The organism is Leptospira ryugenii, assembly GCF_003114855.1.
Taxonomy (GTDB): domain Bacteria; phylum Spirochaetota; class Leptospiria; order Leptospirales; family Leptospiraceae; genus Leptospira_A; species Leptospira_A ryugenii.
This window is the reverse complement of record NZ_BFBB01000003.1, coordinates 357,763-415,433: the sequence shown is the minus strand read 5'-3', so window position 1 is coordinate 415,433 and position 57,671 is coordinate 357,763. Positions and strand designations below refer to the sequence as shown.

Sequence of the window (57,671 nt, the reverse complement as noted above, 5' to 3'; positions counted from 1 at the left end):
AGCCGCACCATACGGTTGGGAAGTGTCTACTGACAAAGACGGTGTCAACAAAGACGGAACAGGCGACATGAAGTTCGATGAGAACAATAAATATAGCCCTGTGTTGAATGACCCAGTGAAGTCTCCTTTGGTGATGCGAGAAGTGAAGCTCGTTCCTGGTAAACCGACTGACGTGAAAAACGTAGATCCAGGTAGTGCGAAAGTTTTAGGTGTGAAATTTCAATTTACTTACCCTGGCTATAATGTTGTGACAATCCGTCCTCCTAAAATTCCAGAATATGAGATCACTCGACCAAGGCCCTATATCGATGACAACAACCAAAAGAAATTCGACAAGATCTACGGTATCGAAACTCCAGGAAACGTAAAAGCAGTTTCGATTTGGGTTTTGGGCAGAGGAAACGAATACGAGTTAGAAGGCTGGTTAGAGGATTATAATGGCAATAGCCATATCTTCCAATTTGGCTCTTTGGACTTCGTTGGTTGGAGACCTCTCCAAGTGAACATCCCTCCAGGGATTCCACAAGAAGCAGGTGCCTTCCCTGCCACACGTAACCTTGTGTTCAAACAGTTTAAGGTACGTTCTACACCGAAGACCGGAAGTGAGACAGTATACCTTTTCTTTGACGAGCTAAGAGTTTTGGCTGATACCTTTGAAGTCCACTTCGATGGAGCCAACCTAGATTTCGATGAAGAAGATTGTAAAAACAAAATTAAGTTGGAACAAATGCTCCAAAAATCTGGTGCCATCTCCACAGGTGCGAAGGTTCGCGACTGCGGTGGCCAACAAGGCAAATAAAACCACGGTTCACTCCTAAAACCGTACAAAACCCGGTCAATTGGCCGGGTTTTTTGTACTTTACAAGAACACGTAATCACAGGATTTTAGCACTAGGACTGTTCTTTTTGCGGATTCATCGCTAAATTTACCGTAACAACGTTTGGAACATTGACAACCCTTCATAGGAAATTCGAAGAGGGAGATTCTTCTCATGCCCGAGACTATTACCGAAGATAAATCGAATCAAACAGCTGACCAAGATAAGCTGACAGCACTTTTTAATGAGGAAATTTATGTAAGAGCTGACGCCAGCTCAGTACACGCCTCCAAATTTAAGATCTATGACGATATCATAGAAGCTTACAAAGCGGAAGGAAAGCTCAATCTCGCAAAACAAAAGATTGAGGATCATTTTAAGGAGCACCCAGAATCTATTTCAGCAAAGTACATGCTGATGATTCTTTCCTTTATGGAAGACCCCTTAGGTGATGCCAACCTTGCAAAGAATATTTTAGACAGCTTCAAAGCTCATGGCAAATGGGCGATCATAGAATACATCACAGATTCTATTTTGCGCTTTGGAGATTTAATCCTCGCCTTGCGCGTGAAAGCTGAGGCACTTGATAAGCTCAAAAAAAATAAAGAGTTAAAAGTAGTATTAGAAAAGCTCGCAACAAAGGACAAAAAGAATCCTGATATTGCAAAAAAATACGCTCTCACCATTATGGAAGAAGATCGTGGTAAAGCGATCTCTTACCTCAAACATGCTGCCGAGATATTTGCTAAGAACAAAGACTACCAGCCAATGGAAGAGATCTGGGCGATACTTGTTCAGAACAATTATGAAGACATTACCTTCTTTGATAAGATTGAGAGGATCCTTCTAGGCAACCGTGAGAAAACCCGTCTAGTCGGACTTCTGTATCCATTGGTTGAGCCCTATAAGGCCATGGAAGATTGGGATCGTGTTATTTACTTTCTCAAAAAGATTTTGGAGCATGAGCCAGGCTCGCAAAAAGCAAGGAACGAATTGATCCGTGCTTACAAACAAAAATATGTAAACCACTCGCTCTTAGAAGATTTTCTAAAGATGAGTGAGCTAGGCAACAACCGTAAACCTGTTAAAGTTTGTATAACCAATTTCGAAAGAAATATCGTTTTTGATACTGGAAACTATGTAATGCATAGAAACTGGGGTGTCGGAAAGATAACTTCCATTTCCCAGACTGGGGATTCCATTTTTGTAGATTTCGAAGAAAAGAAAAACCATAAACTATCTATTCAAATGGCGATTACTTCTTTGAAACCATTGAAGAAAGATCATATCTGGGTGCACAACTATGAAAACAAAGAAGAAGTTAAGGCACTTTTTAATGACAACCTGTCTGAATTTTTAAAGGAGCTCTTACGCTCGTATGACAACCGTATGATGGTTGCCGACATGAAGACCGAATTGATCGGCACTTTCTTAAAAGCGGATGAATGGTCAAAATGGTGGACCAAGGTAAAAACTGTTCTTAAAAAAGAAGCAAATATTGGAATGAACCCAAAGAAGAAGGATGAGGTGGTTTTACATGAAAAACCAATCACTCATGCCGAAACTTTGATGCAAAAGTTCCAAGCTCTCACTGACCACTCCAAAAAACTTGAGATCGCTATGGAAGCTTCGAGAGATGGTGAGGAAACTGCGGAATCTGCTGACTTTTTCATATCATATTACGTGGATGAGGAAAATGCAAAGGATCCTATCCGAAAACTTTCCGCATATCTTTTCTTAAACGAAGCAGCTAAGTCATGGCCTTCTGAAGAGTTTACTCACCAAATCCGCGAGACAGAGCTTCAATCTTTGGTTCAATCCTTCACCAAGGAGGAAGCACTTAAGATTTCTAAATCTTTGGATAACACGGATATCAAAAAAGGATTTAAAGATCTTATTAGAAAGTACCATCCGAAAGCAATTGAGATTTTGATTGGGCTTCTATTTGAAGTGCCAGTGAAGGTAAACAGATCTGTTTTCCAAAACTTGGTATCTGAAGAGAAATACATAGAACTCAATCAATTTGTTGAGAGTGTATTGAATCGATCAAAAGAACACCCGGAAGTATTCCTCTGGGTAGCTAAATCCATTCTCTCACATACTTGGAAATTCGACTGGCTTAAAGTTTCTGAAGAAGACCTCGTATTACGTGTGTTCCGAATCTTAAAACCTTTGGCGAAAATCGAAGAAAAAGGTACCAAGCTAAAAAACCAAGCAATGGATATTTTGTTTGGAAAGGACAATACTCTCCTTAGAGAGACACTCGAGAAGGGAGATGACGAATACGTTCGTAAGCTATATGCTCTTTTTAGAGAAGTACCATATGTGACCGATTTAGAAAAGGATCAATTGCACCAACTCATCCAAGAAGTGAAGCCAAACATCGTTTGGGATGAGTATGAAGGTGAGGAGGAAGGCGAGGAAGATCCATTGTCGAGCCTACCTGCAGATGTAGTACTTGTGACTCGTCGAGCATTCAATGCAAAGAAACTTGAATTTGAACATCTATTGAATGTAGAGATGGTAGAGAACTCTCGAGATATCGGTGAGGCGCAAGAGAAAGGTGACCTTCGAGAAAATGCTGAATACAAAGCGGCGATGGAAAAACAAGTTCAATTGCAAGCTGCGATCAAGAAGTTGGAAGCTGAGCTCAAGAGTGCACGTATCCTGGATTTGAGTGAAGTCAAGACAGAACGAGTTTCTATCGGAACTTCTGTTAAACTGAAAAACAAACAAACTGGGGAAATCATCACTTACTCCATCTTAGGTGCTTGGGATGCAGATACGGAAAAAAATATCATTTCTTACCAATCACCTCTCGGAAAGTCCTTACTTGGAAAATACGTAGGCAATGAAGCTACCCTAACTTTTGGAAGTACGGAAACCGTTTATGAGGTCTTAGAGATTTCTCGCTACTCAATGAGTGGGCAAGAGGTTTGAGTATCTAACTTCCAGCCTTTAGTAGCGATCACATCGATAAATGGCAATGATACGTTGCCAGCATAATCAAAGGCCCTAACTTCCAAAAGAAGGTAGGGTCTTTCTTTATATAGTGACTTTGGTAGACTCACGCGAATCGCGGTACGGTCTGGGTCATATTCATAGGGGTAGGCTTGCCCATCCAGAAGTAGTTCTACATTTGTTTTGAAGCCGGTTCCACTATCTCCGAGGACATAAAATCTATCCTCAAAACACTGCTCTCTGATTTCAGGTAATTCTATATGCCTTGCCAGTGAGGTCATCGGGAGAACATAGGGTGGAGATTTGTCCTCTAGTACCATAATATAGCCTAACTTAGCTAGCTGGAATTGAAACCCGGAAGCTTTTCTCTTTTGTTTGAAATAAGAAAAGTTTTTGATCGATTCATCCCAGAAGAAAAGTGCGTCTTTGCTACTTGAGCCTTGCGTTGGTAAAAACTCACCCGAAGCCTCTCCTTTCCACGATAAGTGGTTCGTTGTGATCCTATAGATTTTACTTCTAAGGATTAGATCTTTTGGTATTTTAAATGGAATCTGATCTAAGTTTTCATACTCTTCTATCTCTACGGTCCCACTCCCAGATGTCTGGACTGAACTTATATCAAAGCTTAGGACTTTATCTTTTGAAAGAAATTTCTTTTGTGTGATCTGGCTTAGGCTAGGTTTTGGTGCTCCGTTTATTTCGTGCAGAATGGAAAATGAAAGGACAGATCGATTGCCTGCCGCATCGAATAAAGCTGCCTCTATTTCTAATTTGGAACCAGGTTTATAGCTACTCAGTTGGATAGAATAAGCCTCAGGGGCAGGCATCTTTTTTTGGTCGTACAAATGGTAAAAATAAACTGGTGGCGATAAGGAAGAACGATTAACATCATAGAATTGGTGTTTTTCAATTTCGCCACTCGCACTTAAAAAATCAAATTTGCGGGAGAATATTTCTTTGCCATCAATGGACAGATCCATACCATACACATTGTTTTTGTTTCTAGATCGAATGATATCATAACCACCGATTCTCAACTTTAAATTTCCAGATAGAGACAAACTCTCTACTAAACGATCATCAGTATCGTACAGTTTGTATTTTCCTTTTTGGATTTCTTTTGCGTTGAGGAGAATTGGTTTTGCGATTTGATCCCCCTCGATTAAAAAAGAAAGTATGGTTGGAGGAGTCACATCACCTTTTTGGTATGCAGGGAAGGAAAGTGGGTTGATGCGGAACTTTTCCGAATGAAATTCTAGATGAAGGTGTGAAATCCCTGAGCCTGATTCTCCTGTTTTTCCAATGGGATCGCCTTTCTTTGCAGAAAACATTCCCGTAGGTAATTTAATCTTAAAGCCTTCCTTTTCACCCATAAAAAGTAAAGCCTTCCTTAAGTTCTCGAGATCAGGCAACTTACCAGCAAATGAGTGTAAGTGGGCATACTTTGATTTAACTCGGTAATTTGGATTGTAAATGTTTAACGATAAGCCATATCCCACTTTTGAATAAAAAATCTCATCTACATATCCATCAAACGTTGCTAAGATGCTATGACCATTTAAGCCATAGGATTTAAAATCAGAACCTAAATGCAAATTGTGGTTTCGAATTTCAGCGAAGGTTCCAGAGACTGGGGAATGGTAAGGCAAAGGGAGACCTACTTTGTCCTTAGGTATGGGAGAAGGGATGTCCTCGCTGAAAAGTGGTACCGAGCCGAGGTAGAAACAAAATAAGAAAAATGGAAAAAACATAGAAAATGTTTTCATTTCAAATGAAAAGCTTCAAGCAGGAACTAGCTCTCGTCAAACCCGATTCCCTTGACATACGGAGCGATCTAGTCAGTATGGGTGCTGGATTCTCTGAATGAAACTCCTTCTCTCCCTAATCCTTTTCTCATCAGTTTCCTGTAGCCTCTTCCAGAGAGAACCCGGCCGCCCACCTAAAATCAAAGGCGTGCCTATCCCTGACAATGCTCGGATACTCTATGTGCAAAATGTGAGAAACAATACCTATGGAGCAGGGCTTCACACACGCTTGACCCAGATGATCCAAGAGGAAATCGATCGGAGGGGGCGTTTCCTCAGCACTCGGGACAAAACAAAGGCTACCTACCGTCTCTACGCTGAGATTGTCCATTACCAAAAAGTGGGAGATCTGATGGATTTGGCTGACCAACACCTTTCCTCTGAACTATTTATGGTGACCCGTTTGGAACTTGTAGAAGCAAACTCAGGTAGAAAACTTGCCTTAGAGAGAAACGAGGTCCCAGGGAGAGCTCATTTTTCTACCCAACTTGGCTACAGAGAATCCGAAGAAGAAGCCCAAAACCGATTGCTCAGGGTAACGGCATTGAGGATTGCAGAGGAATCAGAAAGAGCCTGGTACTACTCATTGGCTGGTGAAGTCGATTGAATGAAATTGATTAAAATTTTGGAGGATTCCTTTGGCACTCGAACATAACGAAACAGAAGACACAAAGGCTGAGATGACAGTCTTTGAGCAGTATCTCAAAGAAAAAGGTCTCAAGATTACGAACCAAAGGCTATTGGTGGCCGAGAAAATTTTTTCCACTCATAACCATTTCACCGCCGAAGGTTTGTTATATGAGCTAAAAGATAGCAAAGACAAAATTTCTAAGGCCACAATTTATCGCATCCTCTCCATTATGGTGGAAGCAGGTCTTTTGGAAGAGCATGATTTTGGCAAAGATTATAAATACTATGAGCACATCATAGGCCACAAACACCATGACCACATTATTTGTGTTCAGTGTGGTCGCATTGTCGAGTTCATTGATGAACAAATCGAAGACCTACAAAAAAATGCTGCTGAAAAGAATGGGTTTAAGATCACCGGCCACCACCTCAATATCTATGGTGTTTGCCAAAATGTTGATACTTGCGAATACAATAAGAAATAGTGAGTCTTAGGTTTCAAGTATTGGGCAATGACCCGACGAGTTTTGCGAGACTAGGAAAGCTAAGTCTTGGAAATGTTGAAGTCGAGACACCAGTCTTTATGCCTGTGGGAACGAGAGGTTCTATAAAGTCGCTGGATTCAGATGACATACGAGAAATCGGATACAAACTGATCCTTGGCAATACCTACCATCTCTACCTCAAGCCTGGAACAGAAGTTCTTGATCATTTTGGTGGATTAAAACCTTTCATGTCCTATTCCGAAGCTCTGCTTACGGATTCTGGTGGATTTCAAGTCTTTTCACTTGCGAGTCTGTTTCGATTTGAAGAAGACGGAGTTCGTTTTCAGTCGCATGTTGATGGCAGTTACCATAAATTCACTCCAGAATCAGTCATAGACATCCAAAGGTCTATTCGATCAGATATCATGATGGTTTTGGATGATTGTGCACCTTACGGAAGTTCGACGGAAAGATTGGAGTTGGCCCTCGATAGAACCCATCGTTGGGCAAAAAACTCTATAGAGTATTGGCAAAAAGACCCACAAAATCAAAATTTGTTTTGTATCGTCCAAGGGGGAACGGAAGAAAGCCTGCGCTTGAAAAGTTTAACCGAACTACAGGCTATGGACTTCCCAGGCATTGCCATTGGCGGGCTTTCTGTTGGGGAGCCAAGAAAAGAATTCCAAAAAACCATCCAATTCCTCGCACCTCACATGGCTGTAAATAAGCCACATTATCTCATGGGTGTAGGGACTGTGCCTGATATCCTTGAGTCAGTTAAACAAGGGATTGACATGTTTGATTGTGTCTTGCCCACACGAAACGCACGCAATGGCCAAGTCTTTACAAGCAGAGGCAAAATCAACCTCAGAAACGAAAGCCATAGGCTCTCAACGGCTCCAATTGATCCAAACTGTAAATGTAAGGTCTGCCAAACCTATAGTTTAGGATACATAAGGCACTTACATAAAGTAAAGGAATTGACCGCCTTTAGTCTCTCCACCTATCACAATTTATATTTTATGTACCAGTTTATGGCAGAGCTCAGAGCCTCCCTTTCAGCCAACGAATTCCCTCAATTTTATGCTCACTGGAAAAAATTGTATGGGGTATAAAAATATTCAGTTGACGTTTCTGTTTTTTTTGAATGTGATTGTACCGTCATTTCTACACGAAGTGTAGATTCGCTGAGGAGTCTCTGGACACACATGGAAATCACTAGAAGGGAAAAAGATAAAATCGTAGTCCTCGATATCAACGGGGAGATCGACCTTTACAACGCTCCTGAAATTAAGGATGTTATTGCCAAATTGATCGAAGAGCAAAAGTACTGCATCGTGATCAACCTAGAGAAAGTTTCTTATATTGACTCCTCTGGGATCGGAGCTCTAATTTCCAGCCTTTCCAATCTTAAAAAGTACCAAGGTGGCTTAAAAATCATCAATGTAGCTGGCTCGGTAAGAAAGGTGTTTGAGCTTACTAAATTAACCTCATTTTTTGAAATCTTCGACAGCGAAGACGAAGCAACAGCTGCGTTCAAATAGAAAAGAGAGCCTCGAGCTTTCTTTTCTCCCTACCCCCAACATACGCAAGGAGATCATTATGTTACCTTTGATTAGGAAACAATCAGCAATCATTGGCTTGGCTTTTTTGCTACCAATGCTATGGAACTGCGGGCAAGAGTTGCCCTTAAAGGAACTGGCTTTGGCAAAATCCCAAGTGGAAAGAGCCGAAGGTTTAAAAGCGGAAGAGTATTCCCCTGACGAATTCCAAGAGGCAAAGAAAAGTCTACAAGCGGCCAATGATTTTGCAGCGGAAGAAAAAGCATCAGATTCCAAAAAGAGCGCTGACTACGCGATTTCGAAAGCTTATGATGCCCTCGAAAAGACTTTACCAAAACTAACTGCCAAATCCCGTGAAGAGGCGATCGCTCAGTTAGATGCCGCAGATGAAGCCAATGCACAAGAAACATCTGCCGAGGACTTCAAAAAAGCGCAATCTCTGAAAGAGGCGGGTGAGGCAAAATTGAGCCAAGCTGATTCCTCTTTGGCAGCGTACTTAAAAGAAGAAGACGACGAAAAGAAAAAGGAAGAAAAGCGCTTATTGGCTCTGAATGAGTATGAAGAGGCCTACCGCTTATTTGAAGAATCCAAAGTAGCCGGCAAACAAGCAAAAGCTGTTGCTATGGAACGATCTGATATGATACGCAAATCTGCCGAGGAAGTTGACCAAAGTTTGGAAAAAGCATCTCGCTATTCAAACGGCCAAAACCCCTCTATCGAAGAAGAACGAGCGCGCATTCGTTCCGCATATGCTGACATTGAAGCAGGCAAGTTAAAGTCTGCCGAAGAAAAGATCAAAACAGCAAGAGCGGCAGCACCGGGTCTTTTGGCTAGTTCAGTTAAGGACCAAGCGAAGGCAAGAAATGGGCAAGCAAGAGATGTTGTAGAGGACGCAAACAGCCGTTTTGCGGAGCTAAAATCTGATGCGCTTACAAAATCACCCAACACTAAGGATGCCTACGCAAGTGCTCAGGAAAATCTGGGAGCTGCCAATGAATCCTTAGCAAGTTCATCCAATTCCTTAGAACAAGAAAAGTATGAAGATTCCATTGCCCAGTCCGAAGAAGCCATTCGTTTGGCAGAAATCTCGATCGACCAAGTTGAAGGCATCAAATCATCCAATCCAAAGATGTTCCGAACTCGTGAAGCAACAAATGTAGAAGGAACAGAGACAAAACCAAAAGAAGACAAGGTAGCCAAAGAAGAAACAAAAGCAAGCGACGAAGAGACCGGAGATGATGCTGGCTCACGCATTCGAGACCTTGGAAACGGTTGGAAAGAGTATACTGTTGGAAAAACAAACCCAGCGGAGTGCCTTTGGAGAATCGCAAAGAAACCAGAAGTCTACGAAAACTCAAAGCTTTGGAAACGTATCTTCCAAGCGAACCGAGACAAAATTAAGGACAAGGATTTGATCTATCCAAAACAGAAGTTAAAGATTCCTCCTAAAACTGGAAAGATCGGAAAGGCACCTACGAAATAGATTCCTTTTTTGAATCAAAGGAAGAAGCTGTCCCTAGGGGCGGCTTTTTTTTTGCCTAGAGGATGTTGATATGGAAAGAGGGTATACACAAGCAGTCAAGAGTCTCGTTGTAGAGGACTTTCTTCCTCTTGTCGATTTGGCTTGGGCGGAAGATATGCCGGAAGGTGACATCACGACAGAAAGTTTGTTCCACCAGGGAGAGACAGCGGAAGCAACTCTCCTTGCAAAGGACAGTGGCGTGTTGTGTGGAACGCAGGTGATCCTTGCTTTGCTAAAGAAAGCTGGGGGACAAGTTTCCTACGAAGCATGGAAAGAGGATGGAGCCATCCTCAGCCCTGGAATGGAGATCGGAAAATTATCCGGATCTCTTCAACTTATCCTTAAAATGGAGAGAACCTTACTCAATTTCATTCAATACCTTTCAGGAATTGCCACAAATGCGCATAAGGTGGTAAAACAATACCCTAATCTAATCATCCTTGATACCCGAAAAACTTTACCTGCCTACCGTAAATTAGCAAAGTATGCAGTTTATACCGGCGGTGCTTGGAACCATCGATTGAATTTATCTGATATGGCAATGCTAAAAGATAATCATATTGCGAAGGCAGGTTCCATTGGAGAGGCTGTTCGGCTTGTGCGTGAGAAATACCCCGACAAAAAAATTGAATTGGAAATCGATGGCCTAGCTCAACTCAAAGATGCATTAGAAGCGGACCCGGATATTATCTTACTGGATAATTTCTCAATAGAAGATACGAAAGTTGCGGTAGAGACAATTCGAAAGCAAAAACCAAGTATTTTCATTGAATGTTCTGGAGGAATTACTCCAGAAAAACTCCAAGAACTTTCGAGCCTCAACCAAATCGGTGTTAGTATGGGTTATCTCACCCATACTGTAAAATTTTTAGATATCAGTTTGGAGATTCATTGATGGGTCTCTACCAAGACATTCAATCTGAGGAAGAATTATTCCAAGCAATCGAAAAGAGACTAGGCTCGGAAAAAGTAAATTTAGTCAAAAAAGCCTATGACGTCGCCTATAGGATGCATGATGGCCAAAAGCGATTATCTGGTGAGCCATATATCATCCATCCAATGAATGTAGCATCTGTATTAGATGATCTTGGTTTGGATGAACGTGCAATTGCGGCAGGTCTTCTTCACGATGTTGTAGAAGACACCAATTACAGCAAAGATGATATGGCTAAGGAATTTGGAGATGACATTGCTGCCCTTGTAGAAGGTGTAACAAAAATTTCTGAAATTAAATCCCAATCAAAAGAGTCAGAGGCAGCTGAAAATATCCGAAAGATGTTGTTAGCTACAATAAAAGACGTCCGTGTGATGCTCATAAAATTAGCAGATAAAACACACAATGTCCGAACTCTCAAGTTTCAACCTGTAGAAAAACAAAGAAGGATTGCGAAAGAAGTCTTATCTTTATATGCACCCATTGCTGGTAGGTTAGGAGTATATAAGGTAAAGTTCGAGTTAGAAGATTTAGCATTCCAGTCTCTACACCCAGAAGAATACCAAGAAATCAAAAAGAGAGTCTCTGCCAAAAAATCTGAAAGAGATGAATATATAGAAAAGATAAAAATCATCTTAAAACAGAGATTAGCTGAAATTAATATTGATGCAAAGATTGAAGGTAGGGCAAAACATTTTTACTCTATTTATCGCAAGATGGTAACAAAAGAAAAATCCTTTTCGGAAATTTTCGATTTAAGAGCAGTACGTATCATTACAAATGAAATTAAGGACTGTTATGGCGTCCTAGGTATTGTCCATACACTTTGGACTCCCATACCCGGACGTTTTAAAGACTATATAGCGACGCCAAAGACCAATTTATATCAATCACTCCATACAACAGTCTTCGGCCCAGATGGAAAGCCAATGGAGGTTCAAATTCGCACGAAAGAAATGAATGCCATTGCAGAGAATGGGATCGCTGCACATTGGGCATATAAAGAATCCACAACCTTATCCAAAACAAATATCTCTCTACAAAATGGAATCGAAAACGCATTCAAACTCAAATGGTTAGAAGTATTGAAATCATGGCAGGATCCAAATTTAGATTCCAAAGAGTTTTTAGAAGAGCTGCAATACGATCTACACGAAGATGAGGTATTTGTTTTTACTCCGAAAGGAGAGATTATGGAAATGCAGAAAGGTGCAACGGTATTAGACTATGCCTTTCGTATCCATACAGATGTCGGTCTACATGCTAAGGGTGGAAAAGTCAATGGTCGGATGGTAACTTTAAGGACAGAGTTAAAATCGGGTGACCAAGTTGAGATTGTGACAGATAAAAATACAAAACCTTCTCCGATTTGGATACGTATTGTCAAAACTGCTTCGGCCAGGCAAAAGCTTAGACAATATTTTCGAAAGCTCCAAGAAGAATCTCAAAAAGATACAATGGTTACCGTTTCAGATCCTCAATCTGTAATTGATGAGAATGCCATCAAAGAGATCAAAAGGGCAAAGGTAAAAAAGCCTTACAAGAGTAATACGGCAAAAAAAGATTCAAAAGAATATGGTATTTCGGTCGCTGGTTGGACAGATGTGCCCGTTCGCATTGCCTCTTGTTGTACTCCGATTCCTGGTGATGAGATCATTGGTTTTATTACAAGAGGTCGTGGTGTCAGCGTACACAAAAAAGACTGCGAAACCGCAAATAAACAAGTGGAATGGATGAAAACCATACCTGTACGGTGGGAAGGTCCTGGTGAACCGATACCCGTACAAATTGAAGTCCGCGCTCGGGATGTGCAAGGGATCTATCTTTCCATGGTTGAGTGCATTTCGTCCACTGAAACCAACATTTTAGAAGCAGGTGCAAGTTCGCACTCGAATGGAACCCTTACCGCAAAATTTATGTTAGAAGTCGAACATCTTGATCAACTGAAGGAAATTTTAGAAAATTTACGATTCATCAATGGTGTCATTTTTGCAGAAAGGGTTAAAAAATGAACCATTGTGCTTCTTTTGCTTCTAAATAAAAGTACAGTCCCTCTTTTTCGGAAGTAGGTCGAGGAAAGGAAGAACCACTGATCAAATCCTTTAGTTCCGCCTTAGGAAAGTTTTCACCTGTTAAAAAAATCCGGCCGGACATCGGGTACTGCATCAAATTTAAAATGATGAGCTCCTTTCTATTCGGTTCGCAGGTCAAGAGATAGGGCAGAATTTCTCCGTCCGTATACAGATAGTATTCTGGAATTTCCCGATGAGGGTGCTTTCTGTTCTGCATATTTGAGAATATTCGATCATAAAAAGACCTGATTGGTTTTTTGGTTTCTTCTAAATCTCTATTTCCGAGTTGAACAGGAAGTTTTTTTTCAAATCCGTTCACTTGGTCTTGGTAGTATAAAATTATTCCTGGCAAGAAACACAAAAGTGAAAAGTAAAATAATGACTGGTCTTGGAAAACCTTCATCGCTCGGTCCTCATCATGATTTTCCAGGAATCGAATGGATTTGTTTTGGTAGTTTTGATCGGCAGTAAGGTGAGCTTTGATGGCGAAGGCATCGCCATTCACAAATCGATCATAGAGAGTTTTATCATATGTTGCATCAAAGCCTAATGATTGTAATTCGTATTCGCGGTTCCAATATGCCTCTGCATAAAATTTAAAATTTGGGTATTTTGATTTTATAGTTTTTATGAGTGGACCCCAATAAGGAAGAGCGCGTTTGCCATGAGTAGATGCAAAAACATCCTCAAGCGGAAGCATAGCCATATCACACCGAACACCATCAGCAAATTGAGCAATGTAGAGAAGAATATCAATGTGAAAGGAAAGAGTTTCTTCATTGGAAAAATCCCATTGGATCGTGTCCGTCCAAGCATCGAAGTAAGGATCTCTACCATGTGCATACCGAGTTCCTTGGAAAATGAAGGAGTTTTGGTTTGCGATTTCAGTTTGTAAAAAAAGATGCGGTTTATTGGTAAGATAACTGGTATCAACAGACATATGGTTGGGTACAAAGTCGAGGATGAGAGATTTACCTCTTCTTTTCATTATCTCTCTAAGTTCTCCTAGCTCCTGTTCTGAGGTGAGAAGAGGATTGGGTTTATATTCATATATCGCATAGGGTGAGGCCAAAATGTCTTTTTCCGAAAGATGCTCTTTACTCTTTTTGAATTCTTCTTGGAGATCGGGGTGCTTTGCCGCGATATTGTGGGAGGCAGGGCTCTGTTCCCAAATGCCCATCCACCAAATCTCATTGGCTGCCTTTACCTCTTCCGATTCCCAAAATATCTCTGGTATTGTGCTGAGGCGGCAGGAATTTTCTAAGCAAAAAATCCTTGAGTTGATCTCGTATAAAAGAGTTTGATGGAAGGGATCTTTCATTTTGTCGGAAGACTCTAGCAAAGGAATTTAAATGCGCAAGTTACTTTTTTTTATCTTCTTACTTTCAGTTGTTTCCCTCTCTTCCTGCCAAGATTCGGACTCGAACTTTGATACCTTAAATCCAGTCGTCGATGAGGCATGGACAGGCAATCCGAATTCAATACCGGATGCATTGCGAAAGCCAAACCCATTGGCAAGTCCAGAAGCAAAAAAAGGGGGAAGGATTCGCTTTTATTCGCATCAATTTCCTAAGTCCTTAAATTATTATCTGGACCAGTTTACGACTACCGCGCGTATCTTTACATCTCTCTTTGAACCTCTTACCGACTTTGATCCTGTTACATTAGAAACGATTCCATACCTAGCGAAATCATGGAAGATTTCTTCTGATAAAAGAGAGTTTACATTTACGCTAGATGAAAATGCAAAATGGTCAGATGGTAAGCCCGTCACCTCAGATGACATCCTCTTTACCTATGACACCATCATGAATCCTAAAAATGCAACTGCTGTTTTTCGAATCTTTCTTTCTCGATTTGAAAGACCCAAGAAAATAGATGCTTCTACATTTGTTTTTTATGCAAAAGAAGTTCATTGGAATAACTTCAATGAATTGGCATCAAGTCTGTATATTTTACCAAAACACCATTTTGAAGGAAAAGATTTTAATAAAGAAAATTTTGAATTCCCAGTTGTATCAGGCCCTTATAAGATTTTGGAATGGAAAAAATCTCGTTACATAAAACTAGAGCGTAGATCGGATTGGTGGCAAAGAGCATATCCATTCAATAAAGGAAAGTTTAACTTTGATCAGGTGATTTATAAAGTTTTTAACGAGGAAGCCGTTGCTTTACAGGCTTTCAAAAAAGGAGATATGGATCTATATCCCGTGTATACTGCGCACGTCTGGAAAGAAGAAGCAACTGGAGAAGCATTTGATAAAAATTGGATCGCCAAACAACGTATCTTTAACTTAAAACCAGTCGGTTTTCAGGGTTGGGCGATGAATATGCGTAGAGAAATATTTTCCGACCGAAGGGTAAGGGAAGCAATTGCACATTTAGTTGATCGAAAGACAATGATTGAAAAACTCGCTTATGGTGAGTATGAGGCAACCAATAGTTATTACCCGGACTATTATTTTGGAAATTCGTTAAATCCAAACAAAGTTGTAGACTTCAATGTGGAAAAAGCTCGCGCATTGCTGAAAGAGGCAGGTTGGAAACCGAATGCAAAAGGCCAATTGGAAAAAGATGGGAAGATATTTACGTTTACCATTTTGGATAGGGACAAAAAGACCGAAAAATATTTCACCGTTTTCCTGGAGAGAGCCAAGGAATTAGGGATCACTGCAAATATTGATACATTGGACTTGGCTGCTTGGAGCGCAAAAGTAGACAAATATGATTTTGATATGACTTGGGCAGCCTGGGGCTCTGGAATTTTCAAAGACCCAGAGGCACAGTGGCATTCAAAATACGCCGATGAGGAAGGCCAGCCAAATTTGCCTGGCTTCAAATCTGCTGCCGTTGACCAGCTTATAGAAAAGCAAAAAACAGAATTCAATTTAGAAAAGCGTAATCAAATTGTAAAAGAGATTGATCGTCTGGTTTATAAGGAATACCCATATGTTCTCCTTTGGCATCTTAACAACACACGGTTGTTATACTGGAGAAAATTTGGTCAACCCAAGTTGCCATTAGGTGTATATGGTGATGAAAGAATGGCTATAGAATTTTGGTGGTATGATGAAGCGATGGACTCCTCGCTAAAAAAAGCTCTCGATTCAAAGACTTCTTTATCAGAGTATCCGAAAGTACTCCCGTGGGGGAAGTAGATGCAAAGTCCTGAGGAAAAACCATCTCGAATCCAGCAGATTCGGGACAAAGTTTCCTCTCTATGGTCTTCAACCCAAAGCAAGATACCTCAGTTTTTGGACTTATTAGAAAAAGGACTAGATAAGGAACTATTCTTTGACCCAGATAAGGATGATGCAAATCCGCCTATCCCAATGGAGGATTTGCCCGTTGATGAAGTCTTACGGCAATCGGGTCCTTTTCGAAAGTTCTATGAATGGGCATTTCCTGTTTCTCATGTTTTTCGAATCACGCATCGGTACCATAGAGAATATCTAGATAATTTTTTGCCTCTTAGTAACCAAGATTATATTGGTAGAGGTTCTTATAAATTTGTTTATAAATTACCATGGAACCAAGTGGTAAAGATAGGAAAATCTAAGTTACCTTCTGATTCACTTTTTGGAAGTTTATATAAAGAGGTAGGGAAAGATCTAAATCGATATTTGAAGAAAGAAGAAATTGCGCTGAAAGACTTTCTGCAATCTAAAACAATGTTTGATGGCAAGAAAGATGAAATAGAATTTAAATTTCGGCGATTGGGTTTAGAGCGCTTACATTATTGGAAGCTAAAGTCACTACTTAAAGAGCTTGTGATTCCGACTCGATTTTTTATGGGAATCAAAGTGAGAAATACACCTTGGAAAGTTCCCTCAGTCAGTCTCACTCCTTGTGACCAACAACCTTTATTGGCTGGAAAACACTTGAAGGAGTTCACGGTAAAAAATGAAAAAATCAACCAGGGTGTAATCTTGGATAAGTTTTTTCCTCGTTGGAAATTAAATTTTAATTCGCATCGATTTGGCTTGGTTTCGAAATCCCAACTACGTAAGATAGCTGTCGATTTCAATCGAGTCATCGAAGCTACAAAGTTTTTAGCCAATGAAGAAGGTCTTATTTTTGATGTTCATTCGGAGAACATTATTATTACGCTTCCTGATTTTGAATTGAAGATCTTTGATTTTCATTTGTTTGATGATTTTTTGTACGAACCCTCTGAAGAAAATCCAACTCCAGAAATGGATCACATAAACCTTATCAATGAATTCATTCGTTCTTTTGAGTTAGACAAATGATCTTTCAAAAATGGATTTTTCCTATATTTGGATGTATAGGTATATCGATCGGACTCTATGAGGCAGTAAAACTTGCTTGGGTCTGCGATGATGCCTTTATCAGTTTTGTGTATGCCAAAAATCTCTCTTCTGGGAATGGCCTTGTTTTTAATTACGGTGAAAGAGTAGAGGGCTTTTCAAATCTGCTGTGGACTTTAGTTCTTTCCGCATTTTCTTTTGTTGGTCTTTCTTTACCAATCAGCTCTGTCTCTCTTGGTATCTTATCCTATTTAGCACTTATGCTATTCTTTTTAAGGCAAGAAAGCCGTTTGTTACGAGAGTTTCCTTTACCAATTTTTGTTTTGCATCTTTGCTTTTTCTATCATGGTTGGATCTTTGCAAGTTCGGGGCTGGAAACAATGGCATATACACTCGCGGTGAGCATTGGCTTGTATGGTTTTTGGAAACAAACTAGCAGTGAAAGTGAATTGATCTCGCCTAAATTTTCACATGGAACCCACATTGCTTTCGTAATTGCCTCTTTTTTACGCCCAGATGGTATCCTTTTTCTTTCTGTATTCATGGGTTATCGTTTGTTCCAAAAGAAATTTAAAGATTTATATTATTTGATTCCCATTATTTTTTTGTTTAGCTTTCGGATTTTATATTTCCAGTCCCTTCTTCCAAATACATATTATGCAAAAGTACATTCTGAATCTTATCTAAGCCAAGGAGTTTGGTATTTACTCTACCTATTTCGAGCCTATCCATTATACACTTTGGTTTTTGGATTTTCTTTAATTCGCTTAGTGTTTTGGATTTGCCAATTTTCCAGACAATTCTTTTTCGCAGTGAGTCTAGTTTTGTACATTCTGTATGTTTTATATATTGGTGGAGATTTTATGGCTTTGAGATTTTGGATGCCAATATTTCCAATTTTGTCTTGGATCAGTTATACGGAGTATTTAAGGTTCATCTCCGTTTACATGCAAGGCCATGCTTATCAAACAGGCTTTGCAAACTTTCTCTATTCGATGCGAGCCTATTTGTTATTTCTTTTTCTGGTTTCTTCAGCGATTTATTCAAATCCAATAGTTGAGACAAAACCATTTTGGCATGAGATCGGAGAGGAACGGATGTTTTATGGTAAAGGTCTTTTATCTGACGATGGCTATGATTCACAATCTATGACTGGGATGAGGGTTGCATTTTTTGGAGCCCAGGCGCATTTCGTTTACTATTTTGAACCCAGCTATGCTTGGGAAGCGGAAACCGGTTTGACAGACAAAGCGCTGGCTAGTCGTTCTAAAAAGAGAGAAGGACGTGTTGGCCACCAAAACTTAGGGGATTTGCAAACGATTCGAGAGAAAAAAATTCACTTGGTTATGGACAACCGATATCCAGAAGCAAATTTGCCAAAAATTGAATATAAATTTCGGGAGAATATCCTTCGTTTTTATGTTAATCTCTATGATCCCAAGCTATTTGATTCATTATGCCAAAGAACACTTTGGAATTGTGCGAGTCTCTATGATCGTATGCAGAGAGAAAGTCTATTGCCTGGGAGAGAACATCAATTTTAAATTGGTGGCAAGAACATGAAAATAGTATCCAAAGTAGAGTATGGAACCGTACATTGTGTCAGTTTAGGCAAAGAAGAATGGAACTTACAAAGTCTGGATCAAAAAATCCCCAAAAGTGACGAGGATTGGTTCAATGCCACAAAACAAATTGTTTCTTCGAGTATGAATGTAGATAGTAACAAGATCCATACTTTGAAACAGACTCATGGAAATCAATTTTACGAGATAGACTCAAAGTGGTTAAAAAGCAGTGAAGGAATCTATGAAGGGGATGCCCTTTGGACGAGCCGTAGAGATGAACTTCTCGTTGTCAGAACTGCTGACTGTGTGCCTGTATTTCTTTGGAATGAAAAAGAACCCTTAGTTGCAATGATACATTCCGGTTGGAAAGGTACAAAACTAAAGATCACCAATCAATTGATAGGCGAAATCCTTTCGAAAGGTTATAAAGAAGAAGATTTGGTCATATGTTTAGGGCCTTCGATAGGAAAGCAAAACTATATAGTTCAAGAAGACGTATACCAATACTTTTCACATTATGGTGAAGAGGTCATTGAAGCTAGCAGTGGAGGGTATCTGTTGAGCGTGGCTACTGCCATAGCAGTGAGCTTGGAGAAAGACTTCCCGCAAATTAAAATACTCCGACATGATGAGGAAGTGTTTCGTTCGGCTCGTTATTTTAGCCACAGAGCCAAAGAAGAGGGAAGAAATATGAATCTTATATTTTGGGGATCTTGATAATCACTTCTTTGATTTTTTCCAAGACTTTTTCCCTTTTGATTGGTTTGATCATATAGTCCATCGCTCCGTTTTCTACTAGTGACTTGACCACCGTAGGTGTATTTTCTTCAGAGATGAACATGATACGTGGCAGGATACCCATTTCTTTAATTTCCCAAAAAGCAGCATAACCATCTACTTCAGGTAGAAATATTTCCATGGTGATCAAATCCACCTGTTGTTTGAACTCTTTGTACAATTTAATGAGTTCCTTTCCTGTCTCAGCGACTCCTAAAATCTTAAATCCTTCTGATTCGAGTATTTGCTGTAACTGTTTTGCTTGAAATTTTGAATTTTCAGCTATGATGATGTTATACGGTCTTCCTGTTGGAGACATTCCTGCTTGCATGTTCTCTCTCCTAAATTAAATTGCGCCCATGATTTCCGCACCGATTTCTTTGGTGCCAAGGACTGTGCTACCAGATTCAGCAATGTCCCTAGTGCGAAGGCCTTTTTTGAGCACCATGCGGATCGCGTTCTCGATTTTTTTGGCTTCCTCTTCAAGACCAAAAGAATATCGCAACAATAGAGCTCCCGATAAAATCTGAGCAATAGGATTTGCGACTCCTTTTCCTGCTATATCAGGAGCGGAACCACCAGAAGGCTCATACAATCCAAAACCAGATTCGTTGATAGAGGCTGAAGGCAGCATCCCAATAGAACCTGTTATGATTGATGCTTCATCAGAGAGTATATCTCCAAACATATTTTCACAAAGCATTACATCAAATTGTTTTGGATTCACAATCAACTGCATGGCTGCGTTGTCTACGTAAAGATGTTCAAGTTTACAATCGCTGAACTCTGCTTTATGCAATTGTACGACTACCTCTCTCCAGAGTACAGAAGTCGTTAATACATTTGCTTTATCAATGCTTGTTACTTTTTTATTTCTATGTCTTGCAGCTTCAAAGGCTTTGCGTGCAATGCGTTCTATTTCACGGCGTGAATACTTCATCGTATCATATGCAAATTCTTCTTGGCCAGAACCTTCTCTTCCCTTGGGTTTTCCAAAATAGATGCCTGAAGTGAGTTCTCTGAGGATTAGCACATCCAATCCATCTCCGATGATATCTGCTCGGATGGGGGATGCATTCTTCAATTCAGAATAAATAATGGCCGGTCGTAAGTTTGCGAACAAATCAAAATGTTTGCGCAGAGGTAAGAGTGCACCTCTTTCCGGCTGTGTCTCAGGAGGTAAACTCTCCCATTTAGGGCCACCTACTGATCCAAAGAAAATGGCCTTTGATTCTTCGCATAACTTCAAAGTTTCTTTTGGAAGGGGAGAGCCGGTTGCATCAATGGCAGCTCCACCGACTAAAGCTTGTTCAAATGAAAAATTTGCCGCCTTGGAACCCAATGCTTTCTGTACGACGGGGATGGCAACATCCATCACTTCTGGGCCGATTCCGTCTCCTGCTAATACTGCGATACGATTCATGTGTTTCCTTTTATTACAGATTCTAAAATATCCAATCCCTCTGTGGCTCTTTCTAGAGAGATATTTAACGGTGGCATGATACGAATGACTGTGTTGGCTGTACTATTCACTACTAGTCCTTTTCGTAAACACTCTTCCACAATAGGTCTAGATGGCAAAGTAAGTTCTAAACCAATATGCAAACCTCTTCCTCTCACATCTTTTACAATGGGATAAAGCTGTTTCATAGCACCCAATCGTTGGAAAAAGAGCGTACTTAAGGTCTCTACCGATTCTAAAATATTTCGAGACAGTATGAGACGAAAGGTTTCATAAGCAACGGCACAAGCTAGGTGGTTACCACCAAAGGTGGATCCATGCATACCCTTTCCCAAAAGATCTGCGTATTCATCAGCTATGACAAGTGCACCTATCGGAAAACCAGATCCTAAACCCTTTGCCAATGTGAACGCATCCGGAGGAAATCCATAGTGTTCAAAGCAAAATAATTTACCAGTACGCCCCATACCTGTTTGGATTTCATCAAAAACTAAAAGTGAGTTTGTTTCTTCGGTCAGCTTTCTTGCTAAATTGACAAAGGATTGGCTCAGGGGGATGATACCACCTTCACCGATAATGAGCTCCATGATGAGACCAGAAACTCTCTCCCCATACTTTTCAAACATTGTAACCAGTGAATCTTCGTCGTTTGGCTTAATAAAGTAAACGTCCGGAACTAGATCACCGAATCCATCGCGAATGGAGCTGTTGCCAGTCATACTCATAGACCCAGTAGAACGTCCATGGAAACTACCTTCTAAGGCAAAGATGACAGGATGTTCTAAATTTTTAGAAAGTCCATGTCTTCTCATCAATTTAAAGGCAGCTTCATTTGCCTCCGTTCCAGAGTTACAAATAAATACTTTCCCAGGAGCACTATTTTCAATGATCACTTCAGCTAACTTTGCTTGTTCATGCGAATAGTAAAGATTGCTACTATGCATGATCTTGTCTGCTTGCAGGCGGATTGCTTCAATGATATCCGCTTCTCCATGACCTAAATTTGTGACGGCAATTCCCGATTGAAAATCGATATAAGCCTTATTATCCGAATCGAATAATAATTCACCAACACCATAAGAAAAGCTTACAGGATATCGATTGTAATTGCCCAATAGATACTTGTCTGTGAGTTGTTTGGTTTCATCCAATTTTGATTTTACATCTTCATTCATTTTAGGCCTGCTAGTTGAAGAAATTCAGATTCTGCCTCTTTTATTTCGAGAGCTAGAGTTTCCCAAAGGCTTGGAATCTCTGTTTGTGTTTTGGGATGAACCATTGACCGAAAAGAGGAGTATATCTTTACCTTTGGCTCGGTTCCTGAAGGTCGAATGGTTAATTTTGCATTTCCACTTAGCTCCAATTGAATGACGTTTGACTTTGGCATTTTTTGAAAGGCAGAGGATTTTCCTTTGCCCTTGGCTATTTGTTCTCCAAAATCTAAAACAGACTCTACTTTACGTTTGCCAATGGATAAACCGAGGAGATCCTTTTTTCGTAGGGATTCAATGGATGCTTTTATCTTTGCCTGACCTGAACTACCTTCCAGGGTAAGAGAATATAAGCTTTCTCTATACAAGCCGTACTTCAGGTAAATCTCATTCAGATAGTTAAGTAAGTCGTTTTTTTCTGCAAGGATTTCTAAGAAGAGAAGGGCACTGGAAAGAGAGTCCTTATCTCTTACAAACGGAACAGGAAGATAGCCATAAGACTCCTCGCCACCAAATAGAAATTTGTCCGTTTTCTTTTTGTCAATGGCTTTCATCTCTTCAGCAATGTATTTAAAACCAGTAAGTACATTTTTAATGTACACTTTGTTCTTTTTGGCTATGGACTCTTGCAAATCTGTAGTAACTATAGTTTTCACAAGGAAGTGTCTATTTTTGGACTTCAGGTTCGAGACTTTTTCACAAAGGTAAGCAGCCATTATGGAGCCGATCTGGTTACCATTTAAATATTCATACTCACCATCGGATTTTCGAATTCCTACACCCAAACGATCTGCATCTGGATCCGTTGCTATGAATATGGATGCCTTTTTTTTCTTTGCAAAACTTTCTGAAAGAACAAGTGCCTCTTTCTCCTCTGGATTGGGATACTTAACAGTGGGGAATTCACCATTAGGTTTTGATTGTTCAGGAACCAAAAATACAGAATTGTATCCAAACTTGTTTAGCATTGCTTTCATTGATTCTCCACCTGTTCCGTGTAAGGGGGAGTAGACAATTTTCAGATTTTTTCTGTCTGATGGTTTTGCTTTGGAGTTAAGTTTCGCTTTTTTTAAGTCTTTTAAATAGGATTCAAAACACTCTTTCCCTACAAAGCTAACTTGTTTTTTATAGATCGGATCTGCTTTTTTTAGGAAAGGTATTTCATTCCAATCTAAAATGCTTTCAATATTGGAAATGATTTGTTTGTCGTCGGGAGGTACAAGCTGACCTCCATCGCTTAAATATGCCTTAAAACCATTGTATTCTGGAGGGTTATGAGATGCTGTGATGACGACACCACCATCTGCCTTAAAGTATCGTACCGCATACGAAAGGAGCGGGGTTGGTGTCACTTTGGGAAAGATTTTTACGAGTAAACCGTGTTTTGCGGCGATACCAGCTGTTATCTCTGCAAATTCTTGGGAACGCCTTCTTGAGTCATAGGCGATGACAAGTTTTGCTTTTTTGTTTTTTTTGATAAGGTGGCGAACAAAACCCAAGGCGGCTCGACCAACTGTGTATTCATTTAAAAGCCCAATCCCATTCCCGAGCTTTCCCCTGATCCCGCCAGTTCCAAATTCTAGAGGAAGGGAATATGCATCCGTCAATCGACCTGTCTCACCCTTCCGAAACGCTTCGAGGGCAGTTTTTGCTTCTTCCTGGATTTCTTTGGAAAAAGGAGATTTCGTCCAAGCGAGAATGTAATCTTCTGGTTTCAACATAGCTTCCTTACTATCTTGTAGAATGTTTGTATCTGGAAATTAAAAATTGGAACCGAGAGAATTTTTCATAGAAGACCGATTGGAGACATACCGAAATCGATCCACTGCCAATTTAGGTGAAAGTGGTTACCATGCCTTTTCTTTGGGCGAGGTTCTTTCCATGGCTGGGATTTCCCAAGAAGAATGGATGCAGATTCCAATGTATGATTCCCCCAACCAAGGGTCTTGGGAACTCAGAAAGGAAATCGCAAAACTCTACCCTGGCACCGCTCCCGAGAATGTCCTGGTGACTACGGGGACGAGTGAAGCTCTCTATTTGGCTTTCCATCTCCTCATCCAGAAAGGGGATGCTGTTGCCTACTACCACCCTGCCTTCCAAGCACTCTACGAAATTCCAAAGATGTTGGGAGCAAGGCTTTTACCGATCTCAACTTCACCTGAAGGGATCCAGTCAGAAGACTGGGAAACCATTCAGGCTGACCTGTATGTGATCAACCACCCGCACAACCCGACAGGGTTCGAATTTGCGAAGGCAGATCGTCCAAAGTTAGTCCAACAATTGAAAACGAAAAATAAACCTGTGTTATTTGATGAGCACTATCGTTTTCTCGATCGGTATGACCCAGATGGTTGGACCGGAGTTTCCATAAACGATCGGTTTTTTGGAACCGGATCTTTTACCAAGTGTTTTGGAGTGACTGGCCTAAGGATTGGCTGGCTTGTTGCTGATGAGTCCTTTGTAAAACGCGCTCGTTCCTTCAAAGACTACCTCACCCATACCGTTTCCCCCATCGCCGAAAGGATAGCTCTTGGGCTTTTAGAACGAAGAGATGCATTTTTGCCAAAGATTCGTAGTGAGGTCTTTGGAAATGTAACCTATTTGGAAAAACATTGGAGGGAGCTACCAGGGATTGACTCGTATTCGGATCTGCAAGGTGGTTTAGTAACTTGGCTTAGACTCAAACCCGGCATTCTTTCTGAAGAGTATGCGGATTTACTCTGGAAACGAACGGGAGTTTTTGTATTGCCTGGAAAGAATTTTGAAAGAGAAGGTTTTATCCGATTGGGCTTTGGAGAGAGGCAAAGCTTATTCCAAAAAGGAGTCGATCAGTGGATCCAAAGTTCAATCTATCTCTCTTAAAAACTTCTTTTGCCTTATTCCCTGGCATTGGTCCCGAATTGGAAAAAAAGATTTGGGAATATGGAATCGCTGATTGGGATGATTTTTTGCATTTTACACCTAACCAAGATCATGCTTGGTGGAAGTGGGCTTTCCCAGATTTACAGGAGATCAAACAAGCGATCCCTATTTGGAAAAAAGCATACCAAAAAAAGGACGCGCAATTTTTTTCCCAAAATCTTCCCTATAGAGATCTTTGGAAGGTTTGGGAAATATCTCCAGAAAAGTTTTGTTTTTTAGATATTGAGACCACTGGTATAGAATTTAACTCTCATGTAACAGTTGTTTCTTTGTACCAAGCTGGTGAAATGAAAACCTACCAAAGGGGCAAAAATTTGGAATACCTCCTTGATGGCATCCAATCAGATACAATTCTTGTTTCTTACAATGGAAAGAGATTTGATGTCCCTTTCCTTGAGAAAGAGTTCCACCAGAAAATACCAAATGTTCACTTAGATTTGATGAATGTCTTACACGATATGGGTATAAAAGGAGGCCTTAAGAAATCGGAAGAGATTTTGGGACTCGTACGCGCAGAGGAAATTGCAAAGATTGACGGAAAAGTAGCACCCATCCTTTGGAAGGACTACCAAGAAAATGACAATCTATCCAGTTTACAACTGTTGGTTGCCTACAACCAAGAAGACACCATCAATTTGAAATATATTTTAGAAGAAGTTTATCGGCGCAAGGTGGAAGAATTCACCAACCTATATATAGAACCGGAAGAATGGTAGGCCCTAAAATCGCCTGCGATCTCGACTGTTCAAGACCGCAGGCAAAGTAGGCTAAATGGAAGGCTGAATTTTAGCACCCTTCATTTATGGATGATGCGTTCATCCATATGTGGTACATCGGTTTTTCGTAGAAAGAAATTGACTGAGTGGAAATAAATATTTAATGCGGTCCGTACATGTACTCGCGGAGAATATGCATCTCTTTTTGGGTTCTCGTCAATTTTGTCTTCACAATGTCGCCGATGGAAATCAAACCGACAATTTTTTCGCCATCGAGAACCGGCATGTGTCGGAATCTCTTCGAGATCATTGTATTGAGGATGTCGTCGATTTCATCATTGGGACCGGCGACTGTCAGCTGAGTCGTCATGACTTCCTTTAGCTTTAAACTTGGAATGGCTTCATATTGCTGGGCCACAATCCTCATCAAGTCTCGCTCCGTGAAGATACCAGCCAATTTTCCCTCAAAGGTCACAATCACAGAACCGATTTTTGCCTCCGCCATCATCTTTGCGGCTTGCAGCACCGTGTGACTTTCATCGATGGAGAGAATGGAACTGGCTTTGTCTTTTAAGATTTCTTGGACTGACATGGTAGGGTCTGGTTTCCCATTTTTTTCCCATCAATGCAAGAAATTTTTTGTAAGGCGAGGTTCTAGTAGGGGAAGAGATCGTGCCTCTCCCAAGAGGCTCTTGACAGGAATCCGCTCCAAATTAGTCTGCTAAGGACAATAATTAGCGCTGTTCGTTATGAAAGCCAATTAAGGATCTTAAATGCCTACATCTACTGCCACTCTGGCACGGCCAAAACTGAAACGGGGAGAGAACCTGAAACCAAGGACACTTTCCGGCATCCGAAGTATCATCCCTAAGGACCTCTTTTTACCCAATCCGGGGAAGGCCTTTTCTCGGCTAGCACTGGCTGTCTTCTTGCATGCTGCCGCCGTACTCTTTGGTCTCGTTAGCTTTTCTTTTGGCATTCCCTATCTGTATCCTCTGGTATGGGTTTGTTTGAGTTTTACGATCACTTCCCTCTTCGTCATTGGACATGATTGTGCCCATGGCTCTTTTCTCCGGCAACAAACACTCAACCACTGGATTGGGCAATTTTGCTTTCTATTTTCTCTTTATCCCTTCTACGCCTGGAAATTTAGCCATAATTCCCACCATGCCCACACAAATGAACGAAAACCCAACGGAACAAATGTCTATTTCGACAATGCTTGGCTGCCCTTTACGGTAGAGGAATATCGTTTGCTGAAAAAATCATCTCCTGTCCGAGCTTTTCTTTACAAAGCGACTCGCTACTTTCCACCATTAGGATCATTCTTGCATAATATAGTTTTCCATGCCTTCCCCTCAAAATTCACGAAGGAGCATCGAACATCTGTTTACTTCTCATATGTGTTCTTGGGCATCGGGCTATTTTTGTACTCGGCCTTTTTGTTTTTCTTAACCGGCGACATTCGCATCCTAGTGCATATCGTCCTGATCCCGGCTCTAGGATTCCAATTTTGGATGAGTTATTATACCTATCTGCACCATACCACTACTGATATCGATATCTATGAACCAGAAGCCTGGAATCCCTATCTAGGCCAGATCGTTTCTACATACAATGTGGTCCATCCCAAGTGGCTTTCCTTTTTGCACTTTCATATTGATATCCATACACCGCACCATCTTTCCACAGCCATCCCTTCTTATCACTTACCTGCGGCTTGGGATGCTTTGAAACAGTCGGAGTATTCTAAGGATTTGAAAGAAGGGAGGGTGAGTTTGCGTTTTTACCTGCACCAAATATTGCATTGCCATCTATGGGATGTGGAAGCAAACGTTTACAGATCATTTGGAGAGGTGGATTGAATTGGAGCGTATCGGGATCGAACCGATGACCTTCTGAATGCAAATCAGATGCTCTCCCAGCTGAGCTAACGCCCCGTTATAAACGGTATCCCTGAATGGGCCTGATAAGACTTGAACTTATGACCCCACGCTTATCAAGCGTGTGCTCTAACCAACTGAGCTACAGGCCCTGGATACAGACAGTATTTTTCGGATGGGTCAGGCGAGCAAATCTTTTTCCTAAGAAAAAAGCAAATGTAAGTCAATTCTCTAAGGTAGTGCAAAGCTGGAGAATTAAATCATCTAACTTGAATATGGCGGACTCCTTCCAATGGAAAATCCTCCCATTCCAAAGACATAGGCCCTTAGACTGCCAGTCCAAGATGGTCCGAAGATAGGATTCTTGCTCTCTCTCATTGAGATGCATACTGGTGAAACTCAATAGGTCCATGGGAAGGAATATACGAAAAAGTGTCAGAGCTAATTCTATCGCGGGACTTGCCGGTTCAGACTTCGCAGACATTGGGTCCTTGAGATACTTTCCTGTATTTCTGGGGTTACCATAACGATTTTGATCTATAAAACCGTGGGCACCGGGGCCGAGGCCTAAATACGGCTCATACATCCAATACCGCAAATTGTGTCGCGAAAAGGCGCCATTCCTTGCATAATTGGATACTTCATACCACTCAAATCCTTCTGTTTTCATTCTCTCTGGAAGGTATTCTAGAACTTGGTATTGCAATTCTTCATTTGGAGATTCTTTCCTTTTTTCATTCACCTGACGAGAGTAAGCTGTTCCTTTCTCGACAGTCAGCGAATACATACTAAAATGTGCCAGTGGCAAGGAAAGGAAGGAATCCAAATCCTCTAAAAAATCTTGGAAGGATTGGCCTGGTATGCCATACATGAGATCAACTCCCAATCTTGGGATAGGTGAATTCTTACAGAGAGAATCCAATGCTTGATACTTTTTTTCATCTACATACCGACCTAAATAGGTAAGCCCAGCTTTTGCTCTCGTTTGGACTCCAATGTTCAATCGATTGATCCCAGCAGCCTGCCATTCTCCCATGGCCTCTAAGCTCAGGTCTTCTGGATTTGCTTCTAATGTAATCTCCACGCCTTTAGAAATATTGAGTTCATTTTGTAAGAACTGTAAAAGGTCCCTCCAAAGAGATGGTTCCGCTTTGCTAGGAGTTCCACCTCCGAAAAAAATACTGTCTACTTCAAATGATGTGCACTCTTTTCCTAATTTTTTTCTTTCTAAAAATTCAAGCTTATAGGCGTTAAACAGTTGTTTTTCGAGAGGAGAATTTTCTTTTCCTATTCCTTCCGAATAAAAATCACAATAATCACATTTTTGGTAACAAAAAGGAAAGTGGACGTAAATGCCTAGTTTGCCTTTATTTGCTCTTAATGGAATTGCTGTCATGTTGGATAAGGTCATGAGGAAGTCTATCTTCTGGGCTTTGCATTTGTTCTTTTCGACCTCAGTCTGGAGTTCTGATCTGGTGCTAAAAGACCAAGTCTTTGTTTGGCAAGGCCTCTCTCTTGTATTTCCTGAGGATGTCGTGGTTAAAGAACAAAATCTCTCTCGAGAGAAAATTCTTCAGATCTTCCCCGCAAGACGGGAGCCTTTTTTTATGAGCATCCGTGAACTCCCCCTGTCCCAAATTCCTGATTCTTTGGGAGAATGGGAGAAAGAAGTGTTTTGGCAAGGAAAACAGGTGAAACGAGTGGAGCGTACTTTCAAAGAGAGTTCCTTTCTTTGTTACAGTGGTGAACAAGTGCGAAACCAGAATCTATTGCGTGCTGAGCTTTGCCTAGGACCCATTGGAAGCAAATTCTATTGGTTTTGGATCTTTATCAGAAAGGATAGGGCTGATCTCCAATCCTACTTTGAAACTGGAAGCTTTCTTCCTTGATGTGGAACAAAGCATGGTTTTCTGCTTGTCTCTCTCTTTTTCTTCTGGAGATTGGAAAGGGTAGGGCCTATAGCTCAGTTGGTTAGAGCAGCAGACTCATAATCTGCGGGTCGAAGGTTCGAGACCTTCTGGGCCCAAATTATTTTGTTCGTGAGGACCACCATGGAATTTTTCGAAGTAAAAATCTCAGACATTAGCCTCACCAATGTTGGATTTGCAGTCTTTCTCAAACCAAAAGAATCAGACGACAACCGGGTGGTTCCCATCTTCATCGGACCACTAGAGACCCATTCCATTACGACAGTCCTAGACGGCACAAAGCCACCTCGTCCTATGACCCATGATTTAATGTTGTATATGTTGACTGCAATGGGAGCGACAGTTTTAAAGATCACTATTGAAGAGATCATAGATAGCACCTTCTATGCAAAGATCCAATTGCGTAGAGACGAGGAAATTTTTATACTAGATGCTAGGCCTTCCGATTCCATAGCCCTTGCACTGCGAGCAAATGCTCCTATTTTTTTAGCGAAATCAGTGTTAGATGAGGCAGGAATCGTTATGAAAGAAGACGAAATCCAAGCCGAAAGTGTAGCACCAGAAAAAAAAATCCAAGCCCTCCCCAAGTCAAATTTACAGATTTTGGAAGAGACTTTAGAAAACGCTCTAAAAACAGAGGATTACGAAACCGCTGCAAAGATCCGAGACCAAATCAAAAAGTTAATCGGCAACAGTTGATTGCTTTATGTCGCCCAGTTTTTCCAATTTACTGATTTTTTAATTGTCAGGTCGCTTGCGTTTCTTTATATTTGGGATACCAAATACAGGAGCCGATAGGTTCCAAGAAGGAATGTTGCATGGAAAAATTGGTAATGGATGTAGTCAATGCTGGAATCGCTCTTTTCCGTTCTGGAGAAGAAAAGTTCAAAGCTGCAGTGGTAGACCTGGAAAAAGTTTACAACGAATTGAAAGCGAAAGGTGAGCTAGACAAATCACCAGAATCACAAAAAATCAGAGACCTTTTAAGCAAAACGATCACTGATGCGCAAGATGCTATTGGGAAAACCAATGCGAGCTACGAAGAAGTGGTAGCAAAACTCCAAGCAAATTATCAGTCTATCTATGCGCAAATTGATAGCGCTCTTCCTCCACAAGTTAAGGAAAAAGCAAAACAAGCATTAGATGAACTTAAAGTTTTGATTGAAAAAGTTAAAAACAAATAAGATTAACCTTCTCATTCAATAAATTTTTTTGGAAGTCACAGGATCTCTGTGACTTTTTTATTTTTTTATGCAGGCAGATTCAAAAAAAACAAAACTCGTTTTATTTTTGATCGTTTTCTCGGATATGATGGGTTTTTCTCTTTTATTTCCCTTATTCCCCAAAACGATCACCCATTTTTTATATTCAGGCAATGATCCGATTTTTTTGCTTATCCATCGATGGGCACAATGGTTAGGTGAAGGTGGAGACCCAAAATTCACCTTGGTTTTATTTGGGGGCATCTTGGGCTCACTCTACTCCTTGTTGCAATTTGTATCTGCTCCCATTTGGGGGAAGTTATCAGATCGATATGGAAGAAAGAAAATTCTAAGTCTTACAACTATTGGTGCAGTTTTTGGGTATATCTTATGGTTGTTTTCTTCCCAGTTTTGGCTATTCGTACTTTCGAGAGTGATTACTGGCTGTATGGGTGGAAATATCTCTGTCGCCTCCGCTGCTATGGCAGATCATACCGACGAAAAATCGAGAGCAGCGGGCATGGGTTTAATTGGCGCAGGGATTGGCTTGGGTTTTGTCACTGGACCTTTGTTAGGCGGAATTTCATCTACTTGGACATTTTTGGATTCATATTTCCAAAGCGGATATCTTGTGATTTTTCCTGCTTCAGCACTTTTGGCTGTTGTCGTTGCGCTCTTAAACTATCTTTTTATCCAGGTTTACCTACCAGAATCCCAACCCAAAAACAGAAATGGAGAGATGATCCATCCATTTTTGGCTATGCGTCGATTGGAATCTAAACATTTGATCCGCATTTGTTTACTCAATTTATTATTTCTCACCAGTTTTTCTGGTTTCGAGTTTGTCTTGAACTTTCACTTATCAGAATTGTTTGGATTCCCTCCTAAACAGATCGGTTTTACATTTTTATTTATAGGCATTATCATTATATTTGTACAGGGGGGCTTACTCAGAAAAATTTCAGGCAAAGTAAAGGAAAAGAAAATAGTATTCTATGGGATCGTCAGTGTTTTTGTCGGCCTTTGCCTTTTGGTTTCGATGCCAAATGTAGCACTTTATTTTGTGGCACTTTTTTTTATGGCGTTTGGAGCCGCTTTAGTAAACCCAGGTCTTTCCTCCTTTGCATCTTTGCAAAGCCGGGCCGAAGAACAAGGCTTAGCTTTGGGACTGTTTAGAAGTTTTGGTTCACTGGCCCGAGGGCTGTCACCCATACTCTTTTCGATTCTATTTTTCCAAAAGGGGCCCCAGTTTACCTATTCTGTTTCCCTAGTGCTTCTGCTCTTCTTTTGGATCCTCCTACTATCAACTAAGGAGAAAGAAACAAAGGCCTAGAGAAAGGTTTCTAGTTTTGAGCGTAGTAAGGGGAAGAGTGTCTTTTCATCCAGTTTGTCACCAGAAACAGATGTTCGGAGTAGAAAGCTGTCCCTGATCTTCCCATCATGGGAATTTGCAGTAAAGCTGATGATGTCGATTCCGAGTTGGTAAAGTGCTTCTGTGATTTGGAAGAGAATTCCAGGTGTATCCTTCATCCGTAAGTCCATGACAGTAAAGTCCGAGGAGATGGGATTATAGAGCTTCAAAGATGCTTCTGGATCACCTACCTTTCTTGATAGGATAAAATCTTTGGAGTAGGAGTGTAAATACGCCTCAACAGAAAGCGATTCGTAGAAGAGTGAATACAAATCCTTTCGGATTTGGGAAAGTAAGGATTCTGTCATTTCCCCGCCTGTCCAACTTCGGATCACAAAGAGATCCTGTACGTGGCCGTCGTTGCTGGTTTCCGCCACCGCCTCCAATATATCCCAACCATGGTTGTAGAGAACAGATGTCACACGGTAGAGGATGCCCACTTCATCTTGGGAAAAGGAAATCTTGAGAAGGGTGGTGTCCTTTCTCGGTACACAGGATACATGGAGGATTGGTTTTTTGATTTCAGTACTCGTTTGTGCGGTCATCTGCTCGTCCTTGCAACACATTGCTTATTTTAAATGCAATCAACTGAGAAGATTTGCAAAAATAAGCTAAGTGCTTCCGTTCTGTACAAAGATTGCAAAAACGGTACCAGTTGGCTGATTTGGACAGGAAGAATTCACTTTTTTTTAGAAAGCGACCTTGGCACCCACCATCACCGATTGGACCCTTTGGGAGGCCATGGCTTCCACTGTCAATTTGGTGAGGAAAACATTCAGCTCAAGTCCCGCCAAAACATAATTGGTAGTATTGGGGGCAGTGGCAGAGCCGCTCAAGTCCAAAGCAAGTGTGCCTGTCCGGGTTTGGCTGAGTTGAGAGCTAGGAACCAAAGCCGCCAATTCTGCCGAAAGGCTAGAGGTTAAAGACGAGGAATCAATCGCAAGGACCAGAGGTCCTTCTCTTTGTAAGGAAAGGTTTGTGGAACCAAAGTTCAAACTTGTCCCTCCACCTACAAAGAAGTTCAATATGTAAAACATCCGAAATCCTGTGCGGACATCTAAGGGGACACTTGTCAGAGTACTATTGTAGTCGAACTTTGTTGCTCCGCCCCAGGTACCAATGGCAGGACCTAAGGTTATGGCCTGAACTTTGTTATCGTCGTAGGATAGATTGATCCTTTGCCTTTGGTAGTGCATACCCATTCCGATGGAGATACCAGAAAATTCAAACAGTCCCCAGCCATCCGAATAACTCTCGTAAAGGTGAAATCGTAACATGAAACCTGCGTTTGTGATATCTCCGCCCAAGTCCAAATTTTTATTCTGTGCCTCGATGGCTTTTTGTACATCGCCATTGGAAAAATTGAACTGAAAACCATGGACATAAAGATTGAATCGATGTAAAAATGTCTTTAGGTCAGCCTCAGTATCTGAGGGACCCCCTCCCGTTAACCAACCTAAATTGACAGCAAACATCAAGTTTGGCGAAATCGAAGCACCTACATTGGGTAATTTATCAAAAGTTAAAGATTGGTATTGGACAGTAATGTCTTCCTTTCTCTGTCCAGCAAGACCCATCCCAGCTCCGATTTGAAATCGATTTACGAGGCCTGGTCCCATCAAAGAGGAGTTGATGTTGGTAAGGATAGCCGATTCCGCCATGGATTCTAATACTTTGTCTGTGTATTGGGTCTGGAATGCCTGGTCCACAGAGTTTAACTGTGTGCGTATGCTTGCAGGAAGTACGGTACAAGCCGCGCCTGTGCAAGTGACTTCTGCTTGTAGAAGGCTGGGATGAATGAAGGAGAGGATGGAAACAAAGAATACCGGAAAAACTATCGTCTTTTGTTTTTTCAGAACCTTCATCTCTTCCATAAAAAGCCAATCTCAGACTACCAAGGTTTTCTTTGGTTTACAAGGGTTTTTTTGGAAAAAGAATTGGGCAATGTCCAACCAAACGGAAAAGAGAAAACACGTCCGCGTCAAACCATTGCCAGAGGAGCCTGTTGAAGTGCATCTTATGGGAACGAGTCTGATTGATGTACTCCATGCGAACGATATCAGTATGGGTGGGATTGGTATTGTCGCTCCGCACCATTTTGATGAATGGGATATGCATGAAAAAGTGGAAATCTTGGTTGCCTTACCGGGTGATTTGGCCGACTTCCGGGCGAGAGGAGTCATCAAACAAATCGGAAAAAAATCAGAGACCCAAGGATTGTATGGAGTGCAGTTCACAGACATGGGTCCAAAAGGGAAACAGGATCTTTTGCTGTACATCAATCGTTTGATAAGAAAAAACAGAGCCTTGAAATAATCCTTGTCCTCTTTTATGTATCTGACATAATTTAAAAACCGTTGGGGGTGCCTGGATTTCAGGCTGAGAGAGTCCCTATGAACCTGCACAAGGTAATGCTTGCGAAGGGAAACGGAGGAAGCTGAAATTTATAACAGCTGTCTCTTTGCCACCAATGGGAAGGAACCGTTATGACAAGTTCAGATCACTCCAACTACCAAATCCATAAAAACCAAATCCAGCTTACCGATGGAACCGTCTACGAAACATATCGTACGGCAGGTACACTTTGTTCGCATGATGATGAATTTAATTTTAAAAAAGGAATTCATCCAACCAGGCAGGATTGGATTCAAAAACGAATTGCAGAAGGCAGTCAAAATCATTCACAAATGTATTTTGCAAAAAGAGGGATCCTAACTGATGAAATGAGGTATGTAGCCCTCAGAGAAGGTATGGATCCAGAGTTTGTTTTAAATGAAATCAAAATAGGACGAGCTATCATTCCGAGCAATATAAACCATCCCGAACTTGAACCAATGATCATTGGTAAAAAGTTTTTGGTAAAAATCAATGCAAACATTGGTAACTCTGCGCTCGGTTCTTCCATCCAAGAGGAAGTGGAAAAATTGAGGTGGGCACTTCATTGGGGAGCGGATACAGTGATGGATTTGTCAACAGGCAAAAACATTCACGAGACTAGAGAATGGATCATCCGAAACTCCCCCGTACCGATTGGAACTGTTCCGCTTTACCAAGCACTGGAAAAAGTAAAAGGAAAAGCAGAAGACTTAAATATAGATGTGTTTTTAGAAACCTTAGAGGAACAAGCATCGCAAGGAGTAGACTACTTTACTATTCATGCTGGTGTCTTGGAAGCCTATGTCCCACTTACAAAAAAAAGAATTACGGGGATCGTATCTCGTGGTGGTTCGATTATGGCTCGTTGGTGTATCCACCATAAAAAAGAAAACTTTCTTTATGAACATTTTGGACGAATCAATCAGGTAATGAAAAAATATGGAGTATCTTATTCCTTAGGCGATGGTTTACGACCTGGATGTATTGCTGATGCCAACGATGATGCACAATTTGCCGAGCTAAAAACATTAGGTGAATTGACGAAAAAAGCATGGGAGGAGGACATCCAAGTTATGGTGGAGGGGCCTGGACACGTACCATTGCACTTAATCGAAGAAAATATGCGATTACAAAATGAGATCTGCTCAGAAGCCCCCTTTTATACACTTGGCCCACTCGTGACGGACATAGCACCAGGATATGATCATATTACTTCTGCAATTGGAGCTACTGTCATCGCTTGGCATGGTACGGCTATGCTTTGTTATGTGACGCCAAAAGAGCATCTCGGTTTACCGAATAAAGAAGATGTTAAGGCAGGTGTGATTGCTTACAAAATTGCAGCTCATGCTGCTGATGTCGCTAAACAACATCCAGGTGCTCAAAAGAGAGATGACTTATTAAGCAAAGCACGGTTCGAATTTCGTTGGAAGGACCAATTTGCTCTGTCACTTGACCCTGAGCTAGCCGAAAGATACCATGATGAGACTTTACCTCAGGATGGAATGAAAAAGGCCCACTTCTGCTCGATGTGTGGGCCTCATTTTTGCTCTATGCATCTGACCCAGGAGTTAAGAAAGGAAGAAGCAAAGAGCTCAGGGTAAATATAAAGCGAGAGTTTAATTCTTTTTTTGAGGGACAGGCAGGAATTTTTTACAACTTCCTGCCTTCTTACAGAATTGCCTTTCTATCATATAGGAAAAGATTGCTTGTATCCTTTGCGTGTAGAGAGGCCAAGAAAAGTAATGGTCTTGGCGGAACATTGGGTAGGTCACATTCCCTGGAATGTAACTATCAGCCAAGAGGGTCAATCCATCGCTTGGACCATATTGGCTGACTTCATCAAAAAATGGTTTTGCCCTTTCAGTTACATGCCGGGTCAATGGCACTCCCATAATATTCACGAGTAAAATATGGGAAGGTTTATCTAGTTCAAATGCGACAGGAGAATTTTCTCCTCCTTGCATGTCGGTAAAACCTTTCCAATTATAATTTCTAGTCCAAAAGTAGAACTGACCTTCCATTCGATACCGCCATGTATTGAGGACGGCATTGATCGCGTATGTGCCTTTATTGAGCCCACCTACATTGTACCAGGCTTTCACTAACTTATAGAAAGGCTCTTTTCCGCAGAGTTTCAGCGACATTTTTACATCGCTACTGCCTTTACTGAGTGATGCCAGTATCACTCCCTCATACTCTTTTTTCTCCGATAAGGCCTTGATGTAATCACAGATAAACTTTCCATTTTCTTCAATCGGACCTGTTTGGTCTATAGGCACTACTGTTTCACTCAATCCCAACATCGCAGCGATTTCTCGAATCCTTTTTCCGTCTGTACCTAAATTGGGGTTATCTTTATAGAACATACCAGGTACGAAGGCAAAGAGGATTTTCTCTGAGTCATACACAGGGTATTTTTTGATGTATTCATTTTCTTTTCGTAAAACATAATCGAGAAAACCTTTTGATAAAGGATCTGTGATAGCTCTATGGTAAAAAACAGAAGCCGCCAAATCAATATCTCCAGAAGTTTCCATAATGGTTTTGAGATTCTCTCGTGTCATATCGGAGAGTTTTGGAAATTGTTTTGTATTGGCAGCGAGGTCTATATAGCGTTCTTCATCCTCGCAAATATTCTCAATGTAGTATTTGTTTTTTAAACAACTTACACTTTGGTTGGCTTTATTATTGATCTCTACGTTTTTATCGATATGGCAATGGTTAAACAAAATGAAGAGGAAAAGGCTAATGATTTTGTGAGATTTCATGAGGAGGGATTTATCCTTTAGCTTTATGTGCAAAGGATGGAAGAAAAGAGGAAAAGGGCGAGTGAAAAAAATCCAAACGCCCCAAAGTTTTGACTACAAACCTAGGCTTCGGCCAATAATCTCCTTCATGATCTCTGTCGTACCTGCATAAATGGTCTGTATCCTTGCATCAATATAGGCTCGTGCAATAGGGTACTCCATCATATAGCCGTATCCACCAAAGAATTGTAAACACTCATCTGTGTGGCGTTTTTGCATCTCAGTTGTATACCACTTCACCATTGCGGCCTCGCTTGTTGTATTGACACCTTTCATGTGTTCGATGAGGACCTTATCGGTAAAGACCTGAGCCATCTCCAGCTCTGTGGCCATCTCTGCCATTTTGAATTTTGTGTTTTGGAATGATCCGATTTTTTGACCAAAGGCTCTTCTTTCTTTCACGTATTGGAGTGTTAAGTTGTGAACCAAACGTGTTGCTTCCACGGCAGCAACTCCCAAAATCAAACGTTCTTGGGCAAGTTTCTGCATGAGGTAACGGAAGCCTTGGCCCTGCTTTCCGAGTAAGTTTTCTTTTGGTACTTTTACATCGTTAAAATACAATTCAGAAGTATCTTGGGCTTTTAAGCCGATCTTGTCTAAATTTCTGCCGCGTTCGAAACCTTTCATACCTTCTTCGATTAGGAGTAAAGAGATGGTTCCATTGTCATGTTTTACAGCGGTGATGATGAGGTCTGCCAGTTGGCCATTGGAGATAAAGGTCTTTTGCCCATTGACGATGAAATGATCGCCTTTATCGACTGCATTGGTGCGGATGGATTTGAGGTCAGAACCTGCTCCTGGTTCCGTCATTGCAATCGCGAGGATGGTTTCACCCGAGATCGCACGAGGTAGCCATTTCTTCTTTTGTTCGTCAGTACCAAAGGAAGTGATGTAAGGTGCGATGATGTCACTATGTAAGGACATAAAGAGACCACTGTTCCCCACGCGAGACGACTCTTCGACAACGATCACATTGTATAAGAAGTCTCCGCCTGCTCCGCCGTATTCTTCTGGAACATCGGGGCAGAGTAGGCCATACTCGCCCGCTTTTCTCCAAACAGATTTTGGTACGATATGATTCTTTTCCCATTCTTCATGAAATGGTTTAACTTCGGTTTCAAAAAATTTGCGCGCCATTTCGCGAAATTGATGGTGCTCATCTGTGAAAGGCAGGATTCGATCCATTCTAGAACTCCTTGTGTAAGGGAATTTTCTAATAATTTAAAATTCGGTCAATTATAAACGGTGTTCAGTTTCATATAAACGCCCGGATTTTTTTTGATGTATTGGATAGCATCCTCTTGGCTGAGAACATATAACTCGGTTCCTGGCCAAGCAACAAAGGTATACGTAGAGGGCAATTTTTTAGTGAGAGGGTAGATCTCGCCTGCAAAATCACCAGGTCCCAATTCTCGGATCGTCCTATGCTTTTGCATCACAACCACAGTACCAGTTTTGACAATGAAGGCTTTATCAAAGGACTTACCTTCCTCGATGAGGATGTCTTCTGCCTTTACGGTTTCAAATTTTAAGATAAGCTCTAGTTGGGTGACTTGGTAACTTGTTAGTCCACGGAAGGTCTGAGACTCCGTGAGTGTTTTCCAGGTATTGGTCTCTCGGATCGAATTGAGCTTAACTAAGTTTTCGTGGAGTTTGGAACCTCGGATGAACTGAAAGAAACGCGTCTTTTCAATCGTAATGGCAAGTACATCTGTTTCAGCATAAACATCAGCCTGGCGTACAGTATCCAGGATCAGTGAGGCCTCGCCAAAGTACTCATAGGTACCATATCGTTTAACAGCCGCATGGTCCTGGCTCAAACCTTCAAAGCGAACGTTTCCAGAGGCGATGATGAAGAATCGATCTCCTTTGGTTCCTTTTTTGATGATTTGTTCTCCGCGCGCAAATCGTTCTTCTTTTGCAATTTGCAAAAACTCTTTCGCCTTTTCAATCGGAAAGCCAGAGAAGATATCAATCTGAGAAAGTATTTCTAAAAGTTGATAGGCTTCCTGGTGTTTGGGAGGAGTGACCTCTGGATAGAGAGTATTCTCAATTCCAAATTTTGCAAGCGTTAGGTGCGTCCCTTGGGGCATATCCTTGGACGCGATATGGTATACAGTAATTCTCTTTTGAACTTCTTCTGGAAGGGATGCTAAATAACTTATCTTTGTATGGAGTGGGGGAACACCCGCTTCATGGTAGATGATCTTTCTATCCCAAGGAAAGTCCTTCAAAAATTGATAACGTGATTCAGGGAGGACTCCCTTTTTGTACATGGCCTCAAAGGCTTCTGGGTCATTCAAATGGTCTGAGGTATAATAAAAGGATGTATCCTGGAAGAAAAATTCAAATCCTACGGAAGGGATGGAATGGATTGCATAGTGAAAGTAAAATTCACCACCATTGATGATGGTTGCCCTACCTATGACAACAGGTATGAAATCAAATAGATCTGTGATTTCCTTCCTTGGAATTTTAGTTAAACTGCAATACTTGCGTAAAAACGACTCCATCACAGTAGCAGTTGCATAAATGGTAATTTTGGATTCCTCCAAAATTTTTTGGAAGGTGCCGGCATCGTGGTCGGCATGGCAGTGGGTTAAGATGATCGAATTGATGAGCTTGGGATTTACATTGGAATCACGTAACCACTCCGTTGAATTCACTGGAGGGTCGACCATAATCCCTTGGCCATTCAGCCAAATGATAAAACCACTGGTGTTATCATTTGGGTCAAAGCCATGGGAAGGCCCAAGGCAGGTGATGCCGATAAGAGGTGGTTGGAATGGTTCTTCCATTCTCTTCCCGATATCGAACTTTACATGGTAGTCGACTTCCCCTGGGATTTTTGTTTTGGTCTGACCATCTGTAACGAGAAATTCATTGCTCGGCAACTGCTCGATTGTAACTCCACCTAACTTTGCCACATGGCTATCGTCGAAGAGGACAAACTCAACCACATCATCCATCGTTTTATAACTACGGAAATAAGCCATTTCTGCTTTGATGTTGGGGAAACCAAAACTAGCCTCTCCATCTATAAACTCAGAAGCTAGATCTAAATCAGAGGGTCCCATAAGAGACTCCCCTAGAACAATGGTTAGCTGTTCTTTCTGTTCTTTAGAACAAACGATAAAGGTCTTTTTGCCGCCTCGAAAGAAGAAATTGAAGTAGATAGGGAACTCTAGTTCAGCAACTGAGATCCCTTTTTCCACATGAAAGAATTTATTTGGTAAGACAAAGACAAGTGGTGTCTTTTTTTCAAAGCCCATAGTGTCTTTGATGGTCTCAGGAGGGGAGCCAAATTGGATGTACCCTTCCGAAGTATCAACGAGGTAACCCCCTCTAGGGAGAGCTATAAAACCAGACGGTTCAGAACTTACCATGAGGGAGTTTTATAAAACCTATTTGTGGCTCTCAATAAATTTTTTGATTTGTGGCTTTGGAAGTGCACCAATTGCCTTGTCCACTAGCACGCCATCCTTAAACAAAAGCAAAGTAGGTATGGATTGGATACCGAATTCCTGAGCTGTCTTTTGGTTAAAATCTACATTCAACTTCTTGATTTGAACATCTGACATTTCATTCGAGAGTTCATCCAAAACAGGTGCTACCATACGGCAAGGCCCACACCATTCTGCCCAACAATCGACTAATACGGTGCCTTTGGAAATTTCGGTTTTAAAATTGGCGTCATTGATCTCTGCGAGTGCCATGATTTTTCTACTCCTTGAAAACTCTCAAACTCTAGTACAAACTAGACTGGGAAAGTGGCAAAAATCGTCGATTATTGTTTCTTTTTTTTCTTTTTATCATCTGATTCGAGGTCCGCTATCTTTTGCTGGAAACTTTCAATCAGAGTTTTCGTTTTTTCCAAATCTTCGGTTTCGCCCGTAATTTGAAATATCTTTCGGTTCATTTCTAACATTTCCACAGAATGTTTCAAATCTGTGGAATCCTGTGTCGACATTTCAAATTTAGAGCGGTAGTCTTGGGCGGCTGAGTTTGCTAGTTCAATGATTAAATTGAAATGCTCTCGTCTTGTGTAGTAGTAAGGATTTTCTAAATCCTGTTCTTTTTCATAGGCAATAAAATCAAAGATATTCTTGGAACAAGCAGCCAAGCGGTAATGAATGTCCGGCCAACTCCATTTCCATTTTGAATTGGTTCCGAAGGCAGAAATGGTTTTTTTGATGCATTCCCTAAGCCCTTTGATCAGATTCAACCTTTGTGTAGGGGTGATTCTCTCTATTTTTGCGAGTTGCTCTTTGTTTTCGGAAAGAGAGCCGTCCACATTGTTGGAGACTGTTTTTTCAATATAAGAAATTGCGTTGTAAATTTCTTTCCTAGCCATTTCCAAATAGTTGTTATTGTTGATTTCTAGAATGGCAGTTGAGAGTTCATTGATCACAATACAGGTGTTAATAGATTTGATTGAGTTGATGGCGAGTGCAACATTAAAGTAGGGCTCTAAATCCTTACTCTTTTTGGCTTGCACTTTATATATGTTCGCTTCTTTCTTTAGCTCTTCTAAGTAATTTTTAAAATCTGTGAGCTTGTCGTTGAAATCAGCTTTTTTTTCTTTTGTGATTGCCATATGCTAATATTCATTTTCGGCGAAAAGAAAGTCTCTCAATCCAAAAAAGGCCTACCTATTTAAAAAAACAAATGACCCAGGAGAGAATCCTATCCATTCTAGGAAAAAATGAACGAGATTCCAAATTCCAAACGAAATTTTTTGGACCTCTGGGAAACGTATAAGTACATGAACGAGCCTGTTTTCCGGGAAGGTTGGGACTCAGACGGGCGTTGGGACCATGGAAAGGGTTGGGTCTCACTCCACATCCCAGACAAGGATTGGAGGCTAAGGCTCTCGAGTGAACTGTCTCGTGATCTGCCCGAAGGCTCTAGCCATTGAAAGTTTTGAGCTTCCTGATTATGTTCTGTCTTTTTTCCTGTTCGACGGCTGGAGTCTTTAGTCCGCTAGGATTCTCATTTTATAAAGATGTAAGAGAGCCTGTCCTTTTGGGTGCAAACGATTCAACAAAAAAAATGGGTGAGGCCTGTGGTTATAACGTGCTTGGTTTTTATTCGTTCGGTGACATTTCCACAAAAAAAGCAATGGAGAATGGGGGCATCAAGAAAGTCTCTGTCGTCGACCGTCATACATTTGCTATACTGACTTTATTTGCAAAAGTTTGTACGGAAGTAAGTGGTGAGTAAGATTTCCATTTTCCTCTTGGTCCTTTGCATTACACAATTTAACTCCTGCATCGTGACAGAGGAACGAGTAACCGGCTTTGGGCTTAGTGTGGCTGTGACAGAAAGTTCACAAATTAGTCCGAAAGCAAGTTTGAATGAGTTCCAAAGAGAGATTGAGGCATGCGCCTTTAATTTTTTTTATCTAATTAGCTTTGGAGATAGATCGTTTCGAAAGATTCTTCAAAAGGCATCTCAATTCCAGATCCATGTTGCGGACCAAAGAATAGTTCATTATCATTTATCATTTATATTTATAAATATCATATGTACGCGAGTAGTAGGTAAAAATGTATCCGGTTAACGTAGACTTTTGGATCTTTCATTTTCGGGGATACGAAGGCCATTGGGCAGTCGGAATCTTAATCATGGGCTTCTTTTATCAGAAGCATCGTTCCCTTAAGGCTGGCTATGCACTGGATTGGTATGAAAAAGCATGGGCCTATGCGATTCTATCTGGGATGATATTTGCGCGAGTGTTCCATTTTTTGTTTTGGGATACAAAGGCATTTTTAAATGAACCAACTTTGATTTTTACAGCAACAGGTGGGTTTGCAATCTTGGGGGGAACCATTGGAACTGCATTCGGAGCTTGGGTCTATTGCCAAATTACAAAAGTAAATTTTCTGCATTGGTGTGATTCTTTGATGATACCTTTGACTCTTGGACTTTGTATAAGTCGTTTTTCTTGTTTTTTGAATGGAGATGCCTATGGTTTACCAACATCTCACTTTTTTGGTGTCACGTTTTCAGAAGATAGTGATGCTTGGATGGCGGAGTGGAGAGCTTTACACCATCTTTATGCAAATGCGAAAGATCCTCTCACCATTATCTCTCAAATTTTTTCACCTTACGTAAATTTGGCGGATCTACCAATTCCAGATTCATTAGCTCATTTAAGGCAGATGGGCTATGAAAATTTAGCCCAACTTACGTCATTGTATCCGCCTACTGCAACGGGAGATTACCAATCAAAATTAGTAGCCTTGGGTTTATATCCGTTTCCTGTTGTGTATCCCAAGGTGCATCCTGCCCAAATATATGAAGTTGTCATCATGTTCTTTGTCCTCTTGGCTATGTATAAATTAGAAACATTTGATTTTTCGAAGGAGAGAATGTTCTTTATATTTTGGATGTTTTACGGTTTGAATCGTTTCCTAATAGAGTTTTTTAGAGGGGATAGGAATATCATATTTGGAAATCTAACTTACGCCCAAGTCATTTCATTGGGACTTTTCATAGGTGGCATAGTCGGTTTTATGATCAAAACAAAATTGATGAAAACCAAAACTTGAAGTTAGTTTGATTTTCTAATAGATATAGGGTAGAATTCTTTTTCTATCCTTTGGAAAGTTTTCTACATTTGCGAGATACCAAAGGCGTGTTTGGTGGCTCCTTCCTGCTAGATAACCAGCCATAATAAAGAAAACAAAATACATATCTAAGTATGTTGAAACCATCGCAAATCCAAACCAGGAAATAAGTTCAAAAAAATAATGAGGACATACCAATATTTTGAAAAGTCCTTTGTCAGGGACTTTATATTCTTTGGTTTCCGAATTTGAGCGTAAGTTTCTTAAAATGATATGGTGGTATAAATTGCCAGCTTGTCCTAAAAAGAATAAAAATAAGCCAGCCAAAGTAACAAAGGAAGGAACGGATTCAAAAATTCCTTCAGGTGATCGGTAATGCAAATTTCCGGAGAGAAACCCAATATTCGAATATGCGAATGAAATAAATATAACAGCAGTCCATCCAATTTTTCCGGAAAATTTATGAAGAAATAATACCTCCAAACATCGTTTTCCAAAGTGAATGGCAAACAAAAGGAAAAGGAGTATTGCGTACGGCGATGGATGCTTTGGTAAACTTAGACCCGTGGACCAGTAGGCAAGAATCGGTAAAAAATAGATGATGAACATCCCAAATCTGGGGGAGATTCCTTTCCCTTTATTGAACTTGCTATACGGAAGATTAAAGAAACCAGAAGATTCCGTTTTGAAAGCAAAAATAGAAAGAAAGATATAAAAGGCATAGCTATATAACACGGAATCACTAAAAGGAGGTATGTTTATCATAATCTTATGCCTTTACATTCGTAAAAAGTGAAAGTAAGTCAACCGGCCAATCAGGCGTACCCGATCTTAAAATTTCTATTTTGCCTTGAGAAATCTTTTCTTTTTCGAGCAACAAATTTGTGATCATTTTCGCACTAACATTTGTTTTTTCCATAAAGACTGCATGATGAGGAACAAATACCCAATCACCAATAAAATAGAGATTGGAAATCGGTGATTGCATTTCAGGACGATTTACTTCATCACCTGGTCTATAACCTGTATAAGTATCCCATCGGTTTACATAAAATTCAGAAAATTCGGGAAGTTTAGGTACGACGAGTTTTAACTCTTCGTGAACTTTTTTTGCAATGTCTTTATAAGACATTCCTACAAACTGAGACCACTTTGCTACTTGTACTTCGATCAGATCGATTCTCTTCTTTTTTAGTTCCGGAATTTGTCTAGAGGACCAATTCGAAGTAAAGCCCAGGATTTTAAATCCAGTTGGAAAGAAATCATGTGCGTTCCAAAATGAACTGTCTGGGAAACGTTCTTCCCAGGCATTTGTATCTTCGTAGAGGAGGTTCACACATAAAATTGTCGCAGTGCTTAGCTTTTGGATTTTTTCAAAGTAAACATGTCTCTGCAAGGAGTTGTTTGTGATAAACTTTTTGGCTCCTGGAAGGTCCATGGCAGTAATGATGTGGTCTGCTGTATAAGATCTAACTTTAAGTTTGTCGGGATTTAAAACCTCCAACATCGACTCATGGGCTCCACAAAAAGGACAATCTCCAGAATGTCCTACACCTATTACATTCCCACAGACTCTGCATCGCTTCACCTTACCTGAAGGAAACATGGAATTTACTTCTACAGATTTAATTCGATTGTTCTCTAATTCTAACTTGCTCACTTCAGAGTCAAAGTGAACCTCTCCACCTTTTTCTCTTATGTAGGCAACCATTGGATACAAGAATGTTTCATCAGGAGGCCATTTGTAATAATCCACTCGTGAATCAGATGGCAAACAACCTAACTTCAAAAAATTTGCAATGGCAAGAGCCGAACACTCTTTTGTGGTCATGAAAAAACCCATTTCTGCTAAACCATCAAAATAATGTTTTATATATTGTTCATGGACTCCCAAACGAGTGGCCCAATCATAAAAACTGATGCTATCTAAATAATTTCGTTGGTCTGAATCGAGATAGTCGAAACCCCACAGTTTGGAAGCAGCCCTAAGTGCATTCAATTGATTGGGTGCGGGTACATTTACATCCTCTACCGAAGGAATATAAATACCACTTGAAAGCATTTGCAAACGATCAAAAGGTATAGGCCAAGTTGGAGTCGGAATCTTACTTTGTGTTCTTTGGTTGGAAACAAAATAGTAAAAACTATCATCGTCACGCATTCGATTGATTGGGAAATTATGCCTACCTAAGAATTCACGTAGATTTTTGTAGAATCCCCAAATTCCATGCAGCCCGTGCTCTCTTGTGTACGGCTTTCCTCCAAAGATACGCTTTGCAAAGTTACTGTCTTTCCAGGCTTTTAGTTTTCCGCCGGGAAAACTTGTTTTTTCTAATAGGATAACCTTAAAACCTCGGTCAACGAGTTCACATCCTGCTTGGAGCCCAGCCAGACCCCCACCTAAAATTAAAACTGTCTTTCCATTAGGTGAAAGGTTAACTTTGTTTTCCGGAACCAATGGGAAATCCATTTTATATGTTTGGTTTCCGAAAAAAGAATAAGTTAGACCAGCCAAGGCTGAGCCACCGATACCTATACCGCTCGCTTTTAATACCTTAAGAATAAAATCTTTGCGACTTAGATCCATGATTACTTCTTGAATTGATTTTCGACAATGTAAACAAAGAATGCCTGCATTCTTGCATGTAGGATAGGCCACTGAAAGTAGTGATCATTTCTCCAAGATGGGTATGTAATGGCTCCATCTATATAGGCATCCGCAAGCAATGTCATACCATCATTGGGACCATTCGGTATCATTGCCTCATAAAATGGATAGGCTCTTTTGGTTACTTGTCTAAACTGAGGCACTGCAATCACATTGATGATGAGCATCTGTTTAGGAATCTCCAACTCGAAATCCAGTGGTCCACCTGGGTCACGATTCATTGATTTGAACCCTTCGTAGTTGTAACCTTTGAAAAAGAAGTAAGACTTGGCTTCCCAGCGATACCGCCAATTTGATTCTATTTTGTCTACCAATAGAGTTCCTTTGTTTAAGCCGCCAATGTTGTACCAACCCTTTACTTTTTCAAAATAGGATTCTTTGCCACATAGTTGGATCGCCTTCTTGATATCTGCACTACCTTTTGATACGGAAGCGAAGATTATACCATTAACATCCGTTTTGTTTTTTACATACTCGCAGATGAATTTTGCGTTTTCTTGGATTGTGCCAGTTTGGTCCACTGCTACGATCTCTTCTTGGATGCCAAGTTCAAGTGCGATGTCTCTGATTTTTTTTCCGTCTGCACCAACCGCTGGATTGTCTTTATAGAACATTCCTGGAACCATCGCTAGGACGATTTTCTTTTCAGAGTAGTTAGGGAGTTTTTTCTTTAGTTCTACTTCTTTCTTTTTAAGAAATTGAATAAATTGTAAATTGCGTTTTTCCTGAACAGTTCGGAGATAAAAAAGGGCAGATGTCTTATCGACGTCTAAGGTCTGTTTTGTGAGATCTGCCAACACATCTCTTGTCAGACTTTTTAAGTTTGGAAACTCTTTGACTTTGGCAGCCCAGTCTAGGTACTCTTTTTCATCTTCACAGAGACCATCAAATTCATAAGCTTTGATGTCGCATTTGACAAGACGCGATTGTTGGTCGCTCACCTCTAGCTTACGATCCACGTGGCAATTCAGAGTGAAGAAAAAGAAAAACGATACGAATAGTATCTGTCGTGTGCTTGGATGTTTCATGACTGGCGTTTTATAAGGGAAATGACGTCATTTCGGTATTTGAAAAGCAACATCGCAAAAAAGAATACCGATACAAATAGAATCATATCTATGTCTTGTTTGTAGATGCTGAGCCTCAAGGAAAAGGCAAAAAGCAACATAAGGCAACGCAGAGCAACGTAAGACCAAAATGCTCTCTTGTTTTGCCAAAGATCATATCGTTTTAAGAGTAGGAAATCCAGTGGGGAGTATATGAGCCAGGAGATTGTCTGGTCCATAAAACTAAAGCTCGTAAAGAAATAAACGAGTGTCGCCACAGTCCCTCCTATTCCAGATACGAGTGAGTAAGTTACCACAGCATATCGTTCGAATAGTTTAAAGAGAGGCACTGGCAATGAGAAAAGAATGATGATGGCAAAGATAATTTTCCAAAGTGCAGAACTGGTTCCCGGTTGAATGCCCCATCTATCTCTGAGAATGACTTTTGATTCTTCCGAAAGACCTGAATCAATGACAGCTCTCCGTAAATCTTCTGGAAGATAAATGATCTCATAAGAATCCCGCACGGCATCTGTATCTTTGTCAAAGAGAAGAGTTTCATTGATATTTAGCCAAATGATGGACTGAGAGTAGGGTAGAACTCTCTTCCGCCAAGTATTCTTCTCAGAGTCCATACTGAGCAGGCGTATTTTTTCGCCTTTTGTTTCGGATAGAATGTCTCTTAAAAAGGTAACACAATTGTTGGTAAAGTTGTCGTAGTAGTATCCATCTTTGTTCTTCTCATAAACCTTGAGGATTTCCTCGAATAACTTGTGTTTTTTGGATTCATCCAGTAAAAGTTCAGAAACTAAGATACCTCTTCCGGTGCTGTCCCAAGTTTGGAAAGCGGAACTGGTGGGGATGATGTTTACAAAAAAGTTTGCTTCCCCTTTCATAAACCTCCAGAGAAAGCCTGGAGAAGGGTCATAGACACCAAAGTCCAAATAAAAATCAGTATCTCCATAATCGGGACCGGAAACAATCCTGAGTGCGGCGTGTCCAAAGGCAGTGGTTACACTCTTTCCTGGACTTACAGTCCAAAGTTGTACACGAAATTGGCTGAGATTTTGTTTGGAATGGCTTTTAAGCAAATTGAGAAAGGAACTCTGGGCCTTGGCCTGCCAGTTTTGGTCTTTGCTGTCTTGTGCTTGTAAGGGATGAAGAAGGGTTGTGATGCTAAAGATTGCGATTAAAATATAGAACATTTTGGAGAAAAAAACATGGCTCTCTTACGAGAACCATGTTTTGACTAAATTAGTCTCCTCTTGCGATAGTGCAAGTAGTAGAGATTACAGAACCAAGTAGGCTAGTGTTTTTGTAGTCTACGTAGTTGATTTTTGTAATTCCACCTGCAGCAGCAGCAGCCTTAAGAGATGCATCTCCAGAAGAGATGATTCCTACGTATGCAGTTACACAAGCTTCACCGGATTTAGATCCTACTGCAGTTGCTGGTGTGAAGTCTGCTTGTGGGCTAAGTGTAAGACTTGTGTCTTGCATAATAGACCCGGATGGAGCAGAGTATCCGCCACCTGAGCAAGCGATAGCTAATGCTACTGCAAATACTGATGCTAAAGCGATATATTTTTTCATTCAAATTCTCCTTAGAATTTTGGGAAGAGACTACCAGCTTTTCGGGCTTTGACAATAAAAAAAATAGTTGTACCTAAAAAAAAATCAGTTTAGAAAGAGAATAAGAATTCTAAAAAGCGAATCGTATATGAGAAATAAAGCAAATTCTATTGTTATAGGCTTTCTATTGCTGTCATGCTTTTGTATTGGAAATGTAAAACAAAAGAAGGCAGAATATAGAAGTGAAAGTAGTGCAGTGCAAAAGCAGTTGGATCAATTGAAGATGTACTTTAAAAGCTATGCTCTGTTAGACGAAGCATATGCAGAGCGGCTCTGGAAATATGCCAATCATACTTGCGATTTCAAAAGAGCTGGGAAAGTAGAAACATCCGTAAAACCTTTCTATGAATTGAAGTCAAACGACTTGGATTGCCATTGGAACTATCGGAAGGAACTCATTTCATTTACGAAACGCCTTCACTCGGTGAATGATTTAATTTCTGTGGAAGAAGTATATTTCTATAGAGATAAACCAACGAGACTCAAGCTCAGGATCAAAGATTCTGATTGGTCGGTTGAGCGCTATTACGATTGGAATTTGATGCGTTTTAGTTGGATCCAAAAATTCACCATGGTTCAATTCACACACAACAATTCTACACGAAAGGTGAGATACTTGTTTGATATTTTAAATGAGGATGTGCGAAAAGTCGAAAGCCTTCTTGTGGAGGATGGAAAGGAAGTGTTAGATGGTTGGCAGTTTTTGCAAGGGTTTTACCAGTCACCAGAGCGCTGTGAATACTTCGAAAAGGGAGAAAAATCGAAAGAGGAAAATACTTGTACTTTAATGAGTGCCTCGTTCCCAGAAAGAGCCACCCTCTTGCCTACATTCCCCGAGGAATAGATCAATGGTCAAAGCCTTTGTAAAACACCTTTCCCCCTTGGTCAGGAACAAAGATACATTCGCGCACGCTACGGAAAAACACTCGAAAAATTGGCTCTTTTGATTCCCTATACTCCGCGCCTAGAAAATTTTTGAGTCCTTGTTTGGCTAGCTTCAAATGGTAGTGAGGGATCGTTGGGAAGAGGTGATGGATGACATGTGTTCCGATGTTGTGATGGATGGATTCGAAGATACCATAGGAACGGTCTACAGTCGAGAGAGCGCCTTGTATATAATTCCAATCCTTTCCACGGTACCAAGGAATGTTTGCTTCGGTATGGTGTAAAAAGGTAACGAGGGAGAGCCAGATGACAAAGACAAAGTATGGGATAAGATAGTAGATAATAAGAGAGAACAAGCCAAAGCTATAAGTAAACCAAACCAGAAATCCCAACATCGCTAACATCCAGAGATCCGAGACCAGAGCATTCTTTCTTTCGCCAGGAGGAAAGAGTGGGCTTTTCGGGTGAAAATGAGAACCATCCCTTCCTGTGGAACGAACAAACAAATACAAAGGAAAAACTACCAATAGAAGTTTAAACCGAGCGATGCGTGCTAAGCTGCCCATTTCCTTGTATTGGGTCTCTGTAATTGGGTGCCAACTCTCATCCCGATCGATATCACCTGTGTGGTTGTGGTGTGTCCTATGGCTCACTTTCCAGCCATGAAAGGGAACAAGTAAAGGCGTGTGAGCTAAATGCCCGAATAAAAAGTTTAACCATGGTTTGTGGGAGAAGGAGCCATGCCCACAGTCATGGCCGACTACAAAAAGAGCCCACATCATAGTGCCTGTTGCAAACCAAAAGAAGGGAAATAACCAAGGCGAAGGAAACAGAAAGATAATTGTATAAAGAATTCCTAATATGCTAAAATCTAAGAAAAAAAAGAAAATACTCTTTGGAATAGAAGGGATAAAGGCCTCTGGGGCAATGGATTTTTTTAGATCTGCGATCGTGTATGGGATGCTCATTTCTATTGAGCAGATTCCAAAGAAGGCCTAAGAGCTAAAAGCAAAAAAAAAGCAAACCCGAGGGTTTGCTTTGGGATCGGATATCGTTTCTCCTTTGCCTAGTTGGAGAGTTTTAAATCAGTGATGTCAAAGAACCGACGGAACAATAGTCCATTCACAGGTTTTTTGGTATCGAAGATCAATACTGCCACTTTGTTGAATGGCAAAAAATTAGGCCTATACTGGGTATAGTGGTGCGAAGTGATCGCAGCTTGGTACTTATTGTTGTAAATGGTATAGGTGTGTTTTGGGAGAGTCTCGTGCACTTGTTTTTTCTTCTCTTCTGGAGTTTGTGCCACATAGTTGTGTACGACCACTTTGTCCTGGCTAGGACCTGACTCTCCGAACAAAGTGAAAGGCAATGCCTTCGCTTGGTTTTTGCAAAGATAGTCTACCACTTCTGTAAAGGTAGGTTCCGGAATTTCGGCTTCATAACCTTGCCAGTGGAGTTTTTCCACTTCTGCTATTTTTTTCTTATAAACTTCTTCACCCCAAACTTCTTTTGCACTTACAGGTGTAGGCATCACATTGGTGAAAAACAAGGTGCGTGCTTCTTTTTTGGGATCATACTTTCTCCATTCAGGGTAGGGTATGAGTTTTCTCTCTGCATCGTTCACCAAATCACGTTCGTATGCAGCTAATACATAGATTGCGTAGTCATGGTTTTCCATCACTCGGGATTCTATTTCAACTAATACGTCTAAGATTTCACCTTTTCCTGTATCAGCATGCCGCCGTACGAAAGATACTTTTTTCAATCGAATTCGCGTATCATAAATGGAGAGCGGGTAAAGATCATGGATCTCTTTATTGTCTCCTTGGGAGATTGTGTTTCCACTTGTAGTTGAGGCAGGCACTGCATCCTGCGCACTCACCAAACGAGTGAGAAGCAATAGGGAAAGGAAGATACTTATTTTTTTCATAATCCGACTACCGTATGTTTATGCTTTAAGTATCGAAGGTTTAGCCTAGAAAGATTAGGGAAGATTAGGCTTTTTTCGGTCGATTTGCTTCGTCCACAAAAACTACCTTGGGTTGGTAGTCCTTGGCAAGTTCACTTTCTTCCAATTGTCCATAGGTAATGATGATGATTTTGTCCCCTTTCATCCCCAGACGGGCGGCCGCTCCGTTCAGGCAAATGGTCCCAGAACCCCTTTCTCCGACAATGAGGTAGGTTTCAAACCTGGCACCGTTGTTGACATTCACGACGGAAACCTGTTCATAAGGTCTCATCCCTGCTAGGTCCATGAGATCTTGGTCGACCGTAAGACTTCCTTCGTAGTGCAATTCCGCCTCAGTGACGCTCGCACGGTGGATCTTTCCTTTGCAAACTGTGATGATCATTCCCCAGACCTCTCAAATAAAACCCTAAACATTTTTCCCGACAGTTGTAAAAGGCTTTTTTGCACTAATACATGTATTTTCGTATTGATCCTATCAATGGCGAAGGGGATTTCTTCAAATAATGGCGTAACGACATAGTTCTCATACAGGTTCGGGTAGTGGCGGCTTTCATCCACGACCTTACTACGGAAGGCTTCTACAACTTTCATCATAATTCGCTTTTCTTCTTTGGATAAGACAAGACCAGGGATTGCCGAAACAAAACGAAGTTGGAAGCATTGGATGCCTTGAGCTGTGATGAGAGGGACAGCATCTATATGGCCTTGTTTTTTTAAGTGGAGGAGTGCTTCATTTAAGGCAATGGGATAAGGAGAGTCATCGAGGTGGATATATACGGAGTCCGTGATCATTTTTGCATGTTTTTGGAAGCAAACACCATCCGAAAAGTAAAGAAGCTTTGCTAAATCTATACGGTTGCGACCCTGACTTGATTTCTCAAGGATCCATAAGATTGCATGGCAAAGTTTCTCCATTCTCAGCTTGCTCCGTCTTTTTTACTGGAAACTCCCATTTCCTACCCGAAATACCTCAAATTCCAAGAATCATCTCGGCGCCTGAGAAGGGAATCCTTCCTCTTTTTAGACCACAGGCCATGTTTGACAGCGGGTCTTGCGGCGAAAGCGGAAAATCTTTTGGTGCCGAAATCCCTCTTAGCAGATGAGGGCATTGCCTATTATGAAGTCTCTCGCGGGGGCGATTATACGGCACACGAGCCGGGACAAATTGTAGCCTACATCCACTTGGACTTAAAAAAGCGCTCTATCACTTTGATCGATTTCGTAAACACTCTATTGCAGTCCGTCCAGAATGCTAGCTTAGAAATTTGGGGCTTAGAACTCATAGAAAACCGCTCTAAGCCCGGGCTCTATTTGAAGGATTCACCAGGACAAAAATTGGTATCTGTCGGTGTATTGGGTAAGTCTTACTTCACAAGCTTCGGGATTGCATTGAATGCAGTGAACCATCTCAAGACATTTCAATACATCCATCCTTGTGGAGGTTTGGCTAAGGATATGGTAACGGTCCAGTCCTTGGGAAAGATCAGAGATTGGGAGGAAGAAAGACGTCGTTGGGTGGGAGCCTTTCTTTTCCATTTTGACCGCCTCATTTATTTTCTAACAAAGTAATTTTTTCCAAAGATATGTGATTTCTTCCGAAAATGATACAGGAAGGGATTCTTTCATGCACATACTCAGGCTCGTTGTCTATTTTTTTTGCTTATTTTTATTTTTTGAATCCATAGCGCTCTCTGCAGTTATGTGGTCTTTTTATGAATCAACAAAAAACGCGCTGCAGCAGGAAGAAGTGGTTTCGGAACATAGAATACGAGACCTAGTCCTGGCTCTTGCCAAGGCTTCCGAGGTAAGGATTGGCAACCAATCCTTTTCTGAGTTGAATACAACCTACTCGCGTTATGTGGAACTAACAAAAAATGATCCAGAGACCTTCTTTATCCATAGTATCAAACTTTACCAGCCAAATGGTCTTTTGCTTGCATCCTCAAAAGCAGAAGAAGTAAAAGAAGAACTCAAAAAAAGAAGTGTGGATGAAGCTATCACAAAAGAAGCCTACTTTCGAAAAGCCAATAGAATGAAAAAATGGGAATGGTCTGAGAGTGAAGTTTCACCTAAGCCACAAATCAAATCATCAGAAGTAAAGCTACCAGAGTATGCAAAAAATATCCTAAAACTTTTCCCTGGAGCGAAAGCGGAGGAAAGGTTGATCTATGCGCCTATTTACCATGAAGAGAAACTAGATGTATTGGCTGTTATTCTCATTACATACCAGAAGGCGAATTTATTGCTTCTCCTAGAAAATCAGTTTGAGTTGATGTCTTGGCTACTTATCAATTATAGTACCATTGCATTTATTGTAACAATTGTAATGTGGTTACTGTTTTTCCTTTTCATTTGGATTACGAAATCAAACGCAAACCAGGATAAAGGAATAGAAAAGTCCAACCAACTTGTGGCACCACCACCAGTCTTGGAAAAAAAGACGTTCACAAACCAAGAAGTAGTCTCGGATCTAAAGGCAATTGAGACTGAAAAAGCAGCACCTGCGATCCGAACGGCAGAGAGAACTACTATACAAAATGAAAACGATGGCGTTATCGATGCCATCTATTTGGGATAATACCATGGCCAATGATTTAGATGATAGGATTTTTTCGATCCAACTTAAAGGTGCACTGGATGGTGCAAGCTCCGAAGACCTGTATTTGTATCTTGAATCTCAAATGAAGATAGGGTATAAGCGGTTTATTTTCAACTTCTCGCATGTGAATTTTATCACATCGAATGGCATTGGAACTCTTTTAAAAATCCAAAAGAACTTAGGCCAAGATTTGGGATATTGCTTTGTAATTTATGGTCTATCCAAAGAAGTAGAGACTGTGCTGAGTTTACTCGGCCTACTGAAAAAATTACCGATCAAAAGAACTCTCGCAGAAGCAGAAGATTATTTGCGTGATATGGTCCGTGTAGTTCCCAAAGGGAACCATACTGAGCTTAAAACTCCCAATAAAGAGAGTTTACGTTTTTATTTTTCAGGACTGCCAAAGGCACAAGATGCTAAAGAGGTGCCAAAAGTATCGGCTTTGGAGCCTATTGTGACCCAGGAAACGAAAGAAGATGCTTTAAATACGATGAAAGAACCAGAGGCAATTCCTAAGCAAAAGCCAGTAACGGAGATGGAGACTCTTTTAGAAGCAAAACTCTCCCATCTACGCACGGAGATCAAAGAAACGCTTAGCCAAGAATTGGAGAAACGATGGAATTGGAATCCCCTCTCTACCGCAAGCCAAACAAAAGAGGAAACGATCCAAATCCCTTCTTATATCCAAACCAAACCAAAAAAAATGGATTCCTTTTCTGAAAAGATTGTTCGCTGTGAAGCCTGTGGAACAAAGCTCCGGATCAAACAATCAGGACTCCATAAATGCCCAAATTGCAAAATTGAAATGATGGTTTCACAATCTGGTAGCTTCCATTACCATGAAAAGTTTTCCTCCTAAGCAATGAGTGAAGGTTCGGAAAAACCCAAAGAAACCACTTCTAGTGCGAGACGTAGCCTTGCGCTTTCTTTTTATACATTTCTATCTAGAATCCTAGGTCTCATCCGGGATCACTTTATGGCTGTTAGTTTTGGGACAGGTATGGTGGCTTCCGCCTTTAGCGTAGCCTACCGACTGCCAAATATGTTTCGAAATCTCTTGGCAGAGGGGACACTCTCACAATCCTTTATGCCTATCTTTTCCGAATACGATGGGAAAAGTAGGGAGGAAGCACGTGTGATGACTGGGACAGTGCTCAGCTTTCTCTTCCTTTGTCTGTCTCTATTTGTAGCTGTCTTTTGGTTTGTCTTGGCAGATCATCTTCCCAAATTAGTGGGGGGTAGCCCTGAATACGGTGCGCTCGTTGTCCAACTCTCGCTGATCTTATTTTTTCTCATCATGACGGCGAGTCTTTCCTCTATTTTTATGTCGATTTCCAATTCTCAGCATAAATACTTTATCCCATCACTTTCTCCTATCATTTTAAATTTTAGTTATCTGATTGTTTTTATTGGTATCTTTCCTTTTGTCCAAGAAATCCAGGAAAGGGTGTTTCTTTTGGCGTATGGGATCATATTAGGTGGTCTTTGCCAATTGATTGTACAGATGGTCTATGTCTATCGTTTGGGCTATGGTCCTATCTTTCGTTTGGACATTCAACACCCAGCGATCCAAAAGATCTTTCGATTGATGCTGCCCGCTGCTTTGGGAGGAAGTTTTTACCAACTTGGTCTATTGGTAGATATCTTTATTGCAAATTACATTCAGAATGCAAATCCAGGACTCGGTGCCGTTGTTAGTTTGGATTATTCCCAAAGGCTTGTCCAATTGCCAACAGGAATTATAGGCGTTGCCCTTGCCACCACCATATTGCCCTCCTTATTAAAGGATTTAAGAGCGGACCAAAAGGAAAATGTTCCAAAGGAAATCTTGGATGTTCTTTGTTTTGGGTTCTATTTAACGATCCCTGCTGCCATTGGCTTGTCCATCTTAGGTGAATCCGTTTTGAATGCTATTTACTTTGGGGGACGGTGGGATTTGGAAGCGACGCATACTGCATTCTTCCCCTTGGTCTTTTATTCGATTGCAATCCCATTTTATAGTACAAACAAAGTCTTAGTCTCTTCCTATTATGCATTTCAGGATACAAAGACTCCACTCCGAGTACAGTTTGTAGCATTTCTCTTGAGCATAGCATTGAGTTTGGGATTGATGTTTTATTTGAAACACTCGGCAATTGCACTAGCATCTGCCATTTCGGCATTTTCAACTTCTTCTTTGCTTTTATGGTTTTTAAAACGACATGAAATCCAAATCCCTTGGAAATCTCTATTCAAAAGGCTAAAACAAATTTTTGTCCCTATCCTTGGCCTTTCTCTGTTTCTTGTGGTCTGTGAATGGTATTTAAAAGAGTATTTATTCCAATATGCATTAGGTCAGTATTCTGTTGCAATGAAAGCAAGGGTTTATCTCAGCCTGAGCATTGGTTTTTCTTTGGTTATCTATCTTTTGCTTTCGCATTGGATTCGATTGCCCGAGGCTGAAATTTTCTTAGGTCGCCTGTTCAAAAAACGACCTAAGAAATAATTTATCGTATCGCTTCTTCGCATCGTTTGCAAAGATCGCCCTCTTTTTGGATGTCTCGCGTATGACGCCAACAGCGAGGGCACTCTGCTTGTTTTGGTTTTAGGACTCTGATTTTGACCTTGTCTGTCCCCAATTCGGAGAGTGCTTCACCCTCTGTTTTGCTTCCTAGTTCTACTTGAGAAACAACAAAGAAAAGCTCAAGATCCTCTTCTGAAAAGGATTCTAAAGATCGGAAGTCTTCAGATTTGGTTTCGATTTGTACCTTTGCCTCTAAGGACTTTCCAAGGAGGCCCTTTTTTCGAGCCTCTTCCAGTGCTTTCTGTACGCTTTCCTTTGCCTCAAAGATCGGTGCTAAGTCCTTTTCTAAGTCGAGGTTTTGGTATTCTTGCAGAGTTGGGAAATCATGGAAAAAAACAGAGTCTTGGTTTCCAAATTCTTGCCAGACTTCTTCTGCAGTGAAGCTCAAAATGGGAGCAGACAGGATAGTTAAGGTTT

56 protein-coding genes, 3 tRNA genes and 1 riboswitch (2 of these 60 only partly in view) are annotated in these 57,671 nt (G+C 40.8%); of the genes, 32 read left to right on the top strand and 27 right to left on the bottom strand.

The genetic code is table 11. The annotated features are described in order from the left end of the window. Both flaA1 and greA read left to right on the top strand, forming a co-directional pair. Positions 1–799, top strand: the 3' portion of a protein-coding gene (gene flaA1, locus DI060_RS06355) for a flagellar filament outer layer protein FlaA1 (RefSeq protein ID WP_108974883.1). It extends 176 nt beyond the left edge of the window; only the last 799 of its 975 coding nucleotides appear in the window; its start codon lies beyond the left edge, outside the window; it ends in the stop codon at positions 797–799. A 193-nt stretch (positions 800–992) separates the two neighbouring features. Continuing rightward, entirely contained in the window at positions 993–3,758 is a 2,766-nt protein-coding gene (greA, locus tag DI060_RS06350) for a transcription elongation factor GreA (protein WP_108974881.1), read from the top strand. Here the strand turns inward: greA and DI060_RS06345 are convergent. Continuing rightward, a complete protein-coding gene (locus DI060_RS06345) occupies positions 3,731–5,545 on the bottom strand; it encodes a M23 family metallopeptidase (protein ID WP_108974879.1) in 1,815 nt (604 codons plus the stop codon). The genes greA and DI060_RS06345 overlap by 28 nt on opposite strands. Positions 5,546–5,642: 97 nt before the next feature. Here DI060_RS06345 and DI060_RS06340 point away from each other — a divergent pair, with 97 nt between their 5' ends. From DI060_RS06340 to DI060_RS06310, 7 genes are all read left to right on the top strand, one after another. Beyond that, complete coding sequence (locus tag DI060_RS06340) at positions 5,643–6,191, top strand: LPS assembly lipoprotein LptE (protein ID WP_108974877.1); 549 nt, start codon at positions 5,643–5,645, stop codon at positions 6,189–6,191. A 73-nt stretch (positions 6,192–6,264) separates the two neighbouring features. Beyond that, complete coding sequence (locus DI060_RS06335; protein ID WP_108975681.1) at positions 6,265–6,699, top strand: Fur family transcriptional regulator; 435 nt, start codon at positions 6,265–6,267, stop codon at positions 6,697–6,699. Continuing rightward, complete coding sequence (gene tgt / locus DI060_RS06330) at positions 6,699–7,814, top strand: tRNA guanosine(34) transglycosylase Tgt (protein WP_108974875.1); 1,116 nt, start codon at positions 6,699–6,701, stop codon at positions 7,812–7,814. Before DI060_RS06335 ends, tgt begins: the two co-directional genes overlap by 1 nt. A gap of 93 nt (positions 7,815–7,907) precedes the next feature. Then, positions 7,908–8,243, top strand: a complete 336-nt coding sequence (locus tag DI060_RS06325; protein WP_108974873.1) for an STAS domain-containing protein — start codon at positions 7,908–7,910, stop codon at positions 8,241–8,243. Between the two features lie 67 nt (positions 8,244–8,310). Beyond that, positions 8,311–9,744, top strand: coding sequence for a lipoprotein LipL71 (locus DI060_RS06320; RefSeq protein ID WP_439956900.1), 1,434 nt, complete (start codon positions 8,311–8,313; stop codon positions 9,742–9,744). A gap of 70 nt (positions 9,745–9,814) precedes the next feature. Continuing rightward, positions 9,815–10,678, top strand: coding sequence for a carboxylating nicotinate-nucleotide diphosphorylase (gene nadC / locus DI060_RS06315; RefSeq protein ID WP_108974869.1), 864 nt, complete (start codon positions 9,815–9,817; stop codon positions 10,676–10,678). Continuing rightward, entirely contained in the window at positions 10,678–12,729 is a 2,052-nt protein-coding gene (locus DI060_RS06310) for a RelA/SpoT family protein (protein ID WP_108974867.1), read from the top strand. Before nadC ends, DI060_RS06310 begins: the two co-directional genes overlap by 1 nt. On the opposite strand, the gene DI060_RS06305 is transcribed toward DI060_RS06310, so the two are convergent. Beyond that, a complete protein-coding gene (locus tag DI060_RS06305) occupies positions 12,719–14,110 on the bottom strand; it encodes an alpha-amylase family protein (protein ID WP_135355007.1) in 1,392 nt (463 codons plus the stop codon). The two genes, DI060_RS06310 and DI060_RS06305, sit on opposite strands and share 11 nt — an antisense overlap. Positions 14,111–14,141: 31 nt before the next feature. Here DI060_RS06305 and DI060_RS06300 point away from each other — a divergent pair, with 31 nt between their 5' ends. The 4 genes from DI060_RS06300 to DI060_RS06285 are packed head-to-tail and all read left to right on the top strand — an operon-like array spanning position 14,142 to position 19,342. After that, the gene (locus DI060_RS06300) at positions 14,142–15,947 is read left to right on the top strand and encodes an extracellular solute-binding protein (RefSeq protein WP_108974863.1); all 1,806 of its coding nucleotides are present in this window, start codon (positions 14,142–14,144) and stop codon (positions 15,945–15,947) included. Next, positions 15,948–17,042, top strand: a complete 1,095-nt coding sequence (locus DI060_RS06295; RefSeq protein WP_108974861.1) for a hypothetical protein — start codon at positions 15,948–15,950, stop codon at positions 17,040–17,042. Then, the gene (locus tag DI060_RS06290) at positions 17,039–18,604 is read left to right on the top strand and encodes a hypothetical protein (RefSeq protein WP_108974859.1); all 1,566 of its coding nucleotides are present in this window, start codon (positions 17,039–17,041) and stop codon (positions 18,602–18,604) included. Before DI060_RS06295 ends, DI060_RS06290 begins: the two co-directional genes overlap by 4 nt. A gap of 15 nt (positions 18,605–18,619) precedes the next feature. After that, positions 18,620–19,342 (top strand): purine nucleoside phosphorylase YfiH/LACC1 family protein, encoded by a 723-nt coding sequence (locus DI060_RS06285; protein WP_108974857.1) that lies wholly within the window; start codon positions 18,620–18,622, stop codon positions 19,340–19,342. Here DI060_RS06285 and DI060_RS06280 read toward each other — a convergent pair. Genes DI060_RS06280 through DI060_RS06265 form a run of 4 tightly spaced genes read right to left on the bottom strand, consistent with a single transcriptional unit; the run spans position 19,323 to position 23,796 of the window. Next, entirely contained in the window at positions 19,323–19,733 is a 411-nt protein-coding gene (locus DI060_RS06280; protein WP_108974855.1) for a response regulator, read from the bottom strand. The two genes, DI060_RS06285 and DI060_RS06280, sit on opposite strands and share 20 nt — an antisense overlap. A gap of 15 nt (positions 19,734–19,748) precedes the next feature. After that, on the bottom strand, positions 19,749–20,825 hold the full coding sequence (gene leuB / locus DI060_RS06275) for a 3-isopropylmalate dehydrogenase (protein ID WP_108974852.1): 1,077 nt from the start codon (positions 20,823–20,825) through the stop codon (positions 19,749–19,751). Continuing rightward, positions 20,822–22,039 (bottom strand): aspartate aminotransferase family protein, encoded by a 1,218-nt coding sequence (locus DI060_RS06270; protein ID WP_108974850.1) that lies wholly within the window; start codon positions 22,037–22,039, stop codon positions 20,822–20,824. The genes leuB and DI060_RS06270 overlap by 4 nt, the downstream gene beginning before the upstream one ends. After that, entirely contained in the window at positions 22,036–23,796 is a 1,761-nt protein-coding gene (locus DI060_RS06265; protein ID WP_108974848.1) for a phospho-sugar mutase, read from the bottom strand. Before DI060_RS06265 ends, DI060_RS06270 begins: the two co-directional genes overlap by 4 nt. A 46-nt stretch (positions 23,797–23,842) precedes the next feature. Here DI060_RS06265 and DI060_RS06260 point away from each other — a divergent pair, with 46 nt between their 5' ends. Together DI060_RS06260 and DI060_RS06255 are read left to right on the top strand one after the other, a co-directional pair. Beyond that, positions 23,843–24,937, top strand: a complete 1,095-nt coding sequence (locus DI060_RS06260; protein ID WP_108974846.1) for a pyridoxal phosphate-dependent aminotransferase — start codon at positions 23,843–23,845, stop codon at positions 24,935–24,937. Further along, positions 24,907–25,713 (top strand): ribonuclease H-like domain-containing protein, encoded by an 807-nt coding sequence (locus DI060_RS06255; RefSeq protein WP_108974844.1) that lies wholly within the window; start codon positions 24,907–24,909, stop codon positions 25,711–25,713. Before DI060_RS06260 ends, DI060_RS06255 begins: the two co-directional genes overlap by 31 nt. A 160-nt stretch (positions 25,714–25,873) precedes the next feature. On the opposite strand, the gene DI060_RS06250 is transcribed toward DI060_RS06255, so the two are convergent. Further along, positions 25,874–26,305, bottom strand: coding sequence for a CBS domain-containing protein (locus DI060_RS06250; RefSeq protein WP_108974842.1), 432 nt, complete (start codon positions 26,303–26,305; stop codon positions 25,874–25,876). A gap of 181 nt (positions 26,306–26,486) precedes the next feature. Between DI060_RS06250 and DI060_RS06245 the strand changes: the two genes are divergently transcribed. Beyond that, positions 26,487–27,578 (top strand): fatty acid desaturase, encoded by a 1,092-nt coding sequence (locus DI060_RS06245; protein ID WP_108974840.1) that lies wholly within the window; start codon positions 26,487–26,489, stop codon positions 27,576–27,578. A 2-nt stretch (positions 27,579–27,580) separates the two neighbouring features. Here the strand turns inward: DI060_RS06245 and DI060_RS06240 are convergent. The 3 genes from DI060_RS06240 to hemW all read right to left on the bottom strand — a co-directional run bounded on the left by DI060_RS06240 (position 27,581) and on the right by hemW (position 29,007). Continuing rightward, positions 27,581–27,653, bottom strand: a tRNA-Ala gene (locus tag DI060_RS06240). A gap of 21 nt (positions 27,654–27,674) precedes the next feature. Continuing rightward, positions 27,675–27,748 (bottom strand) — tRNA-Ile (locus DI060_RS06235). A gap of 71 nt (positions 27,749–27,819) precedes the next feature. Beyond that, complete coding sequence (gene hemW, locus DI060_RS06230; RefSeq protein WP_244594297.1) at positions 27,820–29,007, bottom strand: radical SAM family heme chaperone HemW; 1,188 nt, start codon at positions 29,005–29,007, stop codon at positions 27,820–27,822. Between hemW and DI060_RS06225 the strand changes: the two genes are divergently transcribed. From DI060_RS06225 to DI060_RS06205, 5 genes are all read left to right on the top strand, one after another. Continuing rightward, the gene (locus DI060_RS06225; protein WP_135355006.1) at positions 29,006–29,485 is read left to right on the top strand and encodes a hypothetical protein; all 480 of its coding nucleotides are present in this window, start codon (positions 29,006–29,008) and stop codon (positions 29,483–29,485) included. The genes hemW and DI060_RS06225 overlap by 2 nt on opposite strands. A gap of 63 nt (positions 29,486–29,548) precedes the next feature. Further along, a tRNA-Ile gene (locus DI060_RS06220) sits at positions 29,549–29,622 on the top strand. Between the two features lie 25 nt (positions 29,623–29,647). Next, complete coding sequence (locus DI060_RS06215) at positions 29,648–30,223, top strand: bifunctional nuclease family protein (protein ID WP_108974834.1); 576 nt, start codon at positions 29,648–29,650, stop codon at positions 30,221–30,223. Between the two features lie 119 nt (positions 30,224–30,342). Beyond that, the gene (locus tag DI060_RS06210; RefSeq protein WP_108974832.1) at positions 30,343–30,708 is read left to right on the top strand and encodes a phasin-related domain-containing protein; all 366 of its coding nucleotides are present in this window, start codon (positions 30,343–30,345) and stop codon (positions 30,706–30,708) included. A 67-nt stretch (positions 30,709–30,775) separates the two neighbouring features. Next, entirely contained in the window at positions 30,776–32,059 is a 1,284-nt protein-coding gene (locus DI060_RS06205) for an MFS transporter (protein ID WP_108974829.1), read from the top strand. Here DI060_RS06205 and DI060_RS06200 read toward each other — a convergent pair. Continuing rightward, complete coding sequence (locus DI060_RS06200) at positions 32,056–32,682, bottom strand: ACT domain-containing protein (RefSeq protein ID WP_108974827.1); 627 nt, start codon at positions 32,680–32,682, stop codon at positions 32,056–32,058. The two genes, DI060_RS06205 and DI060_RS06200, sit on opposite strands and share 4 nt — an antisense overlap. A 144-nt stretch (positions 32,683–32,826) precedes the next feature. Beyond that, the gene (locus DI060_RS06195) at positions 32,827–34,002 is read right to left on the bottom strand and encodes an Lsa36 family surface (lipo)protein (protein WP_244594296.1); all 1,176 of its coding nucleotides are present in this window, start codon (positions 34,000–34,002) and stop codon (positions 32,827–32,829) included. 79 nt (positions 34,003–34,081) lie between these two features. Here DI060_RS06195 and DI060_RS06190 point away from each other — a divergent pair, with 79 nt between their 5' ends. Together DI060_RS06190 and thiC are read left to right on the top strand one after the other, a co-directional pair. After that, positions 34,082–34,453, top strand: coding sequence for a PilZ domain-containing protein (locus tag DI060_RS06190; protein ID WP_108974822.1), 372 nt, complete (start codon positions 34,082–34,084; stop codon positions 34,451–34,453). Positions 34,454–34,486: 33 nt separating this feature from the next. Beyond that, positions 34,487–34,580, top strand: a riboswitch (TPP riboswitch). Positions 34,581–34,623: 43 nt separating this feature from the next. Further along, on the top strand, positions 34,624–36,117 hold the full coding sequence (gene thiC / locus DI060_RS06185; protein WP_108974820.1) for a phosphomethylpyrimidine synthase ThiC: 1,494 nt from the start codon (positions 34,624–34,626) through the stop codon (positions 36,115–36,117). Between the two features lie 15 nt (positions 36,118–36,132). Here the strand turns inward: thiC and DI060_RS06180 are convergent, their stop codons facing one another. From DI060_RS06180 to DI060_RS06160, 5 genes are all read right to left on the bottom strand, one after another. Further along, positions 36,133–37,284, bottom strand: coding sequence for a hypothetical protein (locus DI060_RS06180; protein ID WP_108974818.1), 1,152 nt, complete (start codon positions 37,282–37,284; stop codon positions 36,133–36,135). A gap of 93 nt (positions 37,285–37,377) precedes the next feature. After that, positions 37,378–38,508 carry an acyl-CoA dehydrogenase family protein gene (locus DI060_RS06175; protein WP_108974816.1) on the bottom strand — a complete coding sequence of 377 codons (1,131 nt, stop codon included), beginning with the start codon at positions 38,506–38,508 and terminating at the stop codon, positions 37,378–37,380. Positions 38,509–38,555: 47 nt separating this feature from the next. Next, positions 38,556–40,709 (bottom strand): cAMP/cGMP-dependent 3',5'-cyclic-AMP/GMP phosphodiesterase, encoded by a 2,154-nt coding sequence (locus DI060_RS06170; protein WP_108974814.1) that lies wholly within the window; start codon positions 40,707–40,709, stop codon positions 38,556–38,558. Positions 40,710–40,727: 18 nt separating this feature from the next. Further along, on the bottom strand, positions 40,728–41,039 hold the full coding sequence (gene trxA, locus DI060_RS06165; protein WP_108974812.1) for a thioredoxin: 312 nt from the start codon (positions 41,037–41,039) through the stop codon (positions 40,728–40,730). A 71-nt stretch (positions 41,040–41,110) separates the two neighbouring features. Next, positions 41,111–41,920, bottom strand: coding sequence for a hypothetical protein (locus DI060_RS06160; RefSeq protein ID WP_108974809.1), 810 nt, complete (start codon positions 41,918–41,920; stop codon positions 41,111–41,113). A 108-nt stretch (positions 41,921–42,028) separates the two neighbouring features. Between DI060_RS06160 and DI060_RS06155 the strand changes: the two genes are divergently transcribed. The 4 genes from DI060_RS06155 (at position 42,029) to DI060_RS06140 (ending at position 43,877) form a co-directional block, all read left to right on the top strand. After that, complete coding sequence (locus DI060_RS06155; protein ID WP_108974807.1) at positions 42,029–42,241, top strand: hypothetical protein; 213 nt, start codon at positions 42,029–42,031, stop codon at positions 42,239–42,241. 107 nt (positions 42,242–42,348) lie between these two features. After that, positions 42,349–42,546: a TRL-like family protein gene (locus tag DI060_RS06150; protein WP_209451992.1), complete on the top strand. Its 198-nt coding sequence runs from the start codon at positions 42,349–42,351 to the stop codon at positions 42,544–42,546. Then, entirely contained in the window at positions 42,539–42,886 is a 348-nt protein-coding gene (locus DI060_RS06145) for a TRL domain-containing protein (protein WP_167836933.1), read from the top strand. The genes DI060_RS06150 and DI060_RS06145 overlap by 8 nt, the downstream gene beginning before the upstream one ends. Beyond that, positions 42,873–43,877, top strand: a complete 1,005-nt coding sequence (locus DI060_RS06140; protein WP_108974801.1) for a prolipoprotein diacylglyceryl transferase — start codon at positions 42,873–42,875, stop codon at positions 43,875–43,877. Before DI060_RS06145 ends, DI060_RS06140 begins: the two co-directional genes overlap by 14 nt. Before the next feature lie 15 nt (positions 43,878–43,892). Here DI060_RS06140 and DI060_RS06135 read toward each other — a convergent pair whose 3' ends face one another. The 5 genes from DI060_RS06135 to DI060_RS06115 all read right to left on the bottom strand — a co-directional run bounded on the left by DI060_RS06135 (position 43,893) and on the right by DI060_RS06115 (position 49,199). Then, a complete protein-coding gene (locus DI060_RS06135) occupies positions 43,893–44,660 on the bottom strand; it encodes a hypothetical protein (RefSeq protein WP_108974799.1) in 768 nt (255 codons plus the stop codon). 4 nt (positions 44,661–44,664) lie between these two features. Further along, positions 44,665–46,482, bottom strand: a complete 1,818-nt coding sequence (locus DI060_RS06130) for an FAD-dependent oxidoreductase (RefSeq protein WP_108974797.1) — start codon at positions 46,480–46,482, stop codon at positions 44,665–44,667. Between the two features lie 2 nt (positions 46,483–46,484). Beyond that, positions 46,485–47,522, bottom strand: a complete 1,038-nt coding sequence (locus DI060_RS06125; RefSeq protein ID WP_135355004.1) for a hypothetical protein — start codon at positions 47,520–47,522, stop codon at positions 46,485–46,487. 65 nt (positions 47,523–47,587) lie between these two features. Next, the gene (locus DI060_RS06120; protein ID WP_108974793.1) at positions 47,588–48,814 is read right to left on the bottom strand and encodes a lipoprotein N-acyltransferase Lnb domain-containing protein; all 1,227 of its coding nucleotides are present in this window, start codon (positions 48,812–48,814) and stop codon (positions 47,588–47,590) included. Between the two features lie 49 nt (positions 48,815–48,863). Next, on the bottom strand, positions 48,864–49,199 hold the full coding sequence (locus DI060_RS06115; protein WP_108974791.1) for a TRL domain-containing protein: 336 nt from the start codon (positions 49,197–49,199) through the stop codon (positions 48,864–48,866). Positions 49,200–49,326: 127 nt separating this feature from the next. On the opposite strand from DI060_RS06115, the gene DI060_RS06110 reads away from it, so the two are divergent. Further along, the gene (locus DI060_RS06110; RefSeq protein ID WP_108974789.1) at positions 49,327–50,082 is read left to right on the top strand and encodes a hypothetical protein; all 756 of its coding nucleotides are present in this window, start codon (positions 49,327–49,329) and stop codon (positions 50,080–50,082) included. 1 nt (position 50,083) lies between these two features. Here DI060_RS06110 and DI060_RS06105 read toward each other — a convergent pair whose 3' ends face one another. The 4 genes from DI060_RS06105 to DI060_RS06090 all read right to left on the bottom strand — a co-directional run bounded on the left by DI060_RS06105 (position 50,084) and on the right by DI060_RS06090 (position 53,007). Then, positions 50,084–51,091 (bottom strand): fatty acid desaturase, encoded by a 1,008-nt coding sequence (locus DI060_RS06105; protein ID WP_108974786.1) that lies wholly within the window; start codon positions 51,089–51,091, stop codon positions 50,084–50,086. Positions 51,092–51,189: 98 nt separating this feature from the next. Beyond that, on the bottom strand, positions 51,190–52,053 hold the full coding sequence (locus tag DI060_RS06100) for a tudor domain-containing protein (protein ID WP_108974784.1): 864 nt from the start codon (positions 52,051–52,053) through the stop codon (positions 51,190–51,192). Between the two features lie 64 nt (positions 52,054–52,117). Next, complete coding sequence (gene panD, locus DI060_RS06095; RefSeq protein ID WP_108974782.1) at positions 52,118–52,474, bottom strand: aspartate 1-decarboxylase; 357 nt, start codon at positions 52,472–52,474, stop codon at positions 52,118–52,120. Further along, on the bottom strand, positions 52,471–53,007 hold the full coding sequence (locus DI060_RS06090) for a type II toxin-antitoxin system antitoxin SocA domain-containing protein (protein ID WP_108974780.1): 537 nt from the start codon (positions 53,005–53,007) through the stop codon (positions 52,471–52,473). The genes panD and DI060_RS06090 overlap by 4 nt, the downstream gene beginning before the upstream one ends. Here DI060_RS06090 and DI060_RS06085 point away from each other — a divergent pair. The 4 genes from DI060_RS06085 to murJ are packed head-to-tail and all read left to right on the top strand — an operon-like array spanning position 52,990 to position 57,176. Beyond that, positions 52,990–53,661, top strand: a complete 672-nt coding sequence (locus DI060_RS06085; RefSeq protein WP_108974778.1) for a lipoyl protein ligase domain-containing protein — start codon at positions 52,990–52,992, stop codon at positions 53,659–53,661. The genes DI060_RS06090 and DI060_RS06085 overlap by 18 nt on opposite strands. A gap of 55 nt (positions 53,662–53,716) precedes the next feature. Continuing rightward, a complete protein-coding gene (locus tag DI060_RS06080) occupies positions 53,717–54,670 on the top strand; it encodes an LIC_12071 family protein (RefSeq protein ID WP_135355003.1) in 954 nt (317 codons plus the stop codon). Positions 54,671–54,674: 4 nt separating this feature from the next. Then, on the top strand, positions 54,675–55,550 hold the full coding sequence (locus tag DI060_RS06075; protein ID WP_209451991.1) for an STAS domain-containing protein: 876 nt from the start codon (positions 54,675–54,677) through the stop codon (positions 55,548–55,550). A 3-nt stretch (positions 55,551–55,553) separates the two neighbouring features. Next, positions 55,554–57,176, top strand: a complete 1,623-nt coding sequence (gene murJ / locus DI060_RS06070; protein WP_108974772.1) for a murein biosynthesis integral membrane protein MurJ — start codon at positions 55,554–55,556, stop codon at positions 57,174–57,176. A gap of 1 nt (position 57,177) precedes the next feature. On the opposite strand, the gene ileS is transcribed toward murJ, so the two are convergent. Then, positions 57,178–57,671: the 3' portion of an isoleucine--tRNA ligase gene (ileS, locus tag DI060_RS06065; protein WP_108974770.1), read on the bottom strand. 2,257 nt of this gene lie beyond the right edge of the window; 494 of the gene's 2,751 nt are visible here — the last part of the coding sequence; the start codon falls outside the window, past its right edge; the stop codon is at positions 57,178–57,180.

Excerpts from the sequence above, each read along its gene's own strand:
- greA (WP_108974881.1), top strand. The coding sequence starts at position 993 with ATGCCCGAGACTATTACCGAAGATAAATCGAATCAAACAGCTGACCAA.
- DI060_RS06345 (WP_108974879.1), bottom strand. The coding sequence starts at position 5,545 with ATGAAAACATTTTCTATGTTTTTTCCATTTTTCTTATTTTGTTTCTAC.
- DI060_RS06340 (WP_108974877.1), top strand. The coding sequence starts at position 5,643 with ATGAAACTCCTTCTCTCCCTAATCCTTTTCTCATCAGTTTCCTGTAGC.
- DI060_RS06335 (WP_108975681.1), top strand. The coding sequence starts at position 6,265 with ATGACAGTCTTTGAGCAGTATCTCAAAGAAAAAGGTCTCAAGATTACG.
- DI060_RS06325 (WP_108974873.1), top strand. The coding sequence starts at position 7,908 with ATGGAAATCACTAGAAGGGAAAAAGATAAAATCGTAGTCCTCGATATC.
- nadC (WP_108974869.1), top strand. The coding sequence starts at position 9,815 with ATGGAAAGAGGGTATACACAAGCAGTCAAGAGTCTCGTTGTAGAGGAC.
- DI060_RS06310 (WP_108974867.1), top strand. The coding sequence starts at position 10,678 with ATGGGTCTCTACCAAGACATTCAATCTGAGGAAGAATTATTCCAAGCA.
- DI060_RS06305 (WP_135355007.1), bottom strand. The coding sequence starts at position 14,110 with ATGAAAGATCCCTTCCATCAAACTCTTTTATACGAGATCAACTCAAGG.
- DI060_RS06300 (WP_108974863.1), top strand. The coding sequence starts at position 14,142 with ATGCGCAAGTTACTTTTTTTTATCTTCTTACTTTCAGTTGTTTCCCTC.
- DI060_RS06295 (WP_108974861.1), top strand. The coding sequence starts at position 15,948 with ATGCAAAGTCCTGAGGAAAAACCATCTCGAATCCAGCAGATTCGGGAC.
- DI060_RS06290 (WP_108974859.1), top strand. The coding sequence starts at position 17,039 with ATGATCTTTCAAAAATGGATTTTTCCTATATTTGGATGTATAGGTATA.
- DI060_RS06285 (WP_108974857.1), top strand. The coding sequence starts at position 18,620 with ATGAAAATAGTATCCAAAGTAGAGTATGGAACCGTACATTGTGTCAGT.
- DI060_RS06280 (WP_108974855.1), bottom strand. The coding sequence starts at position 19,733 with ATGCAAGCAGGAATGTCTCCAACAGGAAGACCGTATAACATCATCATA.
- leuB (WP_108974852.1), bottom strand. The coding sequence starts at position 20,825 with ATGAATCGTATCGCAGTATTAGCAGGAGACGGAATCGGCCCAGAAGTG.
- DI060_RS06270 (WP_108974850.1), bottom strand. The coding sequence starts at position 22,039 with ATGAATGAAGATGTAAAATCAAAATTGGATGAAACCAAACAACTCACA.
- DI060_RS06265 (WP_108974848.1), bottom strand. The coding sequence starts at position 23,796 with ATGTTGAAACCAGAAGATTACATTCTCGCTTGGACGAAATCTCCTTTT.
- DI060_RS06250 (WP_108974842.1), bottom strand. The coding sequence starts at position 26,305 with ATGTCAGTCCAAGAAATCTTAAAAGACAAAGCCAGTTCCATTCTCTCC.
- DI060_RS06245 (WP_108974840.1), top strand. The coding sequence starts at position 26,487 with ATGCCTACATCTACTGCCACTCTGGCACGGCCAAAACTGAAACGGGGA.
- DI060_RS06225 (WP_135355006.1), top strand. The coding sequence starts at position 29,006 with ATGAGGAAGTCTATCTTCTGGGCTTTGCATTTGTTCTTTTCGACCTCA.
- hemW (WP_244594297.1), bottom strand. The coding sequence starts at position 29,007 with ATGACCTTATCCAACATGACAGCAATTCCATTAAGAGCAAATAAAGGC.
- DI060_RS06215 (WP_108974834.1), top strand. The coding sequence starts at position 29,648 with ATGGAATTTTTCGAAGTAAAAATCTCAGACATTAGCCTCACCAATGTT.
- DI060_RS06210 (WP_108974832.1), top strand. The coding sequence starts at position 30,343 with ATGGAAAAATTGGTAATGGATGTAGTCAATGCTGGAATCGCTCTTTTC.
- DI060_RS06205 (WP_108974829.1), top strand. The coding sequence starts at position 30,776 with ATGCAGGCAGATTCAAAAAAAACAAAACTCGTTTTATTTTTGATCGTT.
- DI060_RS06200 (WP_108974827.1), bottom strand. The coding sequence starts at position 32,682 with ATGACCGCACAAACGAGTACTGAAATCAAAAAACCAATCCTCCATGTA.
- DI060_RS06195 (WP_244594296.1), bottom strand. The coding sequence starts at position 34,002 with ATGAAGGTTCTGAAAAAACAAAAGACGATAGTTTTTCCGGTATTCTTT.
- DI060_RS06190 (WP_108974822.1), top strand. The coding sequence starts at position 34,082 with ATGTCCAACCAAACGGAAAAGAGAAAACACGTCCGCGTCAAACCATTG.
- thiC (WP_108974820.1), top strand. The coding sequence starts at position 34,624 with ATGACAAGTTCAGATCACTCCAACTACCAAATCCATAAAAACCAAATC.
- DI060_RS06180 (WP_108974818.1), bottom strand. The coding sequence starts at position 37,284 with ATGAAATCTCACAAAATCATTAGCCTTTTCCTCTTCATTTTGTTTAAC.
- DI060_RS06175 (WP_108974816.1), bottom strand. The coding sequence starts at position 38,508 with ATGGATCGAATCCTGCCTTTCACAGATGAGCACCATCAATTTCGCGAA.
- DI060_RS06170 (WP_108974814.1), bottom strand. The coding sequence starts at position 40,709 with ATGGTAAGTTCTGAACCGTCTGGTTTTATAGCTCTCCCTAGAGGGGGT.
- trxA (WP_108974812.1), bottom strand. The coding sequence starts at position 41,039 with ATGGCACTCGCAGAGATCAATGACGCCAATTTTAAAACCGAAATTTCC.
- DI060_RS06160 (WP_108974809.1), bottom strand. The coding sequence starts at position 41,920 with ATGGCAATCACAAAAGAAAAAAAAGCTGATTTCAACGACAAGCTCACA.
- DI060_RS06155 (WP_108974807.1), top strand. The coding sequence starts at position 42,029 with ATGAACGAGATTCCAAATTCCAAACGAAATTTTTTGGACCTCTGGGAA.
- DI060_RS06140 (WP_108974801.1), top strand. The coding sequence starts at position 42,873 with ATGTATCCGGTTAACGTAGACTTTTGGATCTTTCATTTTCGGGGATAC.
- DI060_RS06135 (WP_108974799.1), bottom strand. The coding sequence starts at position 44,660 with ATGATAAACATACCTCCTTTTAGTGATTCCGTGTTATATAGCTATGCC.
- DI060_RS06130 (WP_108974797.1), bottom strand. The coding sequence starts at position 46,482 with ATGGATCTAAGTCGCAAAGATTTTATTCTTAAGGTATTAAAAGCGAGC.
- DI060_RS06120 (WP_108974793.1), bottom strand. The coding sequence starts at position 48,814 with ATGTTCTATATTTTAATCGCAATCTTTAGCATCACAACCCTTCTTCAT.
- DI060_RS06115 (WP_108974791.1), bottom strand. The coding sequence starts at position 49,199 with ATGAAAAAATATATCGCTTTAGCATCAGTATTTGCAGTAGCATTAGCT.
- DI060_RS06110 (WP_108974789.1), top strand. The coding sequence starts at position 49,327 with ATGAGAAATAAAGCAAATTCTATTGTTATAGGCTTTCTATTGCTGTCA.
- DI060_RS06105 (WP_108974786.1), bottom strand. The coding sequence starts at position 51,091 with ATGAGCATCCCATACACGATCGCAGATCTAAAAAAATCCATTGCCCCA.
- DI060_RS06100 (WP_108974784.1), bottom strand. The coding sequence starts at position 52,053 with ATGAAAAAAATAAGTATCTTCCTTTCCCTATTGCTTCTCACTCGTTTG.
- panD (WP_108974782.1), bottom strand. The coding sequence starts at position 52,474 with ATGATCATCACAGTTTGCAAAGGAAAGATCCACCGTGCGAGCGTCACT.
- DI060_RS06085 (WP_108974778.1), top strand. The coding sequence starts at position 52,990 with ATGGCAAAGTTTCTCCATTCTCAGCTTGCTCCGTCTTTTTTACTGGAA.
- DI060_RS06090 (WP_108974780.1), bottom strand. The coding sequence starts at position 53,007 with ATGGAGAAACTTTGCCATGCAATCTTATGGATCCTTGAGAAATCAAGT.
- DI060_RS06080 (WP_135355003.1), top strand. The coding sequence starts at position 53,717 with ATGCACATACTCAGGCTCGTTGTCTATTTTTTTTGCTTATTTTTATTT.
- DI060_RS06075 (WP_209451991.1), top strand. The coding sequence starts at position 54,675 with ATGGCCAATGATTTAGATGATAGGATTTTTTCGATCCAACTTAAAGGT.
- murJ (WP_108974772.1), top strand. The coding sequence starts at position 55,554 with ATGAGTGAAGGTTCGGAAAAACCCAAAGAAACCACTTCTAGTGCGAGA.